Here is a 55115-nt window from a genome sequence, read left to right as displayed (position 1 = left end):
AATCAGGCAGTGACAGAAACAGATATCCAGCGGGTACTCTACCGGCTGGTGATGCAGGAAAGCATTGTGGTAGACGGCGAGCGGGTGTATGTGAAGAAACAGTATGAAGAAGAAAACCAGACTGCTTCCATGATCGCCCGGCGTCTGTTGGACCAGGGCGAGGCGTATGACATCGAAAAGGAATTGGCGCAGGCCCAGACTGCCCTGGCGATCACCCTGTCAGAGAAGCAGAAACAGGCAGTGCGTATGGTGTTCCAAAACCAGATCAGTATTATTACCGGTGGGCCTGGGACCGGGAAGACCACCGTGTTAAAGGTTATCCTTTATATCCATGCCAAGGTCTGCAGGACACAGGTGCAGCTCATGGCTCCTACGGGGCGTGCGGCACGCCGGATGGCAGAAAGCACCGGGCATGAAGACGCCTCAACGATGCACATGGCTCTGGGGCTTCTGGGTGACTTTGCCAATTATGAAGACGCAGTAGAATATCTGGAGGCCGGTTTCTTAAATCTGGATGAAGTATCCATGGTAGATATGCATTTGGGATATGAATTTTTTCGCAGGGTAAAGCCTGCCTCCCGTATCCTGCTGGTAGGCGACGTAGATCAGCTCCCTTCTGTGGGAGCCGGTGATGTGTTCCGGCAATTGATCGGCTGCGGGCTGATCCCTGTGACGGTGCTGGATCTGGTATTCCGCCAGGGAAAGACCAGCAACATCCACTTAAATGCCCGTAAAATGTTGGCAAACCGGACGGATTTTGGGTTTGGCGATGATTTCCAGTTTATCTCCTGCAATTCGGCAGATGAGACAGCAGCCATGGTACGCCAGCTTTACCAGGAAGAGGCCGCAAGGAACGGCCTGGACCATGTGCAGATTTTGACACCCTATCGGGTAAAGACGGTAAACGGCGCTAACGAGCTGAACCGGAGCCTGGAGGACCTGATCAATCCGCCAAGTCCTGGGAAAAAGGAACTGTCCGCAGGAGGGCAGACCTACCGGGAAGGGGATAAGGTGCTTCAGAACAAGAATACGTTGATGGCCAGCAATGGGGACCTGGGAAGGATTACGGATTTTTATACGGATGAGGAAGGAACCGTAAAAACGGTGATCGAATTTCCGGATGGACGTGTCGTGACCTACGAGACGGAAGATCTGGAGATGATCGAACACGCCAATGCCATTACCATACACAAGTCCCAGGGATCCGAGTGCGATGTTGTCATCATCCCCTGGGTGAGAGCCTTTTATATGATGCTGAAGCGGAATATCCTGTACACAGGCATTACCCGTGCAAAGAAAAAGGTGTATCTGGTGGGGCAATGGAACGCGGTCTGCCAGGCAGTCCATACGGACGATGCCGGCAGGCGCAATACAGCTCTTGGGGAGCGGATCACCCGTTACTATTATCAGTATCTTCAGGAGCGTGAGCCGGAACAGCTTCGGCTTGCAGTATAAAAAATAATTTCCACTTATGAAGAAAGGCAGGCTATTCCTTATGTAGAGGGATATCCTGCCCTGTTTGCGAAAGGAGCAGATTTATGAACGAATTACTGTATCAGAAAAATCAGGCAGTGGCAGCTTTGAACCGGGTAGAGGGATTTGAGCCTCTGGAATTTGCCCGCACGATCAAACAGGAGGATCAGGAAGACCAGCTTTACCTTGATGTGAAGTACCGGAAACTCTGGTTCCGTCTGGCCTATCCTCTGGGGCGGATCGCCAGTACCATTGTTCGGTTTAACGAAAATATGGCGCTGGCAGAGGCAAGGATCTATCTGAACCATGAAGATGCACCGGAGAACTATATTGCCAATGCTTTTTCTATGAAATTCCGCTCAGAGGATCCGAAGTTTGGGGACAAGTTCCTAGAGATGGCAGAGACTGCCGCCGTGGGAAGGGCACTCTCCGATGCGGGCTTTGGTGTCCAGTTTGCGGATGTGGGAGAAAGCAACGATCCGGCGCAGGTGGATGCGGGAATCCCTGCACCGCCGCAATATCCGGAAGCTGCCGTAGGTACTCCCTCTTATGGAGGACAGCCGGTTTATGCCGGACAGCCGGACTACAGTGGTCAGAACGGCTATACCGGGAACACTCCCGCTGGAAATATGCCGTATCCAGACAGACCGGCAGAAACCAATCCTAGTCAGAGCATGATGAACCAATTCTATCGTCAGGCCCAGGTGCAGGGAAATATGATGGGAGCGTCTGTACAACAGATGAAACCAACAGTGGCTGCGCCGGATATTCCGCTGGACAAAAATCTTCCTGTGGAGGAGCTGGTGAATCGAATGACCTATGAGCAGGCGAAAGCCGTGGTTATCGGTGGAAAAGGAAAATTTGGCGGAAAAACTATGGGGCAAGTGGCTGTGGAAAGCCCTTCCAGCCTGGATTATTTCGCTACCAGTTACCGGGGGCATAACAACCTGATCCCGGCGGCAGCCAGGGTGCTGTTGAATCAGGCCCTGCCGCTTGCAGGATAAAGAAATACACAATACCCGCAGTCTGTCAAAGGGCTGCGGGAGAAAGGAGGACGGGCATGGATGTATGACGGACCGGATTTTGATTATGACATTTTAGATGTGGTCAATCTTCTGAGGCTCCATAAGCGACGGGGAAATTACTATGATTGTCCCTTCTGCGGCGATACCAAAGGGCGGTTTAACATTAACCCGGCAAAGAATGTATTCCGGTGCAACCGCTGTGATAAATCTGGCGGGATGCTAAGTCTCTATGGCGAGCTGCATAATTTGACGCTTTCTGAAGCAAACCGTGAGATCCGGGAAGCCCTTAACCGGGGAGAATACCGGCAGGTGCGTCAGACAAGGGTACAGGAAGAAAAGGAAGAACCTGTGCAGTCGAACCTTGCGTCACTGGATGAACGACACCGTACCTATACGGAATTGCTGGATCAGCTTCCTCTTTACAGTATACATAGGGAAAACTTGCTCTCCCGGGGGCTTACAATCGAACAGATAAAAGAACGGCGTTACCGGAGTGTTCCGATGTATGGGCTGCGTAAGATTGCAGAGGCACTTCAGGAGAGAGGCTGTGTGCTGGAAGGTGTGCCGGGATTTTATCGGGATACGGAGGAGCGTTGGACGCTAAATTTCAAGACGAAGAACTCCGGCTTCCTGGTTCCTGTGGAATCCATGGATGGAAAGATACAGGCGTGTCAGATCCGTCTGGATCATCCCAGGGATAACAACAAATATCTCTGGTTTTCCAGTGCGGGCTATCCAAGCGGTGTTTCTTCCGGAAGCCCGGTTCATGTGATCGGAGATCTGGATGCGGAAAACGTCTATCTGACGGAGGGCGGACTGAAAGGCTCGATTGCCCATTACCTGTCCGGGCATACATTTATCTGCCTGGCGGGTGTGAATATGTACCGGAGCCTGCGTCCGGTTCTGGAGGAATTTCAGCAGAGAAAAATGAAATTTCTCTTTGAGGCGTTTGACATGGACAAGAAGCTGAAAACAGACTGTGATAGGCATTATCATAAATGTGCTGTCTGCAATGAAAGGGGGACGCCGGCAAACTGTCCATACAAGGTGGAAAAGCGCCGGATCATCCAGAACGCCTGTGGAAAAGTCTATGGGATCTGTCAGGAGTTGTCCCTGCCGGTTAGCCGTATGATCTGGGACCAGGATGCAGATGGTAACTGGAATGGAAAAATCAAAGGTATAGATGATTATTATTACGCAAAGCGGGCTGCGACGTCAGCCCCTTTGCAGAAACAGAAGGGAGTGGAAGCATGAGAAAAGGAGAAAAGCTGCTGTTTCTGGCAGGGATCCTGCTTGCCATCGGCGCCCTTGCTTTTTCTGCGTGGAAACTGAGAGGAATCTATGGAGAATACCAGGAGGGCGAAGATACCTACGAAGAGCTTGCCTCATTTGTGGAGGATCCGGAGGATAAGCCGGAACCAGACAAAAGCGATGTGGAACCGGACGGATATTTGCAGATTGATTTTGAGGGACTGCAGGCTGTGAACTCGGACGTGATCGCCTGGATTGATATTCCCGGCCTTTCCATCAGTTATCCGGTGGTACAGGGAACCGATAATGCTTATTATCTGCATCATCTGTTTACCGGGGAGTACAACAGCAGCGGCAGTATCTTTGCGGACTGGCATAACCAGCCGGATTTCACGGATCCAAACACCATTGTATACGGTCACAATATGAAAAACGGCAGTATGTTTGGAACCCTCTCCCATTATCAGGATCGGGCTCTGTGGGAGGCTTCTTCTTATTTTTACCTGTATGTGCCGGGGAAGGTACTGAAATATCAGATTTTCTCCTGTTATGCCGGGTATGTGGGGAGCGAGGCTTACACCTATGCGTTTCCGGAAGAGACAGACTTTCAGGCTTTTCTGAAGCAGATCCGCTCCTATGCGGGATATGATACCGGTGTGGAAGTCGTGGAAACAGACCGGGTGGTGACACTTTCCACCTGTGTCAGCTCTAGACGTGACTATCGGTACATTGTCCACGGGAAATTGACAGAGGAAATAGCAAATTGAAGAAGAAAAGTATAGGAACAGAAAACAGCGCCGGTATGGAAAAGGAAGACACCATGCCGGTCTTTTTTATGGAGGAAAGTATCATGTTGGAAGCTGAATATGAGAAAGCACGGGAGGAAATTGGATGGAAAGGAAACAGTGTGCTTGAAGAAGAGCGGATACAAACACTCCAGTTAATCTTTCAGCGAGCCTGGCGTTATCAGGAGCGAGGGATGCTGGATGAGATTATATTAGGCTTTGTCCGGAAAAAGACAGGAATGATTCAGAAAGCTAAAACAAAAGGAGAGCTGCAGGAAATCAGCAAACCGCCAAGGCCGGTTTATAACGGCAATGGCTTTACACCTGGAAAGTATGACACAGAGGAAGAAGAATTGCTGGTCTGGAGCCTTACTTGTTTGAAAGCACCGCTCAACAACCAGGCATATGAACGGTACAAAGAGCTGTTCTGCCGCCTGTTGCCGGAAAAGGCGAAGATATTATTCCCGGAAATGAATGAGAATAATCAGGCAAAAGTTGCCTGAAGAATGGAGGATGGATATGACGATCAGAGAAGCAGGAAAAGGAATTGTGACAACCGGGGGAGGTACTTACAGGATCGGATTTATCAACATGGATGGTCAGGAAGATGAGACCGAACTCGATGCTTACAACATGACGGAATTGGAAGAATTATACAGGGATTTTTGTAAAGAGAATGGATTTAGACAGAATACCGTCATTTATGTGGAGCGGTAAATGAAGCGCAGGTGCCGGGAAACCGGCGCCTGCCTTGATAGAGAAAAATTAGGATTTGTCGTCATCAAAGCAGTAAATTCATTACCGACATAATCGTTCCGGCTTCACATTCTGCGTAATCAAGAGTATTGTCTGGATATAAATATACTTTTGAAAATTCTTTTGCCTTTTCTTTTACTTCGTCGCTAATAATTACCGAATTACAGTTCTTGCAATGTAATACAGGTGCATTTATGACTTTTATACTTTTTCCGTTAATAGTCATAGAAAATTCGCCGGTTTCTGAGTGCAATGTGTTATGACATTTCATACATTTCATTGTAAATCCTCCTTGAAAAATTCCAATTCGACAACTTCGGATTTGTCTGGTTATCCATTGAACCTGATAACCAGACAATGTGATTAAACGTCTGCTAAAAACATTTTTGTAATATTGCTCAAGCCAAAAATATCTGCTACATTTTCTATCCCTAATTTAATTTCGTCTCTACTGAATTCACTTGCTTCTAAAAAATCGTCTGTTTTGTCATTCAAATAGGAATAAAATAGTAGTGCGACTTCTAAACTATTCATGTCCGTATCACTGATTAGATCATATAATTTATTTTCTGCTTCATTGATTTTTCCGGTGTCAACCATATCTAACAGATTTTCCAACGTTTCTTTTTCTTCTTTGTTTTCCAACAACTCTACTGTTGGAGACGCCGTATCAATATTAAACAATAGTTTTAAAATAGTTCGTATTATTTCTGTAATGAGCCTCATTACATAATCTTGCTCAAACACAATTCTTCTCCTTTCTGCTTTTTATTTGCAGAAAAGATTTAATCGTCCAAACGAACTTTTAAGGTAACTATGGTATCTTCTCGTGGAAGATTTTCTAAATTAGCATAGAGGCTAATACATACAACTGCTATTAGAGATTCAAACCAAATATTAAAGGTATTTGCACCTTTTATAGTTCGCTTTTTTTCATGTTCAATAGAACTGATATTAACTATTTCTTGTTCTTTATCTTCGATTACTGTATATGTAGTTACCTCGCCGAATAATCCATGAACATTTATTATTCCACAAGGAAGTATTGCAACGGATACGGACACGGTAAAAAGTACAAATAATAACCGAGTTACCCAATACTTTCTCTTATCCATTATATCTCCCTCACAAATTCCAATTTGTCGCTTTCACCATACCCATATTATAACAGTTCCATATATCCGCTACAATGAAAATCTATTCAGCAATACTATTTCTTCTGCTGTCCCTGCGGAGCGTAGTTCTTGTCGCTGGCTCTGATACGGTGTCCTTTATCCCAAACCATGCACATAAATCAATCACTCCTTTCTGGGTATGAAAAAACAGTCAATCCTAAGACTAACTGCTTTGTGTGTATGGATATGAAGTTTTCAAACTGGGCGTTTATTATTTCTTCTTTTTCGGTTTTGAATTTGGTAACTCATCATACATAGCATTAAATAATCCTGCTAAAAATTCCTTATTATCAACTTCATCTACCAACAACATTTCTTTTGCTCCCTCATAGGGTAATTCATACGGAGCTGTCGGCATATAACTAATTGCCGATTTCACTGGTTTAACAAGCAATCTATCATCATAGATACCACCTACAATCTTGCCACGATAATAGATAATAAATTCTCCCATCATAGCTCGATAAGTAATTTCTTCTAACTCAGATAACTGCCCTAAAATAAACTCTAAATATTCCTTGCTTGATGCCATATTTCCACCTCAAATTCCAATTTGTTGCTGTATTCATTCTACCAAAGACACTTCTCAAATGCTATCCTAAATAAAAAATCTCAATAATTTTCTTTCCAGAGTTGCTATCTACATATCTCCTACGTATGAAATAAGTAGAAAACAATATAAGGAGAGTGACGCATTATGATAAAAAAATTGACTATCCCCGTGGATCACGGGAACCGGAACATGAAGACCCCCCATTTTCTTTTCACCACGGGGCTCTCTTCCACAGACCGTAAGCCTGCGGGACGGGAGGATTTCCTTCAGACTGACGGGAAGTATTATGTTTTGAGCGGAAAGCGGATCCCGTATCAGAGGGACAAGACTCAGGATGAACGCTTTTCCATCCTGACGAGATTTGCTATTGCGAAGGAACTGGAGCGTACCGGTCAGGTAACGGATGAAGACGTGGTGCAGGTGTCACTGCCGATTGGTGTGCCACCCAAGCATTACGCAGAACTGGCGGAGCGGTATCGGGAGTATTTCCTGGGAGATGGAAAGGTGCAGGATCTGGTGTATAACGGAAGAACCTACCATACCTGCATCCGGGACGTAGCTGTATATCCCCAGGCGTATGCCGCTATGATGACCGAGGGAGAAAAAATCCGGCAGATTCCCAAGGCAGTAGGGATTGACATTGGCGGATTTACATCGGATTTTCTGCTGATGCGTAGTGGAAGCCCATGTCTAGACTATTGCGATTCCATGGAAAAGGGTGTCATCACCATGTATAACGATATCATTTCCAGTGTCAACGGGGATCACGATATGCTGCTGGAGGAAACTGACATTGACAGTATCCTGGAAGGCAAGACGGAATATTATCCGGAAATGGTGGTACATACCGTGGAAGAAATGGCCCGGAATTTTGTGACTGACCTGCTCAGCAGTGTCCGAGAACGTGGCATTGACACCAAATCCACCTATACCATATTCATCGGAGGCGGAGCTATCTTACTTCGGCGGTTTCTGGAAAGCTCCAGCCGTCTGATCAAGTATCAGTTTATTGATGATATTTTTGCAAATGCGAAAGGGTACGGCATCCTGTACCGCAGTTCTATAGCAGGGAAGTGATGATCGTGGGAAAGAAAAATCCATATGTATTTACGATAGGATTTGATAAGAAAAATCCGGAGCATTTGGAAGTCGTGGAGATCCTGAACGGTACGGAGAAAAAGGCGGCTCTGATTGCGGAAGCGATCCTGCAGTATACAGGGAAGAAGTCTGGAGGAGATATGGGTGTTTCCCAGGAAAGCATCCAGGCGATGGTGCGTCTTTTGGTACGGCAGGAAATGGAGCGAATTGCTGTCCAGGCTCCTGCTACAGACGCTGGAACTTCAACCAGCCAGCAGATACAGCTGGAGGTAGAAAAGCAGCCAGCAGAGGTCGTGATTGAGGATTTAAACGAGGAAGGGCCTCCGATTGATGAAAGAACGATGCAGGATATTGCGGATGCCATGGCAGCATTTAGAAATATGTGATACAGATCTTTGGGGAGAACTTGCAGTAGTTCTCCCTCTTTTTTACCGTTTTTTCAGAATTTCCATAGAAAATCCATAGAACTTCTATAAAGATTTCCGAGAAGTGTATTTTACAATGGCAGAAGAGGTGGTTATGTGGGGTTCTCTGTCCGGGTATGTAGTCCTTTCAAGAGGCCTCGCAGCGTCTGCAGCACAATAACCTGCTCTTCTTCTGAGCAGGACTCAAGTTCCACCAGGATCTGCTGCATCGTCGTACTGCCGCTATTGTTCTTACGGTCTTTGATCACCGCATCAATAGAAATGTTCAGATAGGACGCCAGGGAGCAGAGACTGTCAAAACGAGGGTTCGCCTTATAATTTTCAATATCTGAAATTGTACGAAGGGATACGTGGGAACGTTCTGCGAGCGTATTCTGCGATAAATCCAACTCCATTCGGGCTTCTTTTACAGCATCCCCCAATCGTTGTCTATACATCCAATCACCTCATTTCCTGCATATATTTTACCGCAGACAAGCAGTATATGAAATGCGTTATCATGCGTGTACATAAGCGATATAACGCATATAAAGAGGGAAATCTACGGAAGATAAGGTGTGAACAGCCGGATGGATTGGAGGCTATCTGAAACAATTTCAAAAAAATCCTGCTTCTTTTTGCAGATGAAGAAACTTTTATATGCGCAATATATGTGTTGGCTTCGACTACATATACTGCGTATTCTAATGAAAAGTTAAATCCTCCGTATAGGATCGGGCTGCCATTGGCAGCTTTCGGTCTTATTTTTTTATCGTGGACGCGGAAACAAAGACTGCCAGGGTGCCGCTCGCCGCCAGCCTTCTGAATTTCTTCGAAACTACAGATGAAATTCAGGAGGAATCAATATATGAATGAAAAACATACCTATACAGGAGATCGGACCAAGAACCATTTTACAGCATATTTACTGGAGTTTATCAAAGGGCGCAGGAGCAGTTACCTGGACAAAAAGATACGTACAGAGAAGAACTCCTTCTTGATGGAGGAAATTGCGGAGATTGAAGAACGGATCACTTTTGAGGAGATAAGGGAGATCCAGGAGCGGGAAGAGATTTTGCTCAAAGAGTCTGCAGGTGAGTTCCCGGAGTGGGATAAACTCTCGAATGAGAAACTTGTAAAATCGCTGCTGATGCTCAGTGATACAGAACGGGAGCTGATCTATCTCCATGTATTTGAGGAGTATACATTTAAGAAGATTGGCCAGATGACCGGAAGGACAACACAAAGATGCAAGGATATCTATTTCTATGCAATCCGTAAAATACGCAAAAGATTGGGGGATAACTAAGATGAGCTTTGATGAATTATTATTCCGGGCAAAAGCTGGGGACATGGATGCGAAGGCAGAGATTTTTGCAATGTACAGGCCGCTGTTGATTAAGTATTCATTGGTGAACAGAAGATTTGATGAAGATCTGTACCAGGAGCTGGCAGTGGAACTGATGAAGTGCATCCGGTATTTCCGGGATGTGGAGTAATTAAGAAGGGACCGGGCGGCGCAGGCTGCCCGGTCTTCAATTCATAAGATATTTACTACAGTTTCTATTATGAGAACGGCATGGTCGAGCCATGGTAACCATCCACATGAAGCGGGAGGACTGTAGCTCCGGATTCTATTTTTTTGATTTGAACGTCATGGGATAATCCCAGGACAGCGCAGCCACACGAAACCTTTTCAATGACTGACTGGCCCGATGCCCGGTCAACGATTGCATGACCGTTCATTGTCCCAACCCGTGTATTTCCATTCAAGCTCAGAATACGGGAGTTGCTCTGCATGGTATGGATCTGGCTATCCCTATATGCATGACGAATAAGTGAAATATCTTTCATCTTATGAACAACTGCATTCTCGCACAAATTAGTAATCATAGCATGGTCATCCAGGCATTGGATCTGAGCGTTTCCCTGAACATTCTTAATGAAAGAGTTCCCTGTGATGATCTCTGCCTGAGCATGATCCTCCATAGTATCGATGACAGAATCAAAACAGTAGATTTCTGCATCTCCGCATACGGTTTCCACGTCACAGTGATACAGGATATGCTTACCACTGCTGATCAACTTGATCGTCTCATTTGCCCGTAAGTATTTCTTCTGCCAATCTTTCAGTGCGGCGATTAACCGCTGCTGGATAGGTTTATTCTTCCTTAAAGGTCTGTCAAGCCAGGAATCAGCAGAAAACATTGAGAAGTTGAGTCTCTGGTGCTTCAGACTGATCCACCATTTCCAACAATATGGGTGCAAGCTGAAAATAATGGGATAGGTGTCGTTCTTGATATATCCGGTATCAGCTTTGGCTGCCAGAATATCCTGTACACCCTTCTCTCCTCTTGTTGTTGCGTAACCTTCATTTTCAAATAATACAATACTAAATTCTAAATCCATTCTTTTCTCCTTTCTTGTGGGTGTTCCTCCGGAAAGTTCATCCAATCCTCCTTTCCTGCTTTCAGGCATAAAAAAAGAGAATGATGCCGGGTGCTCATTCTCAAACTTCGTACAGAAATTTCTGCAAAATAAAAAGAGCCAGAAGATACTGCCCTGGTGGCAGAATATCTCACTGACTGATTACAAACCTAAACAGCATATCCTTTTCCGGATAAACACAATTAATGATTACAAAATAAGTATATTACTATATGTAGTGTATGTCAAACGAAAATACAACAAAATATGGTTTCGTTTCTGATTTTCAAAAAAAGTTGCTATTTACGCACCTCATACGTATGAAATAAGTAACAGAGCCATATGAAGCGTTAAGGGAAGATATCGTATTGAATAAACAGAAGATCATCCACTCTATGAAAATGCAGCCCTATTGTTCTTATGAAAAGAAAAATACAGGAGGAAATTTCTATGGTAAAGAAAAAAGGCGTTTTATGTTATGACCGGGAGTCTGGGAGGTATGACATCTATTTTGGAAATGGCAGCTACTACGGCGGTCTGCATTGCGGAGACTGTTTTGATGTAGAGATGGATGGAGATTGGGTGCCGGTCCGGATTGAAATGGATGATGACTGGTATCTTGTGGGAGTTCCCAAAATCAGACTGGATGGCCTGACAGTCCGGGCTGATCGGTACGAGTGATCTTGTCAGGAGGGCGAACATGAAAAAGGAATGGGTGAAACCTGAAATCAGGTTTATTACAGATCCGGATATTATCCTGGGATGCCTCTATGAAGTGTATGGACAGGAACAGAAGTCTGTATTGGCTGGGAAGAATATCCGGCATACAATGATCTTCCCTTTCCTCCGGATGCTGGCAAATAACACACAGGGAGATGTCAGGGATCTGGAAACTCTGCATCAGCGGCTCTGGAAGATTTATGAAAAAGAACCGGAAAAACAGGTGTTTGTACAGCAGGGCCAGAAAATCCTGGAGGCTGTCAGGAAAGGAGAAGACGGAGGATGATTTCCTATGAAAAAGCAAAAATGGGGAAGCGACTGATGAAGAAATTCATTGTGGAAGGGGAACTGGAAAAAGCGGCGTTTATCGGGCTGATGTACCAGATGCCGATCCGGACAGGGGATGCGGTAACGCTGCGGAAAAGTGACCTTGACGGGAGGACTGTTTTGAAGGCATCCAGTAAATACGGAAAACTCTATATGAACCGGCATGGCAATCCTTATCGAATCACCAAACAGTTGCAGAGGCTTCTGAACTCTATTAACGGGGACTCTGATATGATCTTCACACGGAGACGGGAGTATTATATGCGTTTCTTCCACAGATATCGGGAGAGCTTTCATCTACATGACTTCCGGAGGGAACGTTTGATGAACGAAGAACTGCTTGAGAGCCAGAGACGGAAGAAACAGTTTAAACCAGGCCAGCGCTTTACCGTTGAGGCAAAAGACGGGAAGCGGATTTTCAAAAGGGTGAGCAGCACCTAAGCTGCCCCCTGTAATCATCCAGATCGGACAGCGGAAAAAATCTGCTGTCCTTTTTGCGTTTTTATGTCATGAAACGTATGGATTATATATAGGAAGCGTGTCAGAACCGTGCCATTTTCTGAACGCAACATAATAGCAATTATGTTGTGTTGGAGGCATGAAAGACAGAAGAAATCCTATCTGGACGCAACATAATTACGCAAATCTCACGGAGAAGTGAGCGCAACATAATCGCAGAGAGGAAGGAAAACCGTGGCATTACTGGATGATTATAAAAAGTTCCTGAGAGGACAGGGCAAGTCAGAGAATACCATTAAGACCTATAGCGGTCATGTAAATGAATATTACCGGTGGTATATGGATACCTTCGGGGAGGCGCCGACGCTGCTTTACCATACCAACATTTTGGATTTTCGGTCATACCTGCAGAACATTAAGAAACTGAAGTTTAAAAGCATTGATACGAAACTGTCCTCTCTGACCAGCTTTAATGAGTTCCTGGTGCAGATTGGAGTTCAGAAAGATCTGGTCATCACGGCAGAGGACCGGCTGAAATTCCAGCAGGAAATTGCAAGCCCGGCGGAAATAGAAAAGAAAGATGTGGAGGCGTTTCTCCAGAAGGTACTTGTGGATACTGGAAAGAGAAACTATGCGATTGCGGTGATCCTTGCATATGCCGGCCTGCGTGTCAGCGAGTGTATCAGTATTGGCCTGACAGATATTGATTTTCAGGCAAGGGAACTGCTGGTGACTGGAAAAGGCAATAAGCAGCGGATCGTGTTCATCAATGACAAGATCATCCATGCAGTCCGGGAGTATCTGAAGGTAAGAAACTCTCAGTCTGAGTACCTGTTTGTCAGCAGGAATGGCGGAAAGCTCCACCGCAGCAGTGTGAGCCGTTTTTTCAATCAGTGTTCGGACCGGATTACACCGCACTCGCTCCGGCATTACTTCTGCTCTCATGCCCTGGAGATGGGATATACAATTGCGGAAGTCGCAAATCAGGCCGGACATGCCAGCGAGCGGACCACGCTGATCTATACCAATACGAGCCGGGAACAGATGAAGGAGAAATCGAACCTGTTGTAAGTAACTATAAGAATATAATTGTCCTTGTATAAACAGACAATAAGTTGATTATAATAAAAGTATGAGGTATAATAATGACAAAACTAACGAAGGACGTGGATTGTATGGAGATGATAAGACGAAATTTGTATCTGGATAAGATACGTCCATTCATTGACCAGGATCTGATCAAAGTATTGATTGGCCTTAGAAGAAGCGGAAAGACCATCCTGCTTTCGCAGATCCGGGATGTTCTTTTGGAGCGTGGAGTGCCAAGGGAAAATATCATAGAGATCAATTTTGAGTCCCGGCGGTTTAAAAAGCTAGAGGATGCTGATCACTTCTATCGGTATGTCACGGAACGGGCAGAGCAGGTGGACGGCAAAGTATATCTTTTTTTTGACGAGATCCAGCATGTAAAAGAGTGGCACTCAGTTATCCCTTCCTTCCGGATTGATTTTGACTGTGATATCTATGTGACCGGTTCTAACAGCAAATTGCTGTCCGGTGAACTGGCAACAAATATGGCAGGAAGATATGTTTCTTTTCATGTGTATCCTTTTGTGTTGTCTGAGATACAGGAATTTTATGAGATCAATGGGCTTCCTTATACCAGAGAACAGCTTTTTACGGATTATCTAAAATATGGCGGCCTTCCGATGCGCCTGGTGCTGCCGGATGAACATTCCGTCCGCACATATCTGGAGGATGTTTATGATTCTGTCGTGATGAAAGATATTCTCTCCAGATATGCCATCCGCAATGAGAGTCTTTTGCGAAAGCTGCTGGAATTTCTGTTGGACAATATTGGGAACCCGTTCTCGGCAAGATCCATCTGCCGGGCGCTGACCACAGGCGGGCAGTCAACAACGGTGGACACGGTACTTAATTATATTGATAAGCTGCAGGCAGGTATGATTCTTTCAAAAGCGGAAAGATATGATATTAAGGGGAAAAACATCCTGGCTTCAACAGAAAAGTATTATGCGGGTGATATTGGGCTTCGCAATGTGAGCAAAGCAAGCGAACAGATTGATACAAGCAAATTGTTTGAGAACGTGGTGTATCTGGAAATGTTAAGCCGGGGATATGACGTGAAAGTAGGCAAGCTGGATACTCAGGAAATTGACTTCGTATGTTACAAAGGGCAGAAGAAACTCTATATCCAGGTGGCCTATGTATTGTCAGAGGACTGCATTGCAAGAGAATTTGGCAATCTGGAGAAGATCGATGACAATTATCCGAAATATGTGATCAGCAGCGACATCGTAGATATGAGCAGGAATGGAATTGTCCATTATAATATTATCGACTTTCTGCTGGATGAAAAGGACATATAAGTCAGCGAAAAGGAGCCGTCCAAAGTGGGCGGCTCCAATTAATATCCCGTTTGTTTATACATATAATTAATCTTTGACTATTTTGTTTCATTATTTCAGAGGTATAGTCAAATAAAATGTGGCCCCGCCACCAGCCGTATCTTCAAATCCTATTTTGCCTCCAAGTATTCTTGAGAGTTCTTTCGCAATACTTAATCCCAGGCCAAAATGAGATTTATCTGTTCGTGATTTATCTGCACAGTAAAAACGGTTAAATATAAAAGGTTTGTCTTCTTCAGCCACTCCGCACCCATGATCAACAACATAAAAGGTCAATTCTTTAGAAGTCTGTTTTGTTCGTATCTCAATGGTGCTGTTTTCTGGTGAATAGTAGACTGCATTATCAAGATAGATACTTAAGATCTGGAACAGTCGTTCCCGGTCTGTATAGAGTACAGGGTAGCTTTCTTCACTAATATCAAGTTTTAAGAAGATGGATTTACGGATACATACTGGCTCAAACGCTTCATACAGTGTAATCAATAGTGTATCAATATTTACATCATTCTTCTGGATGGTCCATTTATCAGCATCAGAAGACGCAAGGAGAAGCATATCTCTTACGAGCTTAGACATTCTGCTACATTCTGAGTCAATCGTTTTCAAGCAGGTTTGTGCCTGGGGGTCTTGTATTTCTGTATTATGGACTGCTTCAACATTTGCCATGATAACAGCCAGCGGTGATTTTAATTCGTGTGAAGCAGCGGCAACAAAATTTTTCTGGCTCTGCAGGATCTGCTCAGTTGGCTCAAAGGCTTTTCGCAGGAGAAACCTGCTGATAAAGAGGATGCTGATCAGGGAAACGATCCAAATAGATAAATACTTTGGCGCTTCCCGTAACAGCAGGTCTACAATAGATGTCCGCTCATAGAATAAAGCTAATGTATAAACTGTTCCCCCTTTCGTGCTGACTGTAGCCGGGATAGCATAATAGTGGTCATGATCTGCTCCATCCATTTCTATAAATCCGCCCTGTTCCGTTACCGTCTGAAATTTCTGACTGTCCGCTGCGCTTTCCGTGGAAATGCTGTTACTTATTTTTTGGAAGAGATTGGCAAAGTCAGTACCGGTATCAGGAATACTTTGATATAGCACCTTTCCTTCAGAATCTTCTAAAATGCTGTAAACATTTGTCCCACTTTCATAGTTTGAGAGAACCGCTTGCGGGTTAGAAGTATCATCCTCCAACTGATAGATGATCAGGGAAGTCATACGTTGAATATAGGATATATCAGCAAGCTGTTGTGACTGATACATATTCCAGAGGGAAAAACACAGGATCAAAGTAATGATGACCATTAGGATTCCTGCTAAAAACAGATGTAGTCGGTTGGATAATTGTTTAAGCATGAGTGTTCTCCAATCTGTAGCCTGTAGCATATACTGTTTTAATGATACAGGAGCTTTTAAGCTCTTTCAGCCTTTTTCTTAGAAAGGAAATATAATTATCAATATTTCCTGGAGTAATATCCGAGTCAGTTCCCCAGACCTTTAAAACAAGCTGTTCTTTTGTAAAAAGGGTTTCCGGCTGTTTCATAAATGTATACAGAAGCTCCGCCTCTTTTCCTGTCAGGTCTAATTTTTGCTCATGGCAGGTCAATTCCCTTATTTCTCTGTCAAACTGCAGATCCCCGTAAGTTAATATTACATCGTCATGGATCTCTTTGGAGCGCCTGGTTAATGCCCTTATCCGGGCAAGTAACTCCCGGATATGAAACGGCTTAACCAGATAATCGTCCGCTCCGCCGTCCAGACCATCGATCCGGTCATCGAGGGCAGACATACCGGTAATAATAATAACCGGAATCTGTATGTCCTTTCTTCGCATCGCCTTGATTATTGTCAGTCCATCTATAATGGGGAGCATCCGGTCAACAAGGGCAAGGTCATAGCCATAATCTTTATTGAGTGCGTAAAGCATGGCTGTTTCCCCGTCATTACAGCAGTCTACGGTATGCCCGCTTTTGGATAATTCTTTCTGTATCAGATCGCATAGATCCAGGTCATCCTCCAGAAGCAATATTTTCATAATCCATTCATCCTTTTTTAGTTCATATCATCAGTATAACAAGTATAGCAAAGAAATCCTCTAAAAGTTCTCTAAAAACTGAGGTCGATTTCTTTATTTCTTAGATGAGTTTTACAGAAGTTTTTTTGTATGATAGGCCCATAAAACAGAAAGGAGCTATGTCAAATGAAACATATGAAATTAGTAATGGTAACTGGAGTCTTGATTTTTGCACTCTCACTGGCAGGCTGTGGAAATTCCAAAGGGGAACAGACAGCAGACAATGGGACTTCTGTGAACAGTCAGAGCGAAAATCAAGCTGGAGACACAGGCGCATCTGATGATGGCAACGAAAATTCGACAAATCTGGACGATTTGTTAGAGACAGCTAGTTTAAGAGGCAGCGTAGCCGATTTTCAGGACGGAAGTTTTCAGGTCGTTCCCGATCAGGATGATGGGCAGATAGCAAAATCAGCGGCAGAGGGAATGGAAAGCGGCATGGAAAGCACTACGGTTTCTTATGGAGAAGATTGTACCTTCCAGATTGCCAACATCAACAGTTCCACCGGCGCAGTGGAATTAGAAGCGGCTACGGCTTCCGATGTAAAAAAATCTACGTCTGTTTATGTTTATGGAGAAACACAGGATGATGGGGAAATCCATGCTACAAAAGTGCTGATTACCCGGTTTAATTAACAGGAGGGATAGATCGATGCCTTTTTATAAGAGAGGCTTCCTTTATCTGATGCGGAAACGCGGAAAGTCGGTGCTGCTGCTGTTGATTTTCCTTTTTGTCAACAGCATGATCCTCAGTACAAACATGATTTTACACGCCACAGAAAGCACAGAGGCTGCCATGCAGGAAAAAGCAGGAGCAAAAGTGGTATGTGAAATTTCAGACATCGCCTATCCGATTACAGATAAAGAAGCCGAAACGATTAAAAATTTAGTGGAGGTAACGTCCATCAATCGAATGGGGCAGCAATCCGCATATTTAACGGATCTTGCGCCAGTTACGGCAAGCACTTCCACAGAACCGGACAACTTGAAAGTCAGCCTGCTATCCTTTGATGATATGGATACAGACAGTCCCTTTGCAGATCAGTCTTATCGGTTGACAGACGGTGAACTGATCAAGCCGGAAACTAAATATGGCGCCGTCATTAATGCAGGATTTGCAGAATACAATGGTTTGCAGATCGGCGATACACTTTCTTTTGAAACAGAAAACGGAAAAGCTGTTACCGTGGAAGTGATTGGGGAATATCTTACTGGCAATGAAAGCCAGCAGGAAAACAATACACTTGCCGTCTATCGGATGGAAAATCAGATTTATATAGATAATACAGCATATTTAGAATTATTTGACGGCAGCGGATTTTATAAAGTATCGGCATATACCGGCCAGCCGGAGCTTTTAGATCCATTGGCAGAGAGCATACAGGGCATTTTGCAGGATAAAGCGGACATTACCACGTCGGATGTCCTGTATCAGCAGATGAAAGCCCCATTAACACAAATAACAAGGGTAGTATCTCTAATGCGTTTGCTTACCTTTTTCGCCGGCACGGTGATTGTCTCCCTACTGCTTTGTATGTGGATGCGGAGCAGACAAAAGGAAATGGCTGTATTTATCAGCTTGGGCGAACAGAAAGCCACTATCTTTTTGCAGGCTCTTTTGGAAGCGGCAGCCGTGTTTCTCATTGCCCTGCTTTGCTCCTGCGGTCTAGGTTCGCTGGCTGCAGGAAGCCTTACAGAACTGTTGCTGTCTTCTGTGGAAACAGGCGTTTCTCTGCAGGTTTCCTTACAATTTACCGATATCGCATTGCTATTGGGGATTGGCAGCGGAGTGGTTGTGATTGCTGTATTGCTGTCTTTGCTGCCAGTAATCCGTGCAAATCCGAAAGATATTCTGTCACGAATGGAGGGATAATACGATGAACTTATTTCAACGGGCAATTCGTTCCTGTTTTAGAAAGCCGGTTAAAAGTCTGCTGCTTCTGCTTGTAGTTTGTATCATCAGTCTGCTTTTCCTGTCTGGTATGGCAAGCCGTTCTGCAAACATTGCTACGAAAGACAGTACACGGCAGGCCATCGGCGCAGGATTTTTACTGGAATATAATCCAGAAAACAGAAGCCAACGATTGGAAGAAGCCTGTAACAAGATATTAGAACTTAATCCGGACGGCCAGGGAAGTTATGGTGGAGTACATCAGGAAAAAATTACTGTTAATGGTTCTGAAAATTGGAATGTAACAACGGATAATTCTTTTGAGTCGTTAAAATCAGACGATATTGAAAAGATTGCTGCTGTGGAGGGAATTGCCGACTATAATATAACGACGGTTCCCACAGCAGTGAAACAGGCAAACTTTGAACGGATTGAAGATGCCAGCGTGGATCAGACCAATGATTTTCAAGGTGTGGCCCTGATCGGTAACCGGGTTATGTCAATGGACGCCAATGTCCTCAGTGGCAATGTCACCATCCTGGAGGGACGGATGACAACAAAGGATGATACAAATGTTTGTGTCATTTCCGAAGATTTGGCAGAAAAAAACCAGCTAAAGGTCGGTGACCATCTACAATTTCACTCAGTAAAAGCGGAGGAACCCGTGCAGGAGGCAACGATTGTAGGAATCTATCAGGTAAAAGAACAGATGAAACCTTATATGTCCGGTGATACGTACCGTTCCGAAAACGTTATTTTCACGGATTTACATTTTCCTGAGAAGGTGGAGCAGGATGATCCGCTGTATGAAAAGGCTTATTTTAAAGTGACAAATGTGGATGATTACGATGCGGTAAAGGAGGCCATCAAGAAAACGGATATTAACTGGCAATGGTATGATTTGATCGACAACAACGGAAATCTTGACACAATGGCTTCCAACTTCAATGATTTGGAAAAAATCAGTAACACGCTGCTTCTGGTCGTGACCGGAGCAAGCTTTGTGATCCTGTTTTTGATTTTTATTTTCTGGATCAGGAACAGAACAAATGAGATTGGCATACTTTTGTCCATTGGAATTGCAAAGGGAAAGATATTTTTGCAGATTTTAACCGAAGCTGTTCTGATCGGAGTTTTGGCGCTTGCACTTTCGTTCCTGATTGCTCCGGCAGTTTCCAATGCCGCTGCTGATTATCTGGTGGGTCAGCAGGCACAACAGGCCGAATTGCAGGATGAAATGGATACGGGCAAAGTTGCCACCGATTATCAGGCGCCGGAACTTACCGTCACGGATGTAGAAACAGAGATTACCTCTACTATGCTGCTTGCAGATAGTCTTAGCGTAGGTGTCTTGATTGTTTTATCTACAGGTGCGGCAAGCGTCCTGATTTTCCGCAAGAACCCGAAAGATATTTTAAGCGAAATGAGTTAGGAGGAATGGAAATGATTTTAGAGGCGAAAAATGTCTTATACTCTTATAAATCGAAGCGGGATAAAATAATTCTGAAAAATGTATCTGCCACTTTTGAGGAAGCTACGTTCTATGCGATTGTCGGTTCCAGTGGTTCAGGAAAAACCACATTCCTTTCCCTTTTGGCGGGCTTGGATAACCCGGTATCAGGAGCCATTCTTTATAATGGAGAGAATATTCGTAAAAAGGGGCTGAATTATCACCGGAGGCACGATATCTCTCTTGTTTTTCAGAACTACAACCTGATCGATTATTTGACAACGGAAGAAAATGTGAAGCTAGGTGGAAAGAAAGATGCAGAGAAGCTATTACAGGAAGTCAGTATTCCAAGGGAAGACTGGAAGCGGAATGTGCTGCAGCTTTCCGGTGGTCAGCAGCAGCGTGTGGCGATTGCCCGTGCTTTGGCAAGTGAAGCCAAGGTGCTCTTAGCGGATGAACCCACTGGAAATTTGGACGAGGATACGGCAGGGGAAATTATTGAATTGCTAAAGAAAACTGCACACGAATTGGGAAAAAGTGTAATTGTGGTGACTCATAGTAAACTACTTGCAGAAGAGGCAGATAAAATTTATGAAATAAAGAATGGCAAATTGTGTACAGAGTAAGGGCTGCAATCTATATGAACCCGTTAGAAAAAGTTATTTGATTGGAGATGGGAATATAGGATATATTTTACTCGCAGAATTTGATGATACAGAAAAGGCTATTTTAAATGAAATTATGGCTGTATTAAAAAGATATTCTGCTAAGTATAAATGTGAGGAAGAGAACATAAGAAAGATCGTTTTTCGTGGGCTTGTTATTTATCCAGATCAGCGGAGGATATTAGCAGCGGAGAATGAAGTATTTCTATCACATTATGAGTTTGATATCTTACTGCTTCTTGTAAATCATCCAGGCTGGGTATTTACCAAAGAACAGATCTATGAAGCAGTCTGGGATGACATCCCTGTAAGTGTGGATGCCAAGGTTGAGTGTATGATTTACAGCATCCGGAAGAAGTTTCGGGAGTATACTGACAGGCAATACATTCGGACTGTCTGGGGTGTAGGCTACAAATTCGATCCGGAAACATAGAAAGGAGCCGTCCGTGAGGGCGGCTCCAAGTCATTTGTTATTTGCTTTTCTTCTTCGGACACCATGCCGGAGAGGTCTTTAGCGGAACCTCATCGGACCAGGCCTTTCCATAATCCAGGAATCCTGGATCTTTCGACATTCTATGTTCCTGAAAATAATCAAAAATATAATGCTGATCCGGATGCTTACAGCGAAAAGATGCCCGGCTGTTACCGTAGGGACGAAAGGAATTGCAAAATTCACATTCACTGCATTTTATCTTTTCTTTCATATTCGATTACCTCATTATTCTATTCGGATTGCCTGAGTACATAAGAGCTTGCGCCACGCTGATCTGAAATGTCTCTTCAAACCAGTGCCAGATTTCTTCCCGGTGTGTTCCAGCTGAAAATCCGTGCCAGGCTTGCTCAATACATTCTGTTTCCGGGTTCATAGGGATGTCTCCAAATTCTGTCCAGAGACGCCGGATGCTGTCCGGCAGGTACAGGATGGTAAGGGTAAAGCAAGACTCAGAAAACAGAGGCATAAGGATACGGCTGTAGACCGTCTCCCAGTTACCGCCTGCAAGCCCGCATCCCAGATAACCGGGAATGGCAATCTGCGATAATTCCCGCTGTGCTGCCAGGAACATCATGGCAGTCAGGCTCTGTCTCAGTGCTGCATAATCGGTATCTAATCCTCTGCCTGTGGGAATATTCTCGGCAAACAGATGCGCTACATACTGAGTGGTGCCGGTATCCATCCGCAGCATCAAAGAGCAGGATCCTAAAAGTTCCTCTTTATTCTTCCTGCAAAGCTGCTGATATGCTCGATACTGTTCTGCCGTCAAAATACGATGCCGGATCTGCCTGGCTACGCCTGCCCCCATAACACCCTGGCAGTTGACCTGGTGGGCGATAATGGCAACATCAGAACGAAGCAGATCCCCTTTCCTTTCTTTGATCATAGATTTTCCTCCATTTGTTTTTAAAGATATTCATAGGTTACATTTTGGCTCTGGCACCATTCTTCCACCAGATTCAGGTTTAGCGGGCTGTGTGTTGGGTGCTTGGAGATCCAAACCGAAGGGTTAGGGCTGTGATACCATAAATCTTCCGGAGCCGGCCCTTGCGTATCCTCGAACAGAAGGACAGCAGGACGCTCCAGAAATTCTTTCTGCCGTGCGGATAACCCTTCCTTCTCCCGGTAACGGAGCCGGTAGCCGAGCTGGCACTGACTGTATTTGCAGCGTTGGAGCTGGACCTGGATACAGGGATGAATAGAAATTCCCCCGTTATCCATATAGGCCAGATAACCGGGCTTGGACCGATTGACCTGCTCAAAAGGGATATTGTCATGGTTCTGAACTGGCAGCATGGCGTTTTCCTTCTGAAATGCTATTTGAGAAAAACCAAATGTATCACAGAAATAGAAACGGCTTTCTCCCGGTGAGTGCTGTATTTCCAGAATGTCAGAGACTGACATGGAATGTCCGGTGAAACCGATCTTTTCCAGATAGCGGGCATCCGCTTCATCTTTGCGGTTGAATGTCCGGTAGATTTCTTCCAGTGTGGCGACTTCCGTTTCTCCGCAGAATACGGATTCATAAATTTCTGCAGGCGGTGATGGATACCCGGCTTTTTGAAAATAGGAAAGGGGCATAAACATCAGCCTGTCCTGATCCAATTCCGGGATGATCTGATAGATCGTTATTTTCATAAGACATCGTCCTCCTTTGCCAAAGAAGGACCTCCCTGGTTGGAAGATCCTTCGTAATCATTATGGTTATTCGTTACACAATTCTTTTTCATAGTTCAGGAGCTGCTCCCAGGTCAGCCATTCCGGTTTCCCGTCAGCAGGAAGCTCCTTCCACAATTCTTTCATACGGTCAATATGATGCTGCGGATCACTTTCGGATAAGATGGTAACGCTCCGGTTCCCGTAGCCGAGAAAATATTCGCAGTCACGCTGCATCCGGCTTAACATCATATACTGGAACTCATACGGGGATCTTCGGAACGGTTCTGACTCAAAGGTATATTCCTGCTGGATGTGGGATACTGGCTCCCCATCCAGGTCATTCCTCGTAGTAGAATACAAGTCCGGGGTTTCGGATTTCCCCAGGTTAAGGTCTTTCCAGAACTGTCCGTACTGATCCTCATAAGTTGGACAAGAAAAATCATCTATGCCGATGAATTTCAGCGTCAAGACCGTCTGTTTCTTTTCTTCCATAGTTCATTCACCTCGTTATGCAATCTCATTTTCCATTCCCATGCTCCATTTCAGCTTTTCACGCACGTCCATCAGGATAAGCCCTAACTGGTTTTCCCCATGGCCGTTGACCTTGCTCCAGAAGTAATCGCCCCAGGTATTGCCTTCCTCAAGAACACTGTTTCCTGTGGCAATCAGGGCATCCCGCAGCTCAGGGTTCTGCATGAATTTACACATACAGATTTCATACATCAGGGAAATCTTTACCTTATCCCAGTCCGGGCGCAGCGTGAGGTTCTTTCCACGCTTTTTGGCTTCTGCCGGATTGTGCAGGCGGAAAATAGAGAATTGCTGCTGCTCTTTCGCGCAGCAGGTCTTCTGGGCCTGGAAAGCGGCTTCATTATTGGCGTAGGTCTGCCCCATGTAGGTAACAGGAGCCGGATAAAAATTACTGAGAAATGCGTATTTTCCTGTAAAAGAGGAGATGACATTCCTGTGAGTTTGTTTATGGATAGTTTCTTTTGGTTGATCATTGGATTTCATGCACATTCCTTTCCGCACAAAAAAAGGAACCGCCTATCCTATAGGTAGTTCCCTTCTTAAACAAAGTGCTTAAATCTTCAGTTTGTCTGTAATTCTTTTTGTTCCTGTTCTTCGTAGAACCGGTCTGCGATATAGCCCGCTGACTCCGCCCAAAGCGTATTCTCGGTATTCTGCAGAGCCTGATACGTCTTAGAATGGTAAAAGGCTCCGGCGGCATCCTGGAAAGAAAGATGGCTCCGTTCCTTGATGATGTCGATCACATCCCGGATCTGGATACACAGGTTCATCGTGATATCTTTGTTATTAAAAAAATATTTTCCTTCCATAGTTTACGAAACCTCCCTTCGGGATTCCAGTGTCAGGTGTTCCAGGGCAAGGGGCGTATGGAAAGACACCTGGTTGTTGACTTTATTATAGCGAAGCCTTTCCACTGCTTCCTCGGCTTTTAAAATACCTGACAGGTATAACTGCACAGTCTCCATTGTATTGTCGTCTGCAACAGGCCCTACGACCACATCATAAGCGTGCTGGATGCCGCCTTTCGTGCGGTTTTCTTCGATAAACTCCAGCCACTCCCGATCCAGAGCAGCAAAGTGCTTGATCTTCAGGTCCTCTGTCTGGTGGAACAGGTAACGGTAAACATATCTGCCGCCTTTGTGGGAGCGCAGATAAAGACGTTTGGCCCATTCCTCCGCCTGGCTTTCCAAGACGGTACAGTAAAATCCCCGGCCAAAGTCACGGCGATTATGGGATTTTCCCAGGTCAATCTCATCAAATGCGATGTTGGAACCGTGGTAAAGTACCAGTTCCAGAGCATTTTCTTTGATGATTTCCTCCACATATTGAAAAGTCTCTTCCATATCTAACTGATGAAGCGTTTCGTGCTGTATCAGAATTTTTTCAAAAACCTGATGCTTACAGAAGAGATCAAAGACGTCCCCTTCAGACAGATGATGCTTTTGTGCGTAATACTCGACTGCTTGTACAGATAAGATTTCCACATCGGATTGAATACTCATACTCATCATTGCCTCCATTTGCCTCTATTATACCCAAAGGAAACGGGATGTTCAACGTAAAAAAACAAGCGTATCTGCCCTTTCCATACTGCCAGACAGGTAATTTTTGGAGAAGCTGCTTGTCAGGCAGCTTCCCCAAGTGGATCATGTACAATCTTATGCAATCATTGCTAAAAACTCTGCTTCTGACAGGATCGTGACGCCAAGAGCCTGGGCTTTGGCCAGCTTACTGCCAGCTTTTTCCCCGCAGATCAGGTAGTCGGTCTTTTTGGATACCGAGCTGCCCGGCTTTGCGCCAAGCGCCAGGATCTGGTCGTTGATCTCTGAGCGGGTAAAGTTTTCCAGCTTTCCGGTTGCTACGATAGTCTTTCCTGCAAATTCAGTATTTTTTGCCATAGTGGTTTCTTCCTTTCTTTCTTCAAATATAAATTCTTTCTGTAACGTGTCCCAGAGCATCAGATTTTCTTCATCCGCAAACCAGTCGTGAATGTTCTGGTCCAGTGTGGCGCCAAAATCCTCTAACTGTGTGAAATCATAGTCATCGGTGGCAGCCGCCCGGAAGGCATCCAGACTGCCGGAGAATACGGTATCCAATACCCGGCTTTTTGTACGGCCTACCATGGGAATATCCATGCTGATCAGATAGCGGACAAAGGTGGTGCTGCGGCTGGCCTGGATTGCGTTCCAGAGCCGGTCAAAGGATTTTTCCCCGAACCCTTCCAGCCGGATGATTTCTTCCCGGTGCTGATCCAGATGGTAGATGTCATGGAAGGTCTGAAGGTATCCCAGATTCAGGAATTTCTCCAGGGTAGCCTCACTTAACCCTTCAATATTCATGGCTTTCCGGCATACGAAATGGACGAATTTTTTCAACTGCTGGCTTTCACAGGAGGGATTGCTGCAGTGTACGGTTTCAATGATCCGTCCTTTTTCTCCTTTTTTTCGATGGAGTTCTGTCGAAGCGCCGCAGCACGGGCAGATAGCAGGGGCTGCATCCCGGTAATGTCCACGGTCCAGGTTCTCCTCTACATGGGGAATGATCATGTTCCGTTTGGATACCAGGATACGGCATCCCGGCACCAGCTCCAGTTCCCGGATAAAGGTGAGGTTATGAAGCGTGGCTCTGGATACCGAGCATCCGTCTATTTCCACGGTGTCAAAGACTGCCACAGGTGCCAGTTCCCCGAAACGGGAGGGCGTCCATTCAATACTCTGGAGAACGGTTTCATAGGTTTCGTCCTCAAATTTGAAAGCAAGTCCGTCCTTGTAGTGGTGTCCGGTTCTTCCGCAACTTGCGGAATACGCCAGGTCATCGAAGATCAGTACCATTCCGTCAATGGGAAGATCCAGTGTTTCTGCCTTCTCCTTCAGGTCCTGGATACGAAGCTCCAGATATTCCGGCGAAATCTGATCCGGATTGAGGGGAATATACGGGCAGGAACCAAAGCCCAGTTTTGATAACTGGTACAGACGTTCCTCCCGGCTGTTGCTGTTTTCTCCCTCGTCCAGTCCTTCCAGTACGTTGAAGGGAAGGAAGGTGACACAGCGGCCTTTACAGTTCTCCGGATCCAGGCTCCGTACAGATCCGGCAGCCAGGTTCCGGGCGTTTTTATAAGGTTCCCCGTTCTTGTCCCGGAGTGTGGTATTCAGCCGTTCAAAATCCTTTCTGTGTATGAAGGCTTCCCCGGTGACAACCAGCCGCTCTTTATAAGAGATAGCGAGTGGTACATTCTCAAAGGCGGGAATGTTATGGGTGATATCTTCCCCGATCTCCCCGTCTCCCCGTGTGGATGCCTCTGCCAGTCTGCCGTTTTCATAGGTGAGTTTTACCGTAAGGCCATCCAGCTTCAGCATAAGCAAAGCTGCGTGATCGCCACAAAAACGGCATAAATCTTCCACCTGCTTTGTCTTATCCAGGGACAGAAGCGGATGGGGATGTGGTACTTTCTCTAGTTCGCTGACGGGTGGGTAGCCTACGGTCTGGGTTGGGGAATTGGAGTAGATGATCCCTGTTTCCTTTTCCAGACTTTCCAGCTGCTCGTACAGCCGGTCATACTCCGCATCGGAGATCTCCGGTGCGTTCAGGTTATAGTAGGCGTGCCGGTGCCGGTTGAGCGTCTGAACCAGTTCCTTGATCTTGTCTGCTGTATTCATTGTTCTGTTTCTCCTTTCTGTTACCATGTCCATCCGGAGCATTGAAAAACAACCCTCCTTTCCCATGTTCAGGCATAAAAAAAGAGAATGACGCAAAATGTTCATTCTCTGACAGCGTGCAGTTCTCTGCAAAATAAAAAAAGCCAGAAGGTACTGCCTGATGGCAGAGTATCCCTCTGACTGATTACAAACCTAAACAGCGTGTGATAAATCCTTTCCGGATAGACACAAAATATATGGTACAAATTTAGTATAACACTAGATATAGTGGTGGTCAAATAAAAAATAGCTTTACACACCTATATATAGCATAACAAATAAGCAGCATCCCTTTGTACGTCAGGTTTTGACAGAAAAATCCTCTTGACGAAAGAACGTATGTTCGCCATAATAAGAGAAAAAGGAGGCGAACATGGGTTTGGAAAGAAGAAACGTTATTTTTCATATTGATGTAAATTCCGCATTTCTGAGCTGGGAAGCTGTTTACCGCCTCCACCATTTAGGCGGGAAGGAGGATCTGCGGGAAAAAGTGTCTGCTGTTGGCGGTGATATGGCAATGCGGCACGGAATTATATTGGCGAAATCCATTCCGGCCAAAAAGTTCCATATAAAAACGGGAGAAACTATTCTGGAGGCGAAACAGAAATGTCCGGAGTTGATCCTGGTTCCGCCTAACTATGGGCTATATGAAAAGTGCTCCAAGGCATTTATGGATATCCTGCGCCAGTATTCTCCAACCGTAGAGCAATACTCGATAGACGAAGCCTTTGTGGATATGACAGGTACGGAAGGACTCTGGGGCGATGCGGTGACGGCAGCATATAAGATGAAAGATCAAATCCGGGATATGCTGGGATTTACCGTCAATATCGGGATCTCGGAGAACAAGCTGTTGGCCAAGATGGCATCGGATTTCCAGAAGCCAGACCGGGTGCATACGCTTTGGCGGGAAGAAATACCGGATAAGATGTGGCCGCTTCCGGCGAGTGATTTATTTTTTGTGGGTAGGGCGACTGCCAAAAAACTGTTTAACCTGGGGATCCATACCATAGGGGAACTGGCCCATGCAGATCCACATCTGTTGAAAGTCCATCTGAAGAAGCATGGGGAAGTTATCTGGGCCTTTGCCAACGGGATGGATGTGTCCGTGGTGCAGTCTGAAGCCCCGGCCAATAAAGGATACGGGAACTCCACCACCATTGCCTTTGATGTAACGGATGCGTCCACTGCGAAGCTGGTGTTGTTGGCGTTGGCGGAGACCGTGGGAACCAGACTGCGGGCGGCAAAAGTTCGGGCGGAAGTGATTGCTGTGGGAATCAAATCTCATGACCTGCGTTATGCCAGCCACCAGATGACGCTGCGGAACACTACGAACATTACCATTGAGATCCATCGCTGTGCCTGCCAGCTTTTTGATGAGCTATGGGATGGGACAGCCATCCGGCATCTGGGGATCCACACCAGCCGGGTAAAGGACGGAATCAATATACGTCAGTTAGATATGTTTGACACGACAGATTATGAAAAGCTGGAGAAAATGGATGCTGCGGTGGACCGGATCCGTGGACGGTATGGGATTGACTCGGTGAAGCGGGCGGCATTTGTGGGTAGCCCGATTGATCATATGTCAGGCGGTATTTCCAGAGAAAAAAGGACTGTTGATTATAAGAAGATTGGGGTAAAATAGGAGGTGGAGATCTATGAGCATGGGGATTGGAACGAACGCCCAGAACCCGGATGAGGGCGAGCTGAAAAGAAAAATGAAGGAAATCGCCTGTTCTGTCTGGTATACGAGCAAAGGCAGAACAATTCCTATGATGTTCAAATATCAAGATGAGGAAGGCGTAATTCGTAAAGTTACGCATATTCATGTGCGGAAACAGGCGGAAAAATTTTATTGCGGCATTCCTATTCAGGAGTTCTGCTGTAGTACAGTGGTGAAAGAACGGGAATATCTATTTCGGTTATATTATTATCCGGAGTCGCATTGTTGGAAGGTAAGTTGGGGAGAGGAATAGTGAATAAGCATATTTTAAAATTTCCAGAGGAGGGATTAAAGCAACTGCAGTTTTTTATGGAAGGACTAAGCTTTCCTGTGGCAGTTGCTGCATATACAGAACAGGATATTGTGAAGATCTCTTATCTGGTCCGGCTGCTTCAGAGAGGTGATATTCATAGCACCTATGCACTGTGCATCTGGTGTATCCGTCAGGGGATCATTTATCAGATATTGTTTCGTTTTTCTTTTAAAGCGATGATTAGGAATCCTGTTCGTACCTATGATTATTTCCGGCTCCAGAGATTGCTGAAGAAATGCAGGGAACAAACACTGGGAAAGCCGAGATAAGGAGAAGAAAATGTGTGGACGTTATTATGTGGATGATGAGACGGCAAGGGAGATTGAGAAGCTGGTACGGGATCTGGACAGGAAATTGCAGATAGAACGCACTGGTGATGTTTTTCCATCGCAAAAAGCTACAATAATAAAAGGGCAGGAGCACCATCTTGCTACAGAACAGATGAGATGGGGCTTCCCAGGGTTCGAGAACGGAAAGCTGCTGATCAATGCAAGGGCAGAGAGTGCCCTGGAGCGCAGAACCTTCCAGGACAGTGTGCAGCATAGGCGCTGCATCATTCCGTCCAGAGGTTTTTACGAATGGAATAAGAGCAAGGAGAAGTTCACATTTGAACGAACAGATGCTCCAGCGCTATTTATGGCAGGATGCTATAACCGATACGAGGATGAAGAAAGGTTCGTGATCCTTACAACGGAGGCAAACTCTTCTGTGACGCCGATCCACAACCGGATGCCGCTGATCCTGGAGCCGGAGGAGTTGGAGGACTGGGTACTGGATGACGGGGCGACAGAATATTTGCTGCATAAGACGCCGGTACTGTTAAAGGCTCGTGCTGAGTATGAACAGATGCGGTTGTTTTAATGAGGTTTGTTTGGTATGAATACTTGTAGAAGTGGCTATGTTTTTACGAAAAATGTTCTGACCGGAAGATGTTTTGCCAGAACAGATAAGTATAATATACTCTATGCAGCGTCTGTACAGAGAAGTCGGCTGCTTAGAGTATTTTTGTAAGGAGGAATGAATGATGTACACACAGGAACAAAACAGAGAAGTTGAAAAGGTTATGAAAGCGTTTGCTGATTACATTCGGGATACCCAGCATTTTGATCTGTTATGGTCAGATAAGGTTGGATATGTATTCCTTGACGGGATTTCTGAGGAGCACGATGACTTCTGCATGGCGCCGATTATTCTCCGGGATGGTGAAACGCTTTGTGAGGAAATAATCTATCACATCGCTTGTGATGTAATGGAAGAAAAGGGAAAATCCCATGACCTGCGTTTATGCGGTCCGGTAGAACGGGAAGAAATCCAAAAGCGGCTGCTACCATATCTGCGACAGCTTCCGGAATATGAACATCTGGTGGAGGGACTGTTTGAAAAGTAGCAGTCTGAAAAATACAAAAGGAGCTGTCCATTGGGGCGGCTTCATTCTATTTTATAAAACGGATGCTACTGATCTTAGAGCATGAGCAGCTGCGGTTGTTTTAATGAGGTTGCTGTGGTGTTAATGGAAAGAATTTGGTATAATTGAGATATCAACAAATTGGAATTTGTGGAGTTGGCTGTCATCGGGATAATTTAGCCTGATTTTTCAAAACTGAATATCAGCTGTCCACCGGTGACACCGCCCGGCAGGAAATCTTTGAAAGGTTTCCTGCTTTTCTTATGCCATTTTTTAGAAAGGAGGGACAACAATGGAGTAAACAAAGTAATGTAGCAACCCCCTGTCGTTATTCATCAAGTATTTACAAAACTCTGCTATGCTTATCTTGATGAATGAGGTATAATCAATCTGGCAATAAATTAGAAGTCAAGTTGGAGGAACAAATTTATGATACGTCCTTTATCAGAAAAAGATTATAATATAGCGATTAGTATAGTAAATACGAATTGGAAAAGGACATATTCAAATTATGTAAATCCACTTTTGCTAAATGAAATTGGCTGTAAAGAACGTGCAGAAGAACTAAGGCATGACTTTCAATCAAAACGGTTGTCGGAATATGTTTGGGAAGAACAAGGCCAGATATTAGCTCTATTATCAATAGGTGATACAGCAGATATAGATAAAAAAGGAGCTTTTGAGATTTGGCGTATTTATGTAAGGCCAGAAGCACAAGGACATAATATCGGTAGCAAATGTATTTTATTTGCTGAACAAGAAGCTAAAAGACAAGGTTATCAAGAAATTGTTATATGGGCATTTCAGGAAAATACGACCGCCATCTCATTTTATCAAAAGAATGGTTATGTGATCGATAAAAACGAATATTTGGGTGAGCCGTATTTAACATTTGGAATACGCTTAATAAAAACTCTGATGTAACTCTTTTGTTATCAAGAAATGGACGCAACAGAAAATCGAATTTCTCACTACTTCATTCAACAAATCCTAAATTGTCTTGGAAAAGGGGATTTATTTCTCTTGTCAAAGATGTCTATAAACACTCTAAGCAGTATAAATTGCAGCTGCTTAGAGTATTTTTGTGCGAACAGAAAGAGCAGTAAGAGACGCATTAAAAGAATATTTTAGCAGTAAAGATAAAGAAGACTAATCTGTTTTTGAAGAATAGTAGCCTGCAAACGTAAAAAGAGCCGTCCATAAGGGCGGCTCGATGTCATTTCATCCAGTTAGGCTTATCAGTTTGGTCTGACAGAAATCTCAAACAGAGGGAGCCGGCTGTTCTTCGGGAACCTTCAGCTCCAGTTCTGCAATCTGCCATTCCATCCAGTCGCCATGTACAACCGCAGCAGCGGACCAGCCTTCCAAAAAACTGTATTCCCGAACTGAATCATCCTGTTCCACTCCATCTAGGGAGCTTTCATAGGCAGTTTTCATTGCTGTGTACACTTCCTCATAGTCGGTGCTGACTATGGGATCGATCAGTCCGTCCGTAAAGCCGTGTAATACATAAATCTTCATCTGTACAGATCCTTTCTTATAGATTTTGGGTAGGGATTGATAAACGAGTGGATGAACACACCCTGCTCATCTAAAGTTTCAACCAGTATTTCCAGCGTCTCAGCTTCATATCCAAGATCCCGGAAATGCTGAAGGAGTACATTTTCAGAAGAAAAGGTATCTCCATATTCTAATTTTTCCCAGAGAACCAAACCGCTGGGCGTAACAACAGATGTATCGCCGGTCACGCAGTATCGGTCAGAAAATGCAATCCCGTCATCATCGGTATTAAAAAAGATCCCGCAGCCTGGTTCTATACTTTCCATGACAAATTGGATCCCGTAGGCTGCCGCAAGTGCTGTATAGGCATCATGAAGCGGTCTCCATGCGGTATCTAAGGAAAGCTGGACCGCATGATCCGTCCGTTCCATGGCGACAACAGTTCGTCTCAGGTTGATCCCCTCCGTAGAAAGTCCCGCATGGAGAAACAACCGTTCTATCTGTCCCAGATCATCTTTATAACCGGGAGTAATGGAGGCCTGCAGATCTTTCCAGAGAGCCTCAATTCCCTCTGTATTGTCATCTGAAAAAAAGTACACATCGTCACAGCAGATATTTGCCATCAGTCATCCTCCTTTCAGGCGGTCTCCTTTTCACGTCTGGGCCAGGTAATATGGCACTCACATTCGGTCAGCTCCGGATCGTGCGCTAAGGCTTCGTACACGGCCTCCCGCTCTTCAGCGGAATCATATTCTTTATCCAGTTTGATGACTTCTGCCTGAATCGAGGGAGCGTTTGTATAAGAAGCGGTAACAATGCCGTCCTCCATGACCAGCACCACACGGGGCGCCGGTTCTGTATGCGGGCGCAGTTCACCGTTTAGAATCTGTTTCTCGATTGCATCGATCACGTTCTCCATCGTAACATGGTAGGAAACATTGATGTCTGCCTGTTTCTCATACAGTTCATAGGCTTTGCACAGGATATCTGTCTCATGTTCCAGCGTCTGATAGGGAAGGTTACAAAGCCCGGTTCCTTCCGTGCGCCGTTCTTCGCAGCACTCAATAAAATCCTGGAAAAAGCAATGCTTTTTGTAGATTTCATGGGCTTGCCGTAGCTGTGGCAAGGTCAGGGCGAAGACAAGCTCCTGCGGTATTTCATTTCTGTCTATTATCATAGCGTTTGTTCTCCTTTCTGAAGGAGGGCTGCGCCTGGTAGCACAGCATCCTCCTGTTTCCTGTAAATCAGTAATGTTCCCCGCAGATCCAGCGGCTGGTCTATCCATCCCCCGTCCTGGTAGATCTGTCTGGTCAGGGTATTATAGATGACCGGCGTTTTTTCGATATCCGCAAGGTCAGCCACCAGACAGGTTTCCCGGTCAATATAGGGCCAGAGTGCCGCTTCGATCTCTTCCCGCAGCTTCAGTGCCATCCGGTGGATCTTCGACACGTCATAGTCTCTGGTCAGGCTTTTTCCAATCTCCTTTGGAATCCGGGAGCGGTCAATGGCAGCCTGTACCACAGCTGTCTGTTCATCCAGAGAAAAATTCGGATTGATCAGAAGGTGGTGGCAGGCGACCAGAAGGACAAATTCCTGGACGCTTTCCCGGATCTGCGCCTTCAGCTCCTCATAAGGAATACGGTATACGCTCTTTAAAGTTTCCAGAGGAACCCGTTCCCGGTTGAGCTTCAGGGTGGAGAGCAGCTTTTGCAGGCTGCTCCCCCGTTCATAAATATCAGTCAAGCGCACATCACCTCAATCTCTGCCGGACGGCGAGCATAGGTCAAATAGTAAACGGTGTTTTCAGTTTCAAATACGACACCGTCCTGCGATACCTCCAGGATCTGCTGGACCAGGGAAGTAGACAGGGACCGGGAGCCTGTTAGGATCCAGGCCCGCTCGTGCAGACGCAGGGGCAGGCTGAGAGTGGCGGTCAGATGGATCTGTGTCTTTTTTACTGGCATAGCCGTGATTTTTTCATTCGTCATAAAAGAGTCACACCTCCATTCCATCCAGACTCCGTACTTTTCTGCGGAGGCGGTAGAACCGGCTGTGTACCCCGTGGGATGTAATATTACAGATCTCGGCAATTTCGTGGTAGGTGTAGCCGTCCGCCTGCAGATGGACCACCTGGCGCTCTTTCGGCGTCAGATAAGCCAGAAGCGCCAGCAGGCGGTTCCGGTCATCCATTGCCTCTGCCAGACGTTCCTGCCGGGTAGGAAGGAAAGCGTCCAGTTCAGTGGTATCTTCCTGGTACTCCTCCAGATAAGCCCGGCGCATGGGACGGTTCTGTTTCTTCCATTCTGTTGCCAGTGCATCCCGCATGGCGATGCGGGCAATGGTGGAGAAGCGGTACTGCTGAAGTTCCGGTTTCTCCAGATAATCCTGTACGGCCTCCAGATAGCCAAAGACTGCGGTATCGTAGTAATCTTCGATATTCAGGCGGCGTCCGTTCAGATACTGATAGATAAAATCGTGATGTTTCTCTGCGAAAATTCTCTGTTCTTCTGTTAATGGGTGCAATGCTTTCATAATCATTCGTCCTTTCTATTCATTCGGTTTGCATTTACGGGTAATCATGTTTGCTATCAGGCGTGTGCAGTTACACTCGGCGCCCGATAAGCACCGTCCTGGCTCCGGGATCAGCAATAGCGCTGCTTTTTTAGAAGCCAGAGCTAAAGTGACCGGAAACAGTGCGGCAACCTTCCGGGAGCAGTTGGGAACTGGCGGGCAGAGGCCTGATTGAGAAAACATTTCTCTGCCCTCCTCGATAAGAGAGCGCAGTTCCTCTGTGATCTGTGCGCCTTCTGGCAGATAGCAGCCTTTGGATGCCAGGATGCAGTCAGTGCTGCTGATGGCAAGCCCGCAGCGGATGTTCTTATAGAGAGGCTCCAGGAAATCCCGGAGTTCTTTGGAACCGGTATTCCGGGGCGTACACTTCCGGATGCGGATCGTTGTCCCGTCCGTGGCAATCTCCAGGGTGCTGCCGCTGCGGATGCCTGTTTCTTTGCGGATATCCGCAGGGATGATGATGCGCCCCTGGGTATCCATGTTTCGTATCACGGCAATACTCATAAAAACCGTCCTTTCTCTTACGCCGGAACAGAAAAAGAAGCGGTGCTTCCGCTTCCTTTCCTGCATGGCTGTATCGAATTTTTCTATGCTGCGTATGGGTAAGGCTGCCGCTGCATCTGCTGGCGCTGTGCCTGCTGATTTGCGAGCATCTCTTTCCCGTTTGTGATCAGCGGCGGAGCAATGCAGTGTTCCCACTCGGTCACATACGCATCCACCCGCTTTAACAACAGGTAGAGATCCATGTCCGTAAGCTGAATGAAGGCAGTTTTGTCCATCTGGAAGCTGCCGGACTGCATATAGGAGCCACCGTTTCGATTCTGTACTTTGATCCCCCTTCCGTTGACAATCTGGATTCGCCACGGGTTCTTCATTTCCCTGCCGTCGGATGCCCGAGCGTGCCTGGAAATGGAAAACTGCTGTGCGGTGGAGTACCCGTACTGGTCGGGTTCCCCAAAGATCTTGCTGATACTCCATTCAAATTCCTGAAAGCCTGCGGTAAGACGGGTGAGGAAAAACTGCACCTGCTCCGGGCTTAAATGGAACCGGGTGATGATATTGCGTTCCCCGGTGCCGTTGGAATAATCCTGGATGGATACGCCGATGAGAGAGTGAACCTTATGGTTGTTCTCTGAGAACTCTCCCTTGGCGTGTATCTGTGCATAGCTGCCAGGCAAAGCGGCCCGCAGCCGGTCATGAAAAGAAATCAGTTTTTTGTCATTCTGGACCTTACAGATCTGGTCCGATGCCAGATTCTGATAAGACTGGCTCATAAGTTATCCCTTCTTTCTATGATTTATTTGAGGTACTGTTTAACGAGGAGCGTCAGGTTTTTCGGCAGGTCATCCAGACGGGTAATGTCCAGGAACCCTTCCTGATAGATGCGCTGGATGGCATCCTTGTCCTCTCCAATGGCTGCCGCAAACAGCACAATATTCTGTCTGGCGTATTCCTTCTTGATTCCCCGCAGGTCCGCCTCTGCCTCCGTGCCGCGATAACCGGTATCGGCTGGCTGACCGTCGGAGATCAGGATCAGAAGTTTCCGGTTCTCCGGTCTTTTCGCCAGATGCTCTGCAACAAAGCGGAGCGCTGCGCCGTCCCGGTTGCCGCTGCGGTCTATCATATCCATCAGCCGGTAGCGGTCATTCTCGTCCACAGAGTCAAACTCCGCATAGGAATAGAGGGCTACGCCCCGGTAATCCGTGGAGTGTCCGTAGATAGTCACCGGAATCCCCAGGCTGACACAGAAGTCATAAAGGACAATGGCTGTCTTTCTGGCGTGAGTGATACGGTCACCCCAGCCCATAGATCCGCTTTCGTCAATCAGGAGCCCCACTGCCAGCCGCTGTTCATCGGCTGGGAGCCTGGTTCGGATGAAGAAAGAACCGTCCTGGTGATGGAAGGAGCGCATATCCAGCCGCCGTCCATACAGAAGGTTCTTCTGCTTTCCGCCTTCCGCCTCCTCTTTTAAGAGGGGCAGTATGGAACTCTGCAGGCGCTTGGAAGCCCTGAGAAGAGGAGGTGCAACTTCCTCATACTGCCGGATCAGCCGGTCTGGGATGTCCTGTACCCGATGAATGGTCACATGGATACCGGCATGGGCATTTCCGTAATGGATATCATTTGCTGCTTTCTGTAATTCTTCTGTCAGCTGCTGTTCATAGGCTGCCTGCGCTTTTTCTGTTGCGGCTTCATTTAAGACACGGGCAATATCTGATGCCGCATCCTCATAGCCGGTGCCGGCATACTGGGATGCGTAGGTTACGCCCGGATCATTGCCGTCTAAAATAGCGCTGGTCTTGGCAAGGGCAATCCGCCCGCCTTCCTCCGCCATCACTTTTTCCGCTTCCATCAGGCTTTCCTGACGGCCTTTGGAAGAAAAGAAATCTGCGTCTTGCGGATCGGTGCCTGCGCCTCCTTTGGCGGCAGGGATATTTTTTACCTCTCCACCACCTTTTCCCAGAGGAATGGGCGTGCCGCCTGCAATCTGCTGATCCAGAAGATCCTGAAGCTCCTCTGTTGCTTCCGTTTCATCCTGGTGTTCCAGCTTCTCCCGCATTTCTTCTACCAGCGGTTTGATAAAGTCCCAGAACAGGACAAGCAGGCAGTTTGTCGCAGTCAGCCGTTCTTTGATCGATGGTGCTTCCAGCGCCGTGTCGATATACTCCATACCATCGGCCAGCACATCCAGGTATTCGCTGTCGCTGTGGAAGCGGTTACTGATGGTGCCGGACCGGCAATAGGCCAGAAGCAGGTTGGTGGCAATCGTAAACGGCTGGTAATCCCGGCTGAGCTGTTCGTGAAGATCCGGGATCTGCTCCAGCATCCGCAGGTTATTGAGCTGGATACCCTTTCGGAAGCTGCCGGGAAAGGCAGCGCACATCCTCGCTTCAATATAGATGTCTTCCAGGATGTTCTGAAGAGAAGCCGCACAGGTCTGCAAGGTCAGAGATACGGCCTTGTCTTTTTCCTGCAGGGCGTCCAGGATTTCCGTCTGGTTTTTCTGATAGGCCGGCAGTTCCACGGAAGGGTCTTCCGGGTAAAAAGAGCCGTTCCCCAGGTTTGTCAGGTAAAGGTTCCGGGTGGTGAAATCCGTAAACAGAAGATGTGCCGTCTCATGTCCGGTCATCCCTACCAGGCTCAGCGCCCGCAGGAAGCGGGACGGAAAGCTCTGGGTAACATGGTTTGCCGCATTCAGGTAGATCTTATAAGAGTCTGTGTAAGCCAGTGCCGCACCATCAGATTCGTCCCAGGAAATCAGTGCCTGCAGACCGTAGCAGTAACGCCCGGTAGCAGCACGTGCCTGGGAGGTCAGATACTGATGGAAGGCAGAGGACGTAAAAAATTCCTGATCGGTAATGGAAGTTTCCTCTTCCCGGATCATCTGCTTTAATTTTTTCTGGTTACTGTTCAAAATTCTATTTCCTTTCTGTGAGATTTTTTGTCAGCAGGTCTTCCACGGAGCAGCCGTAATAATCTGCCAGTTTCAGGACAGCATAGGCAAGCGGAGTGGCCCTGCAGTTTTCGTAATTCATAATGGTTTTTGGCGGCAGGTGTAAGATACGCGCCACCGTTTTTTGGGAAAGCCCGCCCTGAGATTTGCGTAAGTAGGACAGGTTTTTTGCAAGAAGTGCATACATTTCTGGTTCTGTAAGAGGCGTTTTACCCACTGAATCGCCTTCTTTCTTTTCAGGCCGGCAGGACCGTGTCCAGACAGCTTTCCTCAACCTCCGCGCGGCTGATCGCATCTGCCGTAGCGGAAGGCAGGATGGTGTAATGGGCAGCCTCCCGGATATCGCCGCAGACCATATAGGACTGCACCCAGGAAATCAGCTCCCGGACACCACAGCATCCATCTGTGATCAGGTTTTCCCGACAATATTCCGAGATGGATTGGACAATCCGTGCCATTGTCTGAACCGTTTTTTTCTCTTTGCAGCCGGTAATGCCAAGCACCCGCTCCACCAGTGTCTCTTCATCCGGCTCTATCAGGTCGATGAGCATACTCATACGGGAGAGTACGGACTGGTTTAAGGGCTTGCAGCCTGCATAGTCATTGTTGGTTGTCACGACGATCACCATATCCGGATGCCGTTGTACCGTCTCTCCGTTGGGGAGAAACACACTGTTGCATCGGTCCATCAGGGAGTTTAATCCCACCAGCACACCGGGATTTGCAATGACCGTCGGCTCCTGTACCTCAACCAAGTATCCGTTCCGTATTGCTTCCACCAGCGGCGTATCCACATAGCGGAAATGCTGCTGGCTGGTTTTGGCGGCATAGTATTCGTGCATTTCATCAAAAATGGTATCGATGAGCTGCTTGTAGACATCATCCTCGGAAACCGTTTCATCATAGGTTCCGGTCAGTTTTTCATAGGCGCTTGCCGGATCCAGCATGATATCCTGGAAAGACGGATACTGCCGCTCCAGGGCAGAGCGTTTCCCGTCTACATCCGGCAGGATCTGTCCAAGCAGATCAAATACCTCTGTATTTGCGGAGCAGGTCAGGCACCGGTAGGGAAGATGAAGCCCGGAAGCGATTGCCTTGGCTCCTTCCGTTTTTCCCGTGCCGGCGGGGCCACGAAGAAGAAAGTTCCGCATGGGCTGTACCGTATCCGTAGTGACTTTTGCGTGTTCACAGATCCGTTTGACTTCCTTCGGAATGATATACCAGTCCGGCAGTACCGGGACGGTCAGTTCCTCTTCCGGAGTCAGTACACGGGCAGGTGATAGGATATACTGTCCCACGAAATCTGCTTTCGCTATGACTTCCGCTTTTTTCTTAAAGGTGTTGCTGGGCCTCAGTACCTGGAAAGCCCCATGGATGATCTCCGTAGGCGTATAGGCTCCCGTTTGAAGAGCCAGCGGCTTCAGTAGCGGGATGACACCATTGGGAGCGATATCCGTGCGGATCCCTCCCGTTGGAAGCGTATCACTGTATCGGATCCGCCGGTAAGCATTGTCACAAAGGACAGCCGCCGTTTCTGCCGTCTCGTCCATGTCCGGATAACCGGCTGCACGGTATTCCTTTAACTGCTGGTATTTCTCATTGAACTCCTCATCAGAAAGAAAGGCAGGCATCAGAGCGAATAACAAAGCAGCTCCTGTATTTTCGGAATCTTTGAATACATATTTTTCCGGTTCGTTTTCCGTATCCGGCGGCATCGTGTATTTCCCGGCGGTAAATTTTCCGTTTGCTGGGTTATAGACTACGACGTGAAGCTCTCCGGTACGGCTGGGATACTCTGCCACTGTATAGGTATTGGTCTGACTCCCGATTGCCCCAAGTTCTTCCGGTGACTTCCCGTTTGCGGACTCCTCCAGTTCCATATAGGTCAGGACGGCCTGCAGCGTAGCCGCATGGAGCGTGCTTCTCTTTTGCGGCTGGGTACAGTATTTGGATGCGATGTTCTTAAACACGGCGTTATCCGTATAGTCTTTGAAAGGTTCCGGGAGCGTGCGCTGGAAGGTCCAGCTCTCCACTAATTTTCCACTTGCCATCGTTGCTTTTCCTCCTTATGCCCAGGTAATCTCGACTGCGTTTTCCGTCTCTGCCGCTTCCAGTTCATCATCGGCAAATACCTGCAGGAGTGCAGGCCAGTAGGCTTTGGGTGGGAAATGCTCCAGCTTGCCTTTTACTTCTGGCTCCTTCCCATTGAGGATATAAACGTCCCCCTGTTCTCCGATGAACAGCTTCTGGTGTCCTTTTGCCTGTAAATTCCCGATCATTTCCACAAGGAATGGTTTCCCGATCAGGGAGTACCAGGACGCAGGATCAACCTTTGGCGTATCCGGGGAAGCGGATTTGTCGCCTCTCCGCTTTAACGCAGAAACAGTCAGCATCTGAAGATGCAGGTTTCCGTACTCATCCATAGACACTTCTGCAAAGTTATAGTCACCGGTGTTTCTGGTAGACAGACGGACCGCATCTCCATCCAGCAGGTGGGAAAGGCGCAGAGGTTCTGCAAATTCCCAGGTGGCTTCCGGAAAAGCAGACTGAAGTGTGTCTGTGATCTGGTAGCTGATCTGCCGGATCAGGATGGTTTCCAGATCTGAGTTCCCGTTTCCTGTATCCGTTGCCCTTCCAGCCGGAAACCTCAATTTCCGGAGTCCGGAAGCAAGCGGAGGGATGATAAGGATTGCCAGGGAAACGATGACTCCTGCAGCAGCGATGCCAGTCATCAGATAGGACTTGCCTCCCATTGGAAGCAGAAATGCCGCTGCAAACAGGCACAATACGGTGATCTGTAACGTCATTTTGATCGTTCTGGTTTTCTTTGCTTTCATGTAAATTCTTCCTTTCTTCCTAAACTTGCTGTGCCGCATCCAGGAGAGCCGATGCTCGGCGCTCTCCTGGATCCTGTGCGGACACAAAAAAAGAACTGCCTGTACGGAGTAGTCTCCGGGTGCAATTCTCTACATGGATCGTTTCTTATGAAATTTTTTGTGCGTCAGCATCAAGCAACAAAAGGAAGCTGCTCTGCCTGCTGTTCTGTAACCTGAGTGAACCCATCTTCCGGATAGCCGCCCTGTGTTCCCGGAGCTGCCCCGCTTCCAGGAGCATAGCCGCCGGAAAGCTGCTGGTTCGGATTGCCCTGTGGGTAATTCGGTGCGCTTCCAGGAGTCGGAGCGTAGCCGTTCTGGGGCTGTCTGTAACCGTTCTGGGGTACGTTGCCACGAGGAGCATTTGTTCTTCCCTGTCCTCCCCGTGCATAGCCATTCTGGTTCTGCGGTGCGGCGCCTGCAGGTGCATAATTGCCGGCAGGAGTACTGGATGCCTGTGGATAGCCGCCCTGTGCGGGTGCCGGGTATCCGCCCTGCTGATTGGGAACAGGAGCGCCTCCGGGCTGTCCATAGCCGTTCTGAGGAACGCCTCCAGGTACACCGGGATTGGTCCCATTTACATCGTCATAAGTCAAGGGCGCAAACTGCCAGTCTTTGACAACCACGCTGGGGCCGGAGTTCGGTTTCCCCTGGTTTTTCCCTTTCTGATGAACGAAGGGATGCAGCTCCAGATCTCCAATGATAATCAGTCCGGTGCCTTTCTTTACACCTGCTTTCATCAGGCGGTCTGCCAGAAATGAATTGAAATAGCAGGAATAGAATACGGTTTCTTTGTTCCCGTCCGCTCCCCGCTGGGGGCAGGAGATGTCCAGAGTCGTGTAGGTTGTGTTGCTGTTCTTTGCCTGCATGATCTGGGGATCCGTCGTTGGCCTCCCTGGTAAAAAGATGATTGCTGACATAGAAATTCTCCTTTCTGCCTCTTTGGGCGATAAAATAAATAATAGTGAAAATAAAAAAAGTGCCATTACAGTGCCGTAAAAAACGGCATTATAATGACACGATTTTCCAACTTAAACAGCATGTGTCCTGGGAGAATGGCCCAGACTCCCATTTTGGGATGACACAAAAACTCAAATACAAGATTATAGTAGCACAAGATATAGTGGGTGTCAAATAAAACCAAACTATTTATAGTGGGCTTCTGAGCGCAGCTGCGACATGGTGTTTGCTCTGGAACGGCGGACAGAGGGCAAAAAGGTAAAACAGGTTCCCGTAATCCGGCGCAAAGACTGAACAGAATACCATCAACAAAGGCGGCCTGCAGATGCAGGCCGTTTTAAAATTCATACGCTGTTTCTTGTATTCTTTGACACGAAGAAATATAATGGTTCATGTCGGAGGTTCAGATATAGACTATATAACGCTCAAAATGGCAAATGAAAGATGGGGCGTTTCCGCTCGTCAAAGAAATTATTACTGCGTTGCGAACCGTATCCCCGGCGCTGTTAAAATGGCAACACTATGGTTTATCCCCAGGAATACTAAATATCCGGTGGACGGCAGATTAAAACAAGTCAAGGAGGCTATGTAGATGGCTGTACTTTTAATAGCAGAAGATGAAAAAGATATGCAAAATATTATTGTCGATTTTATGCAACAAGGCGGACACTCTTGCATTTTAGCTAATGATGGAGTAGAGGCACTTTCCATTTTGGAAAACAATACGGTTGATCTTATTATTTTAGATATTATGATGCCACGATTAGATGGATTTACTGTATGTAAATTTGCGCGGAATATATGCGATGTACCCATTATTTTTCTTACTGCTAAAGGCGAGGAAAATGACAAACTCAAAGGCTATGAATATGGTGCAGATGATTATGTCACCAAACCCTTTAGTCCCAAAATACTGTTAGCCAAAGTCAATGCGTGGTTGCGTCATGCAACTACGGCTAATTCACAGGACATTTTATCTGCGGGAGAAATAATGCTATATCCATCGGCTCATACAGTCATTGTGTCTGGTAATGAAGTTGAGCTTACTCATAAAGAATACGAACTGTTGCATTTGTTCTTGCAGAATAAAAATCAAGTGTTCTCGCGTGAGCAGTTGTTAAACCGTATTTGGGGATTTGACTTTGAAGGAAATACACGAACTGTCGATTCACACATCAAAACGCTCCGTCAAAAGTTAGGAACCGAAGGGCGTCATATTGTGACACTAATTCGTTCTGGTTATAAGTTTGAGGTAAAACCATGAGCAATTCATTTAAGTCAGTTGAGAAAAAATACTTTGTTTTCTCAAGAACTATACGGTTTGTTATTACAGTTTTGTATCCTATTATGTTCCTCATAGCACCGATAGAGTATAAATTCCTGTTGCCTTTTATTTGGCTGCTTTTATTTCTTGGCGGTGAATGGCTGCAAGAGATTTACTTACATCGCATCATTGTGGTTCCACTGGGGAGCATTACTGATACTGCACAGAAACTTGCAAATCTTGATTTTATGACGGTGTGTGATATTCAGTCTCATGATGAATTAGGCAGTTTATCGAATAGCCTAAATACTTTGGCTTCAAATTTACAAAATGCTTTGGACGAATTAAATAAAGCCAACAAACAGTTAAAAAAAGATGTTCAACATGAAAGGATACTGTTAGAGCAACGAAAGGAATTAGTGGATTCTTTATCGCATGAAATGAAAACGCCTCTTGGCTTAATACAGGCTTATACTGAAGGATTAAAAAATGAGATAGATAATGAGAAGCGCAGAAAGTATATGGATGCCATTCTGGCCGCCACTGAAAGAATGAATTATACAATCATTTCCTTATTAGACTTATCTGCATTAGAGGCCGGAACCACCGTTCTAAAGGAAACTCTTTTTGATTTTGTAGAACTGACAGAGGAAGTAGGCGGACGGTTATTGCTTGATGTTCCTTGTGAAAGATACAGCTTTACTTATGAACTACCAGAGCGGGAAATTATTGTTTATGCGGACCGGCGTAGAATAGAACAGGTACTTGAAAATTTAATCAGCAATGCAAAAAAATATGTATGCGAAAACGGAAACATTCATTTAGCTGTAAAGCAGGAAAATCAGACAATCTATTTTTCTGTTTTCAATCAGGGAAATACTATTCCAGAACAGGAGCTCTCCCAAATTTGGTCAAAGTTTTATCGGGGGAAATGGACGGGACAAAGTGGTAATGGTCTTGGCCTCGCCATTGTCTCTCAAATATTGACCATATATCAAGTTCCATTTGGAGCTATCAATCATACTGATGGAGTGGAGTTTTATTTTCAATTTCCGATTGCAAACAAATAAGCCAATCAAAGCCTTGCTTTCCTTTTGGGAGCAGGGCTTTATTATTTTACACGGATTTCACATCAAACGCACTTCAATTCCAAGCCAGTAGGATACACTGTATCCACTAAATAAACAGGAAAGGAAGTGTCTTGATGCCGCAATATATTTTGCAAACAAAAGAATTGTGTAAAGAATTTGCTCATACCGCTGCGGTCAATCGTGTTAGCATGAATATTCAGCAAGGCGATATATACGGCTTCATTGGTGAAAATGGGGCGGGAAAAACAACTTTTATGCGTATGGTTGCAGGACTTGCATCACCCACATCTGGCACAATCAGGTTATTTGGGCAGGAAAATTTGCAGGCCGGAAGGCACCATATTGGTTGCACGATTGAAAATCCCGCTCTGTATAAAAATATGACCGCAAGAGAAAATCTTGAAATTTTCCGTCATGCTTTCGGTGTAAAAAATACCAAAAGTACAGACAAAGTATTGTCTCTCATGGGGTTGGCGGACACCGGAAGAAAGCGTGTCGGAGATTTTTCGTTGGGCATGAAACAACGCTTGGCGATTGCAGTTGCCCTTTTGGGCAATCCTCAGTTCTTGATTTTGGACGAGCCAATTAACGGGTTAGACCCTGTTGGAATACAAGAGCTGCGTAATTTGTTCGTGCAGTTAAACCGAGAGCAAAATATAACGCTTTTGATTTCAAGTCACATTTTAGGCGAATTATCCAAAATAGCTACCAGATATGGGATTATTCACAAAGGTTCTCTTGTTTCAGAATTGTCCACAGATGATTTAATGGCTCAATGCGAGCGACACTTGATCATCCGAACTGACTGTGCTGATAAGGCAATCAATGTTCTACAAGCACAGTTGGGCATTACGAAATATAAAATTTTGACACCATATACAATTTCCTTAAAGGAGTATGTTGGACAATCAGAAGTTGTCAATAAGACTTTAATACAGAATGGCCTTGTTCTTTTCGAGTCAACAATCTATGAGGATAGTTTGGAGGATTACTTTAATTCGATTATAGTGAGGAGGTGAGAAAAATGACTAATCTGCTGCGGTCCCAGATTTACAAATTATTTCACAATATGATATTTTGGGCGGGGGCTGCCTTAACTATTTGCTCGGTACTGTTTTATGCTGTGTTTGAGAGCATGAAAGCCGAAACAGTTGCTAACGGAATGCCTCTATTCCAGTATTATAGTATCCTATTCCAGAATTACAGCACTGGGCTTCCCGTTTTGATTTTCTGTGTGGTATTTGCTTCGGATGATTTTATGAGTGGCGCTGTTCATTACTATATTTCAAAAGGAATTTCGAGAATTCAATACTATTTGTCCAAAATGATAACTTGTGCATTTGCTGCCACTCTATATGTTGTAATTGCGGGTATAAGCGGAACTATAATCAGTCAAATACTTTGGCATAATCTTGATGGATTACTTCAAATAAATACATTACAGTTGTTATTTTTCTTCTTTAGCCAAATCATACTCCATGCCTCTTATGCGAGCTTTCTGGTGTTTACCTGTTTCTTGTTTAGGAGCAGCGTAATTTCCAGTGTAGTAAATATGTTTTTACTGATTTTTGGATTTTACATTGTTCATCGTATTGAAGATGCAATCTGGAACAGTTATGTGATTTCGATGTATTGGCCGGTAGCAATGTTCCAAAGAGTGCAAGTAATGACGGTGGCCGAATGGTTTTCTGTTGTCGCAGCTATTTTTGTAATACACGGAGTGCTGTTGACTTGTATTGGAATTATCATTATGAAAAAACGAGATATAAAATAAGCAATCTGCCGGACGACGGCAAAAGAAAAAAAGCCGTCGTACAATAATCCTACAGATTCCGGCAAAAATGCGGAGAACTGCATATGGGAAATAAATATGGTGGAACGTGGGGGATGAAGCATGGATAAAGAAAAAACCGTAATATTTCTGGCGGCGGGGGGAAGGCGGTACGAAGCAGGTATGATTGAACTGGTACTTCGCACGACAGAAAGTTCCGGTCTGGTGAAGGAACAGATCCTGGCAAGGCTGGATGGAGGTCAGGCATTGCCGGATGCAGATCCGGTTCTTGAGTATTCTGGACTCTGTATTGACTCACTCCGCCACCAGGCGTCATATCAGGGGCAAGAAATTTCTCTGACAGAGAATTACGAATTTCACACCCTGGCGTACCTTGCCAGTCAGCCGGGTAGAGTCTACACGAAAGAGCAGATCTACCAGGCAGTCTGGAAGGAGGAACCTGTGGATGTAAGCAGTGCGGTGTTCTGTATCATCAGGAATATCCGCCAGAAGCTGCGGGAGGTAACAACAAAAGAATATATCCAGACCGTGTGGGGAGTCGGATACAAATTTGTGGATGTCCCAGGGGAATGAGCCCCTGGGATTTTTCTACAAAAAAAAAAAATTGATTAAAAGTTGCTTTTTTCTTGTTTTCAAACGTTATACCTTATAAAAGGGAGTAAACGAGAACAAGATAGATGAAACTAGGAGAATTTTTGTGTTTGAAAAAAAGCTTGTGAAAAAACTTATCTTCGATGAGGGTGAGATAGAGACGTTGATACAAGAAAACTATAAATGTATATATAGATATTGTTTTTATCATGTGAGAAATAGGGAGGTGGCTCAAGATATTACTCAGGATGTGTTTTTTAAGTTCATAAAGGAAATAGATAGATATAAAGAATATGGTAGGCTGAAGAACTATTTATATGTTATTGCAAAAAATTCTATCAGGGATTACATCCGTAAAACCCAAAATGTGAATTTGAAATTAGTGGAAGAAGGATATGATGATGGCGGCATAGATAAAAAGTTAATGCAAATGAGCATTTGGGAAGCATTGGACTCTTTGGATGATTTAGACAAGGAAATAATTATTTTGAGATATTATCAGGAACTCAGAATTAAAGATATTTCTCAGATAATAGATATTCCTGCATCTACTGTTCGATATAAATTGAAAAATGCTGAAAAAACGCTGAAAAATAGATTGGAGTTATGAAATATGATAGATAAACGGTTAATGAAAGAACTGGGAAAAATAGAGGTGCCTTTGTACGACATCCGGAAATATGAAGAAACTATTATGAAGGCTAAGGCAGTAAAATTGCATCCAGAAAAACAACGGATGTGTAATAAAGAATTTTTTATAAACCAGTTACGATTTATTAATAAGAAAACATGGATTCTAAAGTTTATTATTTCTATCATGATCTTATATGTAATCATCACTGAACAAATTGATATTAGCGGTTGGACATGGACCTTGATCGCAGTATCTGGTCCTGCGCTATGTTTAATTAATGCGAATGAGATATGTAACATATTTCAGCCAGGAATGGTAGAAATACAAATGACAGCCAAAAACTCATTTGGCAAAGTGCTTATGGTTCGTTTGATAACATTCGGATTATTTGATTTAATTTTTTTCGTATGTATGGCGTTAGGAATGTCTATATTTAAGAGAACTATAATTTGGCAGGTAATATTGTATGGAATAGTGCCTTATATCATTATGTGTTTTGGATGCTTGATGATTTTAAATAGGTGCAGGGAGGAGATTATTTCGCTGTATTCTTTAACCTGGGGAGTATGTTTAAATTGTATAATTATAATTTCCAAAATATCAGATATAAGAATATACCAGGCATCTTACTTTAATATGTGGCTAGGCATAGGGCTAATAGCTTTTGGGGGCACGATAATAGAGTTACACAGACTTTTTAAAAAGACAGGAGGAAATCTGGATGAAATTAGCTATGGAACATCTGTCTAAACAATTTAAAAATAAAATTGCGGTAAAACAGATTGATACGGTATTAACAGAAGGAGTATATGGGTTTTTAGGTGCCAATGGCGCAGGAAAAACAACGCTTTTACAAATGATCTGCGGAATCATTGAACCTACATCGGGAGAAGTTAAAGTAAACGGTGAAAATAATTTACAGATGGGAGAGCGGTTTCGGGATTTATTGGGATATTTACCGCAGGAGTTTGGATATACGCCAGGTTTTACAGCGCAGGATTTTATGCTCTATATTGCTTCGATTAAAGGTTTGCAGCCGAAATATGCAAAGAGAAGAACAAGAGAACTATTAAAGCTGGTTAATTTAGAGAAAGAGGCAGATAGGAAAATCAGAACCTTTTCAGGAGGGATGAAGCGACGATTGGGTATTGCACAAGCTCTGTTAAATGATCCTAAAATTTTAATTTTAGATGAACCGACTGCAGGGTTAGATCCTAAAGAACGTGCGTATTTCCGAAATATCATATCTGAAATGTCAAAAGATAAAATTATCATTATATCGACACATATTGTATCGGATATAGAATATATTTCTGATCAGGTACTGGTGATGAAAAAAGGAAGCTTTATCTTGCAGGGAACACCAGAAGAGCTACTTGATAAAGTGAAAGGAGAGGTGTGGTCCTGCCATATTCCAAATAAAGACTGGACAAAATTTGAAGCGCAGTTTTGTATAGCAAATTCACATACATTAGCGAATTATGTTGATGCCAGAATTGTGTCTTTAGAAGCTCCAATTGAGGGGGCTATTAATGTTGAACCAACTTTGGAGGATTTGTATTTGAAGTATTTTTCGGATGAGATGGAAGTAGGTGACAGAAATTAATGGGTGGAATGATTAAATATGAATGGAAAAAGATATGGAAAAGCAGACTGACACAAATATCAGTTATAGGATGTTGTTTATTTTTGGTTTTTTGTGTTTATTCAAGCATTATTCAAATTACTGCAACAGATCAAAATGGCCAGACTGTAAGTGGAATGCAAGCTGTTGAAGTTTTGAAAGATACTCAGCAGCGGCAAGAATTAACACAGGATAGAGTGAATGAAATTGTAAATCAGTATTTAGAGTACGCTAATAACCCTGATACTAATTCCAATAACGAAGCGTACCATTACTTGTCTGAAGAAAAATATAGAACTTTTTATCAGTCCAACAGAGAGTTACTGAGTTTAATTTCAAATGTATATAAGGAACCTGGCAGTAGTATGGACATAAAGGATGTTTTTGAAGAAAATGTCGGTAAAGATTTTATACAAGCACGTCTTGAGAGAGACCAGAAATATATTCAATTAAGAGAAGAGCGAGGCCAGCTTACGCCTGTTGAAGCAGATTATTGGGAGCGTGAAGTGGAAAAAATACCGGAATATCAATATGGTTATCACAAAGGCTGGGACATGATTTTAGATGCACTGACATGGCCTGTTCTGATTATGATGATTATTTGCATCGGGATTGCACCGATTTTTTCCGGGGAATATCAATCAAAATGTGACTCGCTAATACTATGTATGAAATATGGAAAAAGCAAATTGATATTTGCCAAAATCATTACAGTATGGCTATTTACGACTTGTGTATACTGGGGAATTACATTAATTTATTCAGCAGTATATCTTGGTCTTCTAGGAACTGATGGAGCAGACCTACCGATCCAATTAAAATATCCTGCAGTATCCGTGGGATATCATTTAACAATGGGAGAGGCAGTTATTTATGCATTGGTTTTAGCATATTTCTTTACTCTGGGGATAGTGGGAATAACGCTTTTAATGTCTGCATTACTAAAAAACACATATGGAGTTATTATTATTGCTTTTCTTTTAATAATCATCCCAACCTTTTTATCACCAGATACCGGAGGATATACCTGGAGTCGTATATTGTCTTTATTCCCATCCAAAATTGCAGATTTCTCTTTCCAGTCCTATACTGCCTACAGTATAGGAAATGTGGTAATAAGGTGGCCAGATATGGCAATGATAGTAAACGGTGCCGGAGCTGTTATATTTTCTGCAATTAGTTATTGGATTTTTAGAAAACACCAAGTTAATAAATAAGTTGTAGATGATGAATATAAGCCGATAACTGAAATAATATGTCGTTAATTTGTAGTCATTTGAAAGCTGGTGAGAGATGAGGCAAATTGAAATCATCCTCCGTACCACGGATCCAGCTCGAAAGGTGACAGAGCAGCTCCTGGCAAGATTCGATACAGAGAAACCAGCGCCAGGGAATAATAGGGTTCTTCAGTATTCCGGTCTTTGTATTTATAGCGGATTTTTGAGTGCAGCACCGACTTGGTGTTTGCTCTGGAACGGCGGACGGAGGGCAAAAAGATAAAACAGGTTCCCGTGATCTGGCGCAAAGACTGAACAGAATACCATCAATCAAGGCGGCCTGCAGATGCAGGCCGCCTTGATTATATCACTTTGAATGAAAAGAAACATTATTTTTTCCACTTTTGAGAAGCGTAGAGAAAGACAGCGTTACCTTATAACCTTGCATTGGCACACTATCTATTTTCATAGAACCATCATGCGCCTCAACAATTTGGCGCACAAGCAAAAGCCCCAGTCCATGCCGCAAATCAAGTCGTTCATCGGTGCTTTCCATATAGTGCGGTTTTTCCGCTAACTCTTGTAACTTTTCAGGGGTAAGCCCTACTCCATTATCGGCAACAGTTAGAGTAAGCGTTTCTTCGGTGTATTTAAGGGAAAGCAGGATTTTGCAACCTTGCGGATTATGCTTGATGCTGTTCTGCACAAGGTTGTTGATTGCCCGTGAAATTAAGCGTGCATCACATTCCAACATGGCATTTTCTGCTTCTGGTGCAATATCAATTTCAATCGTATAAGCATCAGAAATCCCGGAGTTGAGCAATTCGGCTACATAGGAACGAATGAGTTTGGACAGGCGTATCTGCTCCTTGTGAAGTGGCTGCATTTCGTATTCCAGTTGGGATACTAAATTCAAATCCTGCACAAGTTCTTTGATTTTGACGCTTTGCTTACGCACGATTTCGGCCTGTTCTCTAACCTTATCAGTGGTTGCTTCATTTGCGGCTATCCGACCAGCATATCCCATAATCATAGAAAGCGGTGTACGGATGTCATGGGAGACGCCGCTGATCCAGTTGGCGCGGGCTTCGTTCTGCCTGCTTATTATCTGAGAGGCTTTATTTACACTGCCTGCAATTTCAGATAGCTCTCCGTCAATATGAAGCGAAGCGGGTTTGCCATTTGCCAATGTTTCAATGGCTTCTACAATCGGCTCTGTATTCTGGATGATCCTGCGTTTTGAAAAATAATAGGCCAAAAACAGGCACAGCGCATCCATGCCTAACATTCCCATCACATAGAAAGGGATTTTTTGAATTGCCTCAATGGAATAGTAGTTGCTGGTAATCTTCATGTAGCTATCCTTTGGATACCCCAAAATCAACAATCCCTCGTCCGTATTCCAGACAAAAACAGGATAATCTTCCAGATAACCTTTTGAAAACAGAGCTACATCCTGAACATTATAATTCTGTGGCACTTCTTCTGGCACATCGAGGGTCCAAAAGCACTCTCCACTTGGTGTCAAATACATAGCCCAGATATTGTACTGGCGCAATTTCTGTACCGCATCATCCGTCAGACCCTCTGTAGTTGCTGCGGTGGAGGCCATCTCAAGCATAGCGCGTGGGGACGCTTCTCCGTAATCCTCTGAAACTGTGTGATAAAAGGTCGCGCCAAACAGAATAACATTGATAAGCACCAGTATCAGGAGAAACGCAGCGAAAGACGCCAAATGCTTTGAAATATATGTTCCAAAAGATTTCATGGCGTCACTTCCTTGTAATCAGTTTATAGCCCAGCCCCTTGATTGTAATCAAAGAAACCGGCTTTGATGGATCGACTTCAATTTTTTCCCGAATACGCCGCACATGGGCATTCAGGCTGTTTTCATAGCCGAAAGGGTTGTCCCCCCATAATGCTTCACAAAGAGCGTCAAGCGTGACGATCTTTCCCTCATTGCGGGCCAGCGTTTCCAGCAGGGTATGCTCTTTTGCGGTCAGGGAGATAACCTCGCCCCCTTTGTTGACCTCTGCCCGGCTAAAATCAATCGTACATCCATCCAGGATAACCAGCGGGCTGTCCTCTTTATAAGTGCGGCGCAAAACCGCATAGATACGCAGCAAAAGTTCCTGCGGCATAAACGGTTTTGAAATGTAATCATCCGCACCAAGGCCAAGACCGGCCAGCTTGTCTGCGGCTTCGTCTTTTGCTGTTAAAAAGATTACCGGCACATCTGTAAATGTACGGAGCTGCTCCATCAGGGAAAAACCATCTCCATCTGGCAGCATTACATCCAATATCATCAAATCCGGTTTTTCTTGTTTTGCCACTATAACAGCTTCTTTCACTGATGCGGCAGTAAGGACAGTTTCAAATCCTGCATCTTTCAAAATATCTGTTACCATCTTCAATAACTCCTGTTCATCATCTACCAACAGGAGCCTTTTACTATGCAAAAAGGAATTGTCCATAGCATTCTCTCCAATCTGATTTCTTTGTTCCTAATTATATCATAGACCATCCATTCTGCGGACGTATCACTTAAAAAGTAAGGTAAAAGTAAGGACAGGAGAATGTAGATGTCAGGTTGATGTTTTATGATGGAATCGATGAAAGGAGATGTTCTTATGGATTACATTATTACTACAGAACAATTGACAAAGAAATACAAGAACTTCATTTCTGTCAACCACGTTTCGCTTCATATCCGCAAAGGCAGTATCTATGGCTTTCTCGGTCCGAACGGAGCAGGCAAGTCCACCACTATGAAAATGTTGCTGGGCCTGACCGCTCCCACAAAAGGCAGTTTTACCATTGATGGTAAGCAGTTCCCGGCTGACCGTATCGCGATTTTGAAGGAGGTCGGCTCGTTCATTGAGTCCCCTTCGTTTTATGCGAACCTGACTGGCCGGGAAAATCTCGATATTATCCGCAGAATTTTAGGACTGCCGAAAAGTGCTGTGGAGGACGCACTGGACCTTGTGGGCTTGACGGAGTTTGGTGACAGACTGGCAAAAAAATATTCGCTGGGAATGAAACAGCGTCTCGGCCTCGCCGGTGCACTGCTGGGCAGACCCCCTATCCTTATTTTGGATGAGCCGACAAACGGGCTTGATCCTTCCGGCATCCATGAAATTCGCAATCTGGTGAAGTCTCTGCCGGATTTGTACGACTGTACAATCTTGATATCGTCCCACATGCTGTCCGAGATTGAACTGATAGCGGATGACATTGGCATTCTCAATCATGGCCGGCTTCTGTTTGAAGGAAGTCTGGATGAGCTTCGCCAAAGTGCTTTACAAGCCGGTTTCGCGGCGGACAATCTGGAGGATATGTTCCTCTCGATGGTGGAGAAAGATAATGCGGCCAGAAAGCAGAGGGCACAGCTATGAATGTACTATCAATCGAACTTCGGAAAGAAAAGCGGACCGGCGTCATTCCTGTGTTGCTGGCTGTTGGAGTGTTAGGAGCTGCATACGCATTTGTCAATTTCCTGGTGCGGAAAGACACGCTTCTCAATTTGCCGCTGGCCCCGATGGATGTTCTGCTGACCCAGCTTTACGGTGTGATTATGATCCTGAACCTGTTCGGTATCGTGGTTGCCACCTGCATGATCTACAACATGGAGTTTAAGGGTAGCGCCATCAAGAAGATGTATATGCTCCCCATGAGCGTTCCAGCTATGTACCTGTGCAAATTCCTGATACTGACAGTCATGTTCTTAGTCGCAATCATACTGCAAAACTTAGCACTTATGCAGATCGGCATGACAGACTTGCCGGAGGGAGCATTTGAGATGGGAACACTGGTACGCTTTGCCGGATATTCTTTCCTCACATCCATGCCGGTGTTGTCGTTTATGCTGTTGGTTTCTTCACGCTTTGAAAATATGTGGATACCTCTCGGTGTAGGGGTCGCAGGATTTTTAAGTGGTATGGCGCTGGCCAATTCAAATTTTATTGTCATGATGGCCCATCCTTTTGTGCTTATGCTGAAACCAGCAGTTGCCATGAGCGCCCAGCCCGACATGACTGTGACCGTGGTATCTCTGATAGAAACCATTTTGTTCCTTGCTATTGCACTGTGGCTGGCAAAAAGCAAACGCTATGAGTAAGGAGGAATTGAAGAAATGAGCTTTTTGGAATTGCTTAAAATTGAGTTTATGAAGGTAAAACGCTCAAAGATCGTGCCACTGATCTTTATCGCGCCACTGTTGGTGGTTGCCTCCGGGGTTGCAAGCTTGAGCCGCTATTTCACCCCGGAATATACAAACGCATGGCCTGCCATGTTCATTCAAAGCGCATTGGTTTATGCATATTATCTGTTGCCGTTCAGCATGATTGTTGTCTGCGTGATGATTGCAGGCCGGGAAACCGGAAATAACGGCATCCTGAAAATGCTGGCCCTGCCGGTCAGCCGATATGCACTTTCCATTGCCAAATTCTGCGTGCTGGTGTTTTACCTGCTTATGGAAATGGTCGTGTTTCTTGCAGTGTTTGTAATTGCGGGATTGATTGCGACACAGACAATGGGAGTAACAGAAACCTTGCCGCTCCTTTATCTGCTGAAATGGTGCCTGGGGCTGTTTCTGACAATGCTGCCGTGTATTGCGACTATGTGGGCAATCACGGTACTGTTTGAAAAGCCGCTTCTTTCTGTTGGATTGAATTTGCTGCTTGTTATTCCCGGTGTATTGGTTGCGAATACGCCGCTGTGGATTGTTTATCCGTACTGTTACAGCGGTTATCTCGTTTCCTGCTCTC

The 55115-nt window shown here is 45.2% G+C and carries 70 protein-coding genes (2 of these 70 cut by a window edge); 39 read left to right on the top strand and 31 right to left on the bottom strand.

What is annotated here, in order from left to right:
* The 6 genes from recD2 to LQE94_RS12710 all read left to right on the top strand — a co-directional run.
* On the top strand, positions 1-1455 hold the 3' portion of the coding sequence (recD2, locus tag LQE94_RS12735) for an SF1B family DNA helicase RecD2 (protein WP_240577890.1). 780 nt of this gene lie to the left of the window's left edge; 1455 of the gene's 2235 nt are visible here — the last part of the coding sequence; its start codon lies beyond the left edge, outside the window; the stop codon is at positions 1453-1455.
* Between the two features lie 83 nt (positions 1456-1538).
* Positions 1539-2477, top strand: coding sequence for a hypothetical protein (locus LQE94_RS12730; protein WP_240577889.1), 939 nt, complete (start codon positions 1539-1541; stop codon positions 2475-2477).
* 60 nt (positions 2478-2537) lie between these two features.
* A complete protein-coding gene (locus tag LQE94_RS12725) occupies positions 2538-3752 on the top strand; it encodes a CHC2 zinc finger domain-containing protein (RefSeq protein WP_240577888.1) in 1215 nt (404 codons plus the stop codon).
* A complete protein-coding gene (gene srtB / locus LQE94_RS12720) occupies positions 3749-4516 on the top strand; it encodes a class B sortase (protein ID WP_087162145.1) in 768 nt (255 codons plus the stop codon). The genes LQE94_RS12725 and srtB overlap by 4 nt, the downstream gene beginning before the upstream one ends.
* On the top strand, positions 4513-5037 hold the full coding sequence (locus tag LQE94_RS12715; RefSeq protein ID WP_087162144.1) for a hypothetical protein: 525 nt from the start codon (positions 4513-4515) through the stop codon (positions 5035-5037). Before srtB ends, LQE94_RS12715 begins: the two co-directional genes overlap by 4 nt.
* A 16-nt stretch (positions 5038-5053) precedes the next feature.
* Positions 5054-5251, top strand: coding sequence for a hypothetical protein (locus LQE94_RS12710; protein ID WP_054353192.1), 198 nt, complete (start codon positions 5054-5056; stop codon positions 5249-5251).
* Positions 5252-5315: 64 nt separating this feature from the next.
* Here LQE94_RS12710 and LQE94_RS12705 read toward each other — a convergent pair whose 3' ends face one another.
* The 4 genes from LQE94_RS12705 to LQE94_RS12690 all read right to left on the bottom strand — a co-directional run bounded on the left by LQE94_RS12705 (position 5316) and on the right by LQE94_RS12690 (position 6997).
* Positions 5316-5570: a YgiT-type zinc finger protein gene (locus tag LQE94_RS12705; RefSeq protein WP_087202395.1), complete on the bottom strand. Its 255-nt coding sequence runs from the start codon at positions 5568-5570 to the stop codon at positions 5316-5318.
* 83 nt (positions 5571-5653) lie between these two features.
* Positions 5654-6037, bottom strand: coding sequence for a DUF6483 family protein (locus tag LQE94_RS12700; RefSeq protein ID WP_240577887.1), 384 nt, complete (start codon positions 6035-6037; stop codon positions 5654-5656).
* Positions 6038-6075: 38 nt separating this feature from the next.
* Positions 6076-6405, bottom strand: coding sequence for a hypothetical protein (locus tag LQE94_RS12695; RefSeq protein ID WP_240577886.1), 330 nt, complete (start codon positions 6403-6405; stop codon positions 6076-6078).
* A 271-nt stretch (positions 6406-6676) separates the two neighbouring features.
* Positions 6677-6997 (bottom strand): TfoX/Sxy family protein, encoded by a 321-nt coding sequence (locus LQE94_RS12690; RefSeq protein ID WP_003019339.1) that lies wholly within the window; start codon positions 6995-6997, stop codon positions 6677-6679.
* Between the two features lie 312 nt (positions 6998-7309).
* Between LQE94_RS12690 and LQE94_RS12685 the strand changes: the two genes are divergently transcribed.
* Together LQE94_RS12685 and LQE94_RS12680 are read left to right on the top strand one after the other, a co-directional pair.
* Positions 7310-8095 (top strand): ParM/StbA family protein, encoded by a 786-nt coding sequence (locus LQE94_RS12685; protein ID WP_240577885.1) that lies wholly within the window; start codon positions 7310-7312, stop codon positions 8093-8095.
* 5 nt (positions 8096-8100) lie between these two features.
* Positions 8101-8502, top strand: coding sequence for a hypothetical protein (locus LQE94_RS12680; protein WP_140398079.1), 402 nt, complete (start codon positions 8101-8103; stop codon positions 8500-8502).
* 131 nt (positions 8503-8633) lie between these two features.
* On the opposite strand, the gene LQE94_RS12675 is transcribed toward LQE94_RS12680, so the two are convergent.
* The gene (locus tag LQE94_RS12675) at positions 8634-8978 is read right to left on the bottom strand and encodes a helix-turn-helix domain-containing protein (RefSeq protein ID WP_240577884.1); all 345 of its coding nucleotides are present in this window, start codon (positions 8976-8978) and stop codon (positions 8634-8636) included.
* A gap of 410 nt (positions 8979-9388) precedes the next feature.
* Here LQE94_RS12675 and LQE94_RS12670 point away from each other — a divergent pair, with 410 nt between their 5' ends.
* Complete coding sequence (locus LQE94_RS12670) at positions 9389-9829, top strand: sigma factor-like helix-turn-helix DNA-binding protein (RefSeq protein WP_240577883.1); 441 nt, start codon at positions 9389-9391, stop codon at positions 9827-9829.
* A gap of 1 nt (position 9830) precedes the next feature.
* Positions 9831-10019: a helix-turn-helix domain-containing protein gene (locus LQE94_RS12665; RefSeq protein ID WP_054353185.1), complete on the top strand. Its 189-nt coding sequence runs from the start codon at positions 9831-9833 to the stop codon at positions 10017-10019.
* Positions 10020-10086: 67 nt separating this feature from the next.
* On the opposite strand, the gene LQE94_RS12660 is transcribed toward LQE94_RS12665, so the two are convergent.
* Positions 10087-10929: a hypothetical protein gene (locus LQE94_RS12660; RefSeq protein ID WP_240577882.1), complete on the bottom strand. Its 843-nt coding sequence runs from the start codon at positions 10927-10929 to the stop codon at positions 10087-10089.
* Positions 10930-11397: 468 nt separating this feature from the next.
* Here LQE94_RS12660 and LQE94_RS12655 point away from each other — a divergent pair, with 468 nt between their 5' ends.
* The 5 genes from LQE94_RS12655 to LQE94_RS12635 all read left to right on the top strand — a co-directional run bounded on the left by LQE94_RS12655 (position 11398) and on the right by LQE94_RS12635 (position 14843).
* The gene (locus LQE94_RS12655) at positions 11398-11628 is read left to right on the top strand and encodes a DUF5348 domain-containing protein (RefSeq protein WP_054353176.1); all 231 of its coding nucleotides are present in this window, start codon (positions 11398-11400) and stop codon (positions 11626-11628) included.
* A 19-nt stretch (positions 11629-11647) separates the two neighbouring features.
* A complete protein-coding gene (locus LQE94_RS12650) occupies positions 11648-11953 on the top strand; it encodes a hypothetical protein (RefSeq protein WP_177312693.1) in 306 nt (101 codons plus the stop codon).
* Entirely contained in the window at positions 11950-12435 is a 486-nt protein-coding gene (locus LQE94_RS12645) for a hypothetical protein (protein WP_240577881.1), read from the top strand. Before LQE94_RS12650 ends, LQE94_RS12645 begins: the two co-directional genes overlap by 4 nt.
* Before the next feature lie 252 nt (positions 12436-12687).
* Positions 12688-13524 carry a tyrosine-type recombinase/integrase gene (locus LQE94_RS12640; protein WP_087282392.1) on the top strand — a complete coding sequence of 279 codons (837 nt, stop codon included), beginning with the start codon at positions 12688-12690 and terminating at the stop codon, positions 13522-13524.
* A 74-nt stretch (positions 13525-13598) separates the two neighbouring features.
* Positions 13599-14843, top strand: a complete 1245-nt coding sequence (locus LQE94_RS12635; RefSeq protein ID WP_227708259.1) for an ATP-binding protein — start codon at positions 13599-13601, stop codon at positions 14841-14843.
* A gap of 90 nt (positions 14844-14933) precedes the next feature.
* On the opposite strand, the gene LQE94_RS12630 is transcribed toward LQE94_RS12635, so the two are convergent.
* On the bottom strand, positions 14934-16232 hold the full coding sequence (locus LQE94_RS12630; RefSeq protein ID WP_240577880.1) for a sensor histidine kinase: 1299 nt from the start codon (positions 16230-16232) through the stop codon (positions 14934-14936).
* Positions 16225-16914: a response regulator transcription factor gene (locus tag LQE94_RS12625; RefSeq protein WP_087282385.1), complete on the bottom strand. Its 690-nt coding sequence runs from the start codon at positions 16912-16914 to the stop codon at positions 16225-16227. Before LQE94_RS12625 ends, LQE94_RS12630 begins: the two co-directional genes overlap by 8 nt.
* A gap of 162 nt (positions 16915-17076) precedes the next feature.
* Between LQE94_RS12625 and LQE94_RS12620 the strand changes: the two genes are divergently transcribed.
* The 5 genes from LQE94_RS12620 to LQE94_RS12600 are packed head-to-tail and all read left to right on the top strand — an operon-like array spanning position 17077 to position 21389.
* The gene (locus LQE94_RS12620) at positions 17077-17586 is read left to right on the top strand and encodes a hypothetical protein (protein ID WP_240577879.1); all 510 of its coding nucleotides are present in this window, start codon (positions 17077-17079) and stop codon (positions 17584-17586) included.
* A 16-nt stretch (positions 17587-17602) separates the two neighbouring features.
* Positions 17603-18823 carry an ABC transporter permease gene (locus tag LQE94_RS12615; protein WP_240577878.1) on the top strand — a complete coding sequence of 407 codons (1221 nt, stop codon included), beginning with the start codon at positions 17603-17605 and terminating at the stop codon, positions 18821-18823.
* 4 nt (positions 18824-18827) lie between these two features.
* Complete coding sequence (locus LQE94_RS12610) at positions 18828-20273, top strand: ABC transporter permease (protein ID WP_240577877.1); 1446 nt, start codon at positions 18828-18830, stop codon at positions 20271-20273.
* Between the two features lie 11 nt (positions 20274-20284).
* Positions 20285-20917 carry an ABC transporter ATP-binding protein gene (locus LQE94_RS12605; protein ID WP_240577876.1) on the top strand — a complete coding sequence of 211 codons (633 nt, stop codon included), beginning with the start codon at positions 20285-20287 and terminating at the stop codon, positions 20915-20917.
* Positions 20895-21389, top strand: a complete 495-nt coding sequence (locus LQE94_RS12600; RefSeq protein WP_087282377.1) for a winged helix-turn-helix domain-containing protein — start codon at positions 20895-20897, stop codon at positions 21387-21389. Before LQE94_RS12605 ends, LQE94_RS12600 begins: the two co-directional genes overlap by 23 nt.
* Before the next feature lie 37 nt (positions 21390-21426).
* Here the strand turns inward: LQE94_RS12600 and LQE94_RS12595 are convergent, their stop codons facing one another.
* From LQE94_RS12595 to ligA, 8 genes are all read right to left on the bottom strand, one after another.
* On the bottom strand, positions 21427-21660 hold the full coding sequence (locus LQE94_RS12595) for a hypothetical protein (RefSeq protein ID WP_240577875.1): 234 nt from the start codon (positions 21658-21660) through the stop codon (positions 21427-21429).
* 6 nt (positions 21661-21666) lie between these two features.
* On the bottom strand, positions 21667-22335 hold the full coding sequence (locus tag LQE94_RS12590) for a macro domain-containing protein (protein WP_240577874.1): 669 nt from the start codon (positions 22333-22335) through the stop codon (positions 21667-21669).
* A 20-nt stretch (positions 22336-22355) separates the two neighbouring features.
* Positions 22356-23087: a YodL domain-containing protein gene (locus LQE94_RS12585; RefSeq protein WP_227061053.1), complete on the bottom strand. Its 732-nt coding sequence runs from the start codon at positions 23085-23087 to the stop codon at positions 22356-22358.
* Positions 23088-23153: 66 nt separating this feature from the next.
* Entirely contained in the window at positions 23154-23600 is a 447-nt protein-coding gene (locus tag LQE94_RS12580; protein WP_087317598.1) for an LPD11 domain-containing protein, read from the bottom strand.
* Between the two features lie 15 nt (positions 23601-23615).
* The gene (locus LQE94_RS12575) at positions 23616-24122 is read right to left on the bottom strand and encodes an NADAR family protein (RefSeq protein ID WP_240577873.1); all 507 of its coding nucleotides are present in this window, start codon (positions 24120-24122) and stop codon (positions 23616-23618) included.
* A 77-nt stretch (positions 24123-24199) separates the two neighbouring features.
* Entirely contained in the window at positions 24200-24448 is a 249-nt protein-coding gene (locus LQE94_RS12570; RefSeq protein WP_054353166.1) for a hypothetical protein, read from the bottom strand.
* A gap of 3 nt (positions 24449-24451) precedes the next feature.
* Positions 24452-25141, bottom strand: a complete 690-nt coding sequence (locus tag LQE94_RS12565; RefSeq protein ID WP_240577872.1) for a DUF3990 domain-containing protein — start codon at positions 25139-25141, stop codon at positions 24452-24454.
* A gap of 156 nt (positions 25142-25297) precedes the next feature.
* Positions 25298-27295, bottom strand: coding sequence for an NAD-dependent DNA ligase LigA (gene ligA, locus LQE94_RS12560; RefSeq protein WP_240577871.1), 1998 nt, complete (start codon positions 27293-27295; stop codon positions 25298-25300).
* A 412-nt stretch (positions 27296-27707) separates the two neighbouring features.
* Here ligA and LQE94_RS12555 point away from each other — a divergent pair, with 412 nt between their 5' ends.
* The 7 genes from LQE94_RS12555 to LQE94_RS12530 all read left to right on the top strand — a co-directional run bounded on the left by LQE94_RS12555 (position 27708) and on the right by LQE94_RS12530 (position 31702).
* A complete protein-coding gene (locus tag LQE94_RS12555; RefSeq protein ID WP_240577870.1) occupies positions 27708-28982 on the top strand; it encodes a DNA polymerase Y family protein in 1275 nt (424 codons plus the stop codon).
* A 13-nt stretch (positions 28983-28995) separates the two neighbouring features.
* Positions 28996-29313 (top strand): hypothetical protein, encoded by a 318-nt coding sequence (locus LQE94_RS12550; protein WP_240577869.1) that lies wholly within the window; start codon positions 28996-28998, stop codon positions 29311-29313.
* Entirely contained in the window at positions 29313-29642 is a 330-nt protein-coding gene (locus LQE94_RS12545; protein WP_240577868.1) for a hypothetical protein, read from the top strand. Before LQE94_RS12550 ends, LQE94_RS12545 begins: the two co-directional genes overlap by 1 nt.
* Before the next feature lie 10 nt (positions 29643-29652).
* Positions 29653-30234: an SOS response-associated peptidase gene (locus LQE94_RS12540; RefSeq protein ID WP_240577867.1), complete on the top strand. Its 582-nt coding sequence runs from the start codon at positions 29653-29655 to the stop codon at positions 30232-30234.
* A 15-nt stretch (positions 30235-30249) separates the two neighbouring features.
* Complete coding sequence (locus tag LQE94_RS16255) at positions 30250-30384, top strand: hypothetical protein (RefSeq protein ID WP_276312750.1); 135 nt, start codon at positions 30250-30252, stop codon at positions 30382-30384.
* Between the two features lie 10 nt (positions 30385-30394).
* The gene (locus LQE94_RS12535) at positions 30395-30760 is read left to right on the top strand and encodes a hypothetical protein (protein ID WP_240577866.1); all 366 of its coding nucleotides are present in this window, start codon (positions 30395-30397) and stop codon (positions 30758-30760) included.
* A gap of 447 nt (positions 30761-31207) precedes the next feature.
* Positions 31208-31702 carry a GNAT family N-acetyltransferase gene (locus LQE94_RS12530; protein WP_087202393.1) on the top strand — a complete coding sequence of 165 codons (495 nt, stop codon included), beginning with the start codon at positions 31208-31210 and terminating at the stop codon, positions 31700-31702.
* Between the two features lie 336 nt (positions 31703-32038).
* On the opposite strand, the gene LQE94_RS12525 is transcribed toward LQE94_RS12530, so the two are convergent.
* The 13 genes from LQE94_RS12525 to LQE94_RS12465 all read right to left on the bottom strand — a co-directional run bounded on the left by LQE94_RS12525 (position 32039) and on the right by LQE94_RS12465 (position 42096).
* Positions 32039-32299 (bottom strand): hypothetical protein, encoded by a 261-nt coding sequence (locus LQE94_RS12525; RefSeq protein WP_240577865.1) that lies wholly within the window; start codon positions 32297-32299, stop codon positions 32039-32041.
* Positions 32296-32901, bottom strand: a complete 606-nt coding sequence (locus LQE94_RS12520) for a hypothetical protein (RefSeq protein WP_240577864.1) — start codon at positions 32899-32901, stop codon at positions 32296-32298. The genes LQE94_RS12525 and LQE94_RS12520 overlap by 4 nt, the downstream gene beginning before the upstream one ends.
* Positions 32902-32915: 14 nt before the next feature.
* Entirely contained in the window at positions 32916-33455 is a 540-nt protein-coding gene (locus LQE94_RS12515; RefSeq protein ID WP_240577863.1) for a hypothetical protein, read from the bottom strand.
* Complete coding sequence (locus LQE94_RS12510) at positions 33452-34021, bottom strand: hypothetical protein (protein ID WP_240577862.1); 570 nt, start codon at positions 34019-34021, stop codon at positions 33452-33454. The genes LQE94_RS12515 and LQE94_RS12510 overlap by 4 nt, the downstream gene beginning before the upstream one ends.
* A complete protein-coding gene (locus LQE94_RS12505) occupies positions 34018-34266 on the bottom strand; it encodes a hypothetical protein (protein ID WP_106789418.1) in 249 nt (82 codons plus the stop codon). Before LQE94_RS12505 ends, LQE94_RS12510 begins: the two co-directional genes overlap by 4 nt.
* Before the next feature lie 7 nt (positions 34267-34273).
* Positions 34274-34810 (bottom strand): sigma-70 family RNA polymerase sigma factor, encoded by a 537-nt coding sequence (locus LQE94_RS12500; RefSeq protein ID WP_240577861.1) that lies wholly within the window; start codon positions 34808-34810, stop codon positions 34274-34276.
* A gap of 15 nt (positions 34811-34825) precedes the next feature.
* A complete protein-coding gene (locus LQE94_RS12495; RefSeq protein ID WP_204931442.1) occupies positions 34826-35353 on the bottom strand; it encodes an AbrB/MazE/SpoVT family DNA-binding domain-containing protein in 528 nt (175 codons plus the stop codon).
* An 83-nt stretch (positions 35354-35436) separates the two neighbouring features.
* Positions 35437-36123, bottom strand: a complete 687-nt coding sequence (locus LQE94_RS12490) for a hypothetical protein (RefSeq protein WP_240577860.1) — start codon at positions 36121-36123, stop codon at positions 35437-35439.
* Positions 36124-36146: 23 nt separating this feature from the next.
* Positions 36147-38264, bottom strand: coding sequence for a nitric oxide reductase activation protein NorD (locus LQE94_RS12485; RefSeq protein WP_240577859.1), 2118 nt, complete (start codon positions 38262-38264; stop codon positions 36147-36149).
* Between the two features lie 4 nt (positions 38265-38268).
* Positions 38269-38520 carry a helix-turn-helix transcriptional regulator gene (locus tag LQE94_RS12480; protein ID WP_240577858.1) on the bottom strand — a complete coding sequence of 84 codons (252 nt, stop codon included), beginning with the start codon at positions 38518-38520 and terminating at the stop codon, positions 38269-38271.
* A gap of 19 nt (positions 38521-38539) precedes the next feature.
* Positions 38540-40354 carry an AAA family ATPase gene (locus LQE94_RS12475; protein ID WP_240577857.1) on the bottom strand — a complete coding sequence of 605 codons (1815 nt, stop codon included), beginning with the start codon at positions 40352-40354 and terminating at the stop codon, positions 38540-38542.
* A 15-nt stretch (positions 40355-40369) separates the two neighbouring features.
* On the bottom strand, positions 40370-41140 hold the full coding sequence (locus tag LQE94_RS12470) for a hypothetical protein (protein WP_240577856.1): 771 nt from the start codon (positions 41138-41140) through the stop codon (positions 40370-40372).
* A 170-nt stretch (positions 41141-41310) separates the two neighbouring features.
* Positions 41311-42096, bottom strand: coding sequence for a single-stranded DNA-binding protein (locus LQE94_RS12465; protein ID WP_240577855.1), 786 nt, complete (start codon positions 42094-42096; stop codon positions 41311-41313).
* A 632-nt stretch (positions 42097-42728) separates the two neighbouring features.
* On the opposite strand from LQE94_RS12465, the gene LQE94_RS12455 reads away from it, so the two are divergent.
* The 9 genes from LQE94_RS12455 (at position 42729) to LQE94_RS12415 (ending at position 50349) form a co-directional block, all read left to right on the top strand.
* Positions 42729-43400: a response regulator transcription factor gene (locus LQE94_RS12455; RefSeq protein WP_054352582.1), complete on the top strand. Its 672-nt coding sequence runs from the start codon at positions 42729-42731 to the stop codon at positions 43398-43400.
* Entirely contained in the window at positions 43397-44470 is a 1074-nt protein-coding gene (locus tag LQE94_RS12450; protein ID WP_204932559.1) for a sensor histidine kinase, read from the top strand. The genes LQE94_RS12455 and LQE94_RS12450 overlap by 4 nt, the downstream gene beginning before the upstream one ends.
* Positions 44471-44604: 134 nt before the next feature.
* A complete protein-coding gene (locus LQE94_RS12445; protein ID WP_106789425.1) occupies positions 44605-45510 on the top strand; it encodes an ATP-binding cassette domain-containing protein in 906 nt (301 codons plus the stop codon).
* A 5-nt stretch (positions 45511-45515) separates the two neighbouring features.
* A complete protein-coding gene (locus LQE94_RS12440; RefSeq protein ID WP_106789426.1) occupies positions 45516-46265 on the top strand; it encodes a hypothetical protein in 750 nt (249 codons plus the stop codon).
* Positions 46266-46385: 120 nt separating this feature from the next.
* Entirely contained in the window at positions 46386-46856 is a 471-nt protein-coding gene (locus tag LQE94_RS12435) for a winged helix-turn-helix domain-containing protein (protein ID WP_240577854.1), read from the top strand.
* A gap of 124 nt (positions 46857-46980) precedes the next feature.
* Positions 46981-47484, top strand: coding sequence for an RNA polymerase sigma factor (locus LQE94_RS12430; RefSeq protein WP_240577853.1), 504 nt, complete (start codon positions 46981-46983; stop codon positions 47482-47484).
* 3 nt (positions 47485-47487) lie between these two features.
* Entirely contained in the window at positions 47488-48258 is a 771-nt protein-coding gene (locus LQE94_RS12425; protein ID WP_240577852.1) for a hypothetical protein, read from the top strand.
* A complete protein-coding gene (locus LQE94_RS12420) occupies positions 48230-49114 on the top strand; it encodes an ABC transporter ATP-binding protein (protein ID WP_240577851.1) in 885 nt (294 codons plus the stop codon). Before LQE94_RS12425 ends, LQE94_RS12420 begins: the two co-directional genes overlap by 29 nt.
* Complete coding sequence (locus tag LQE94_RS12415) at positions 49114-50349, top strand: ABC transporter permease (protein ID WP_087282319.1); 1236 nt, start codon at positions 49114-49116, stop codon at positions 50347-50349. Before LQE94_RS12420 ends, LQE94_RS12415 begins: the two co-directional genes overlap by 1 nt.
* Before the next feature lie 367 nt (positions 50350-50716).
* Here the strand turns inward: LQE94_RS12415 and LQE94_RS12410 are convergent, their stop codons facing one another.
* Positions 50717-52117 (bottom strand): sensor histidine kinase, encoded by a 1401-nt coding sequence (locus LQE94_RS12410; protein ID WP_240577850.1) that lies wholly within the window; start codon positions 52115-52117, stop codon positions 50717-50719.
* A 4-nt stretch (positions 52118-52121) separates the two neighbouring features.
* Positions 52122-52823 (bottom strand): response regulator transcription factor, encoded by a 702-nt coding sequence (locus tag LQE94_RS12405; protein WP_201311769.1) that lies wholly within the window; start codon positions 52821-52823, stop codon positions 52122-52124.
* Positions 52824-52979: 156 nt separating this feature from the next.
* On the opposite strand from LQE94_RS12405, the gene LQE94_RS12400 reads away from it, so the two are divergent.
* The 3 genes in view from LQE94_RS12400 to LQE94_RS12390 are tightly spaced (at most 15 nt apart) and all read left to right on the top strand, a layout consistent with a single transcriptional unit that may run on beyond the window.
* Positions 52980-53744: an ABC transporter ATP-binding protein gene (locus LQE94_RS12400; RefSeq protein ID WP_201311770.1), complete on the top strand. Its 765-nt coding sequence runs from the start codon at positions 52980-52982 to the stop codon at positions 53742-53744.
* A complete protein-coding gene (locus LQE94_RS12395) occupies positions 53741-54466 on the top strand; it encodes an ABC transporter permease (protein ID WP_240577849.1) in 726 nt (241 codons plus the stop codon). Before LQE94_RS12400 ends, LQE94_RS12395 begins: the two co-directional genes overlap by 4 nt.
* A 15-nt stretch (positions 54467-54481) precedes the next feature.
* Positions 54482-55115: the 5' portion of an ABC transporter permease gene (locus tag LQE94_RS12390; protein WP_201311772.1), read on the top strand. The gene runs 131 nt beyond the window's last position; only the first 634 of its 765 coding nucleotides appear in the window; it begins with the start codon at positions 54482-54484; the stop codon falls past the right edge of the window.

Source organism: Mediterraneibacter sp. NSJ-151 (assembly GCF_022487435.1).
Taxonomy (GTDB): domain Bacteria; phylum Bacillota; class Clostridia; order Lachnospirales; family Lachnospiraceae; genus Schaedlerella; species Schaedlerella hominis.
The sequence above is the reverse complement of the archived record's forward strand: the minus strand, read 5'-3'. Positions and strand labels throughout refer to the sequence as shown.

Coding starts and splice junctions, on each gene's coding strand:
- LQE94_RS12730 (WP_240577889.1), top strand. CDS start 1,539: ATGAACGAATTACTGTATCAGAAAAATCAGGCAGTGGCAGCTTTGAAC.
- LQE94_RS12725 (WP_240577888.1), top strand. CDS start 2,538: ATGTATGACGGACCGGATTTTGATTATGACATTTTAGATGTGGTCAAT.
- srtB (WP_087162145.1), top strand. CDS start 3,749: ATGAGAAAAGGAGAAAAGCTGCTGTTTCTGGCAGGGATCCTGCTTGCC.
- LQE94_RS12710 (WP_054353192.1), top strand. CDS start 5,054: ATGACGATCAGAGAAGCAGGAAAAGGAATTGTGACAACCGGGGGAGGT.
- LQE94_RS12705 (WP_087202395.1), bottom strand. CDS start 5,570: ATGAAATGTATGAAATGTCATAACACATTGCACTCAGAAACCGGCGAA.
- LQE94_RS12695 (WP_240577886.1), bottom strand. CDS start 6,405: ATGGATAAGAGAAAGTATTGGGTAACTCGGTTATTATTTGTACTTTTT.
- LQE94_RS12690 (WP_003019339.1), bottom strand. CDS start 6,997: ATGGCATCAAGCAAGGAATATTTAGAGTTTATTTTAGGGCAGTTATCT.
- LQE94_RS12675 (WP_240577884.1), bottom strand. CDS start 8,978: ATGTATAGACAACGATTGGGGGATGCTGTAAAAGAAGCCCGAATGGAG.
- LQE94_RS12670 (WP_240577883.1), top strand. CDS start 9,389: ATGAATGAAAAACATACCTATACAGGAGATCGGACCAAGAACCATTTT.
- LQE94_RS12665 (WP_054353185.1), top strand. CDS start 9,831: ATGAGCTTTGATGAATTATTATTCCGGGCAAAAGCTGGGGACATGGAT.
- LQE94_RS12660 (WP_240577882.1), bottom strand. CDS start 10,929: ATGGATTTAGAATTTAGTATTGTATTATTTGAAAATGAAGGTTACGCA.
- LQE94_RS12655 (WP_054353176.1), top strand. CDS start 11,398: ATGGTAAAGAAAAAAGGCGTTTTATGTTATGACCGGGAGTCTGGGAGG.
- LQE94_RS12650 (WP_177312693.1), top strand. CDS start 11,648: ATGAAAAAGGAATGGGTGAAACCTGAAATCAGGTTTATTACAGATCCG.
- LQE94_RS12645 (WP_240577881.1), top strand. CDS start 11,950: ATGATTTCCTATGAAAAAGCAAAAATGGGGAAGCGACTGATGAAGAAA.
- LQE94_RS12635 (WP_227708259.1), top strand. CDS start 13,599: ATGACAAAACTAACGAAGGACGTGGATTGTATGGAGATGATAAGACGA.
- LQE94_RS12630 (WP_240577880.1), bottom strand. CDS start 16,232: ATGCTTAAACAATTATCCAACCGACTACATCTGTTTTTAGCAGGAATC.
- LQE94_RS12620 (WP_240577879.1), top strand. CDS start 17,077: ATGAAACATATGAAATTAGTAATGGTAACTGGAGTCTTGATTTTTGCA.
- LQE94_RS12615 (WP_240577878.1), top strand. CDS start 17,603: ATGCCTTTTTATAAGAGAGGCTTCCTTTATCTGATGCGGAAACGCGGA.
- LQE94_RS12610 (WP_240577877.1), top strand. CDS start 18,828: ATGAACTTATTTCAACGGGCAATTCGTTCCTGTTTTAGAAAGCCGGTT.
- LQE94_RS12605 (WP_240577876.1), top strand. CDS start 20,285: ATGATTTTAGAGGCGAAAAATGTCTTATACTCTTATAAATCGAAGCGG.
- LQE94_RS12600 (WP_087282377.1), top strand. CDS start 20,895: ATGGCAAATTGTGTACAGAGTAAGGGCTGCAATCTATATGAACCCGTT.
- LQE94_RS12595 (WP_240577875.1), bottom strand. CDS start 21,660: ATGAAAGAAAAGATAAAATGCAGTGAATGTGAATTTTGCAATTCCTTT.
- LQE94_RS12590 (WP_240577874.1), bottom strand. CDS start 22,335: ATGATCAAAGAAAGGAAAGGGGATCTGCTTCGTTCTGATGTTGCCATT.
- LQE94_RS12585 (WP_227061053.1), bottom strand. CDS start 23,087: ATGAAAATAACGATCTATCAGATCATCCCGGAATTGGATCAGGACAGG.
- LQE94_RS12580 (WP_087317598.1), bottom strand. CDS start 23,600: ATGGAAGAAAAGAAACAGACGGTCTTGACGCTGAAATTCATCGGCATA.
- LQE94_RS12575 (WP_240577873.1), bottom strand. CDS start 24,122: ATGAAATCCAATGATCAACCAAAAGAAACTATCCATAAACAAACTCAC.
- LQE94_RS12570 (WP_054353166.1), bottom strand. CDS start 24,448: ATGGAAGGAAAATATTTTTTTAATAACAAAGATATCACGATGAACCTG.
- LQE94_RS12565 (WP_240577872.1), bottom strand. CDS start 25,141: ATGAGTATTCAATCCGATGTGGAAATCTTATCTGTACAAGCAGTCGAG.
- ligA (WP_240577871.1), bottom strand. CDS start 27,295: ATGAATACAGCAGACAAGATCAAGGAACTGGTTCAGACGCTCAACCGG.
- LQE94_RS12555 (WP_240577870.1), top strand. CDS start 27,708: ATGGGTTTGGAAAGAAGAAACGTTATTTTTCATATTGATGTAAATTCC.
- LQE94_RS12550 (WP_240577869.1), top strand. CDS start 28,996: ATGAGCATGGGGATTGGAACGAACGCCCAGAACCCGGATGAGGGCGAG.
- LQE94_RS12540 (WP_240577867.1), top strand. CDS start 29,653: ATGTGTGGACGTTATTATGTGGATGATGAGACGGCAAGGGAGATTGAG.
- LQE94_RS16255 (WP_276312750.1), top strand. CDS start 30,250: ATGAATACTTGTAGAAGTGGCTATGTTTTTACGAAAAATGTTCTGACC.
- LQE94_RS12535 (WP_240577866.1), top strand. CDS start 30,395: ATGATGTACACACAGGAACAAAACAGAGAAGTTGAAAAGGTTATGAAA.
- LQE94_RS12530 (WP_087202393.1), top strand. CDS start 31,208: ATGATACGTCCTTTATCAGAAAAAGATTATAATATAGCGATTAGTATA.
- LQE94_RS12525 (WP_240577865.1), bottom strand. CDS start 32,299: ATGAAGATTTATGTATTACACGGCTTTACGGACGGACTGATCGATCCC.
- LQE94_RS12520 (WP_240577864.1), bottom strand. CDS start 32,901: ATGGCAAATATCTGCTGTGACGATGTGTACTTTTTTTCAGATGACAAT.
- LQE94_RS12515 (WP_240577863.1), bottom strand. CDS start 33,455: ATGATAATAGACAGAAATGAAATACCGCAGGAGCTTGTCTTCGCCCTG.
- LQE94_RS12505 (WP_106789418.1), bottom strand. CDS start 34,266: ATGACGAATGAAAAAATCACGGCTATGCCAGTAAAAAAGACACAGATC.
- LQE94_RS12500 (WP_240577861.1), bottom strand. CDS start 34,810: ATGAAAGCATTGCACCCATTAACAGAAGAACAGAGAATTTTCGCAGAG.
- LQE94_RS12495 (WP_204931442.1), bottom strand. CDS start 35,353: ATGAGTATTGCCGTGATACGAAACATGGATACCCAGGGGCGCATCATC.
- LQE94_RS12490 (WP_240577860.1), bottom strand. CDS start 36,123: ATGAGCCAGTCTTATCAGAATCTGGCATCGGACCAGATCTGTAAGGTC.
- LQE94_RS12475 (WP_240577857.1), bottom strand. CDS start 40,354: ATGGCAAGTGGAAAATTAGTGGAGAGCTGGACCTTCCAGCGCACGCTC.
- LQE94_RS12470 (WP_240577856.1), bottom strand. CDS start 41,140: ATGAAAGCAAAGAAAACCAGAACGATCAAAATGACGTTACAGATCACC.
- LQE94_RS12465 (WP_240577855.1), bottom strand. CDS start 42,096: ATGTCAGCAATCATCTTTTTACCAGGGAGGCCAACGACGGATCCCCAG.
- LQE94_RS12455 (WP_054352582.1), top strand. CDS start 42,729: ATGGCTGTACTTTTAATAGCAGAAGATGAAAAAGATATGCAAAATATT.
- LQE94_RS12450 (WP_204932559.1), top strand. CDS start 43,397: ATGAGCAATTCATTTAAGTCAGTTGAGAAAAAATACTTTGTTTTCTCA.
- LQE94_RS12445 (WP_106789425.1), top strand. CDS start 44,605: ATGCCGCAATATATTTTGCAAACAAAAGAATTGTGTAAAGAATTTGCT.
- LQE94_RS12440 (WP_106789426.1), top strand. CDS start 45,516: ATGACTAATCTGCTGCGGTCCCAGATTTACAAATTATTTCACAATATG.
- LQE94_RS12435 (WP_240577854.1), top strand. CDS start 46,386: ATGGATAAAGAAAAAACCGTAATATTTCTGGCGGCGGGGGGAAGGCGG.
- LQE94_RS12425 (WP_240577852.1), top strand. CDS start 47,488: ATGATAGATAAACGGTTAATGAAAGAACTGGGAAAAATAGAGGTGCCT.
- LQE94_RS12420 (WP_240577851.1), top strand. CDS start 48,230: ATGAAATTAGCTATGGAACATCTGTCTAAACAATTTAAAAATAAAATT.
- LQE94_RS12415 (WP_087282319.1), top strand. CDS start 49,114: ATGGGTGGAATGATTAAATATGAATGGAAAAAGATATGGAAAAGCAGA.
- LQE94_RS12410 (WP_240577850.1), bottom strand. CDS start 52,117: ATGAAATCTTTTGGAACATATATTTCAAAGCATTTGGCGTCTTTCGCT.
- LQE94_RS12405 (WP_201311769.1), bottom strand. CDS start 52,823: ATGGACAATTCCTTTTTGCATAGTAAAAGGCTCCTGTTGGTAGATGAT.
- LQE94_RS12400 (WP_201311770.1), top strand. CDS start 52,980: ATGGATTACATTATTACTACAGAACAATTGACAAAGAAATACAAGAAC.
- LQE94_RS12395 (WP_240577849.1), top strand. CDS start 53,741: ATGAATGTACTATCAATCGAACTTCGGAAAGAAAAGCGGACCGGCGTC.